We start from the raw sequence: 55,846 nt of genomic DNA, 5'->3' as shown, positions 1-55,846 counted from the left end.
CACGAGGACCGCGCCCGAGGAGTCGATGCGCTCGGGCACCACGCGGCGGTTGCGGCGGCGCACGAGCTGCCACTTCTGCCACGGCAGGTCCTGGTAGGACGAGTAGTTCAGCGGCCGCTTCTTGCGGGCGATGTGCAGGATGTCGCGGAAGCCCTCGGTGGTGATGAGGCCGACGTCCGCGCCGTTGTGCTCCAGCACGATGTTGGTGGCCACGGTGGTGCCGTGCAGGAACTGGTCCAGGTCCGAGACCGCGATGCCGAGGCGCTCACTCAGCTGCCGGACCCCGTCCATGGTGGCCAGTGCGGGATCGTGCGGGGTGGACGGGACCTTGTGCACCGCGACGGCACCGTCCTCGTCCCAGTACATCAGGTCGGTGAACGTGCCACCGACGTCGACTCCGATGCGTTTCACTGCTGGTCCTCCTCGATCAGCTGATCGGCTGCTTCGGCCAGGGCGAGCACGCGGCGGGCACGGCGGACGACGGCCGCGTCGACCATCCGTCCCGCGACCACGGCGACCCCGGTGTTCCCGGTGTTCCCGGTGTTCTTGGCGTTTTCGGTGTTTTCCAGCGCACGCAGGACGTCCTGCGCATGCGTGACTTCCTCGGTGGTGGGGACGAGGACTTCGTGGGTGAGGGCGACCTGCGCGGGGTGGACGCACAGGCGGCCGAAGAACCCGGCGCGCTGCTGCGCCAGGGTGTCGGCGCGGAACCCGGTGGGGTCGTCGAGTTCCGCGCTCACGGCGGCGGGTGGCGGGGCGAGACCGGCCGCGGCCGAGGCCACCACGACCTGGGCCCGCGCCCAGGCGAGTGGTCCGGTGTTCTCGGTGAGGCTCGGGGCGGCGGTGCCGAGCTCCGCGGCGAGGTCGTACTCGCCCAGCCCGAGCCGGGTCACGGCCGGGTGGCGGGCGAGTTCAGGCAGCTCCTGCAGGCCGTTCGCCGTCTCCACCAGGGCGAAGACGGGGACCTCGGTGCGCGCGGTGACCTCGGCGACGGCCGCCAGCTCGGCTTTCGGCAGGACGACACCGGCGATGCCCAGCGTGGTGACGGCGTCGAGGTCGGCTTCGAGGTGGTGGTCGTTGTTGACCCGCACCCACGTCCGCGGCGCGAGGTCCGGCCGTTCGCGCAGCCAGGCCGCCACCGCCGTCCGCGCGCCGGCTTTCGCTTGCGGTGCAACGGCGTCTTCGAGGTCGGCGATCACCGCATCGGCCACCGCGGCCGCCTTCGTGAGGCGGTCGGGGCGGTCGCCGGGGCAGAACAGCCCGCTGCGGGTCACCACCCGACCCGGCCCTTGCCCGCGATGAGCGACTTCGCGATGACAGTGCGCATCACGTCGCTGGTGCCCTCGCCGATCGTCATGAGGATCGAGTCGCGGTAGAGGCGTTCGATTTCGAACTCCGTGGAGTAGGAATAACCACCGTGCACGCGCATGGAGTCCTGCGCGGCCTGCAGGGCGACCTCGGAGGCGAACAGCTTGGCCATGCCCGTCTGCAGGTCGGAGCGTTCGCCGCGGTCCAAAGAGGACGCCGACCAGTAGGTGAGCAGCCGGGCGGCCTGCAGCTGCGTCGCCATCTCGGCGAGGCGGATCTGCGTGGCCTGGAACTCGGCGATCGGCTTGCCGAACGCCTTGCGCTGCGCGGAGTACGCGAGGGCCTCGTCGTACGCGCGCTGAGCGATGCCGAGGCTGCGGCCGGCGATGTTGAGGCGGCCGACCTCCAGCGCCGAGAGCACCTGCTGCAGCCCACGGCCTTCCACGCCGCCGAGCAGGTTCGCCGCCGGCACGCGGACCTCGTCGAGCACGACCTCACACGATTCGGTGCCCTTGTAGCCGAGCTTGGGGATGTCCCGGGTCACCTGGAAGCCGGGCGAATCGGCGTCCACGAGCAGCACGCTCATGCCCTTGTGCGCCGGTGTGGTGGTGCGATCGGTTTTCACCAGCACGGGCAACGGGTCGGCGTGGCGGGCGTTGGTGATCCACATCTTGGTGCCGCTGACCACGTAGCTTTCGCCGTCGCGGGTCGCGGTGGTGCGGATGCCCTGCAGGTCGGTGCCGGCGTCGGGCTCGGTCAGCGCGATGCCGGTGCGACGCTGCCCGGTCGCCAGTTCCGGCAGGTAGCGCTGCTTCTGCTCGGCGGTGCCGTGCCGGGCGAGCATCCAGCACGCGAGCGAATGGCTGCCCAGGATCCCGGCGATGCCCATCCAGCCGCGTGAGATCTCCTCGAACATCAGCGTGAACGAGACGAAGTCGGCTTCGCCGCCGCCGTAGGTGTCGGGGATCATCAGCCCGAACAGGCCGAGGTCGGCCATCTTCGCGACGATCTCGGCCGGGTAGCGGCCTTCGTGTTCCCAGTCGCGGGCCACCGGCACGATCTCCGTGTCGACGAAGTCGCGCAGGATCGCGCGGAACTGCTCCTGGTCGGGGCTCAGCGTGAAATCCACGGCGCGCTCCTGTCCGTTCCGAAGGCGCCTCGGCTCGCGAGCGCCTGGTAGTCCGCTTCGGAGGTGCCGAGCAGCTCGCTCAGCACTGCGGCGGTGTGTTCGCCCAGCAACGGAGCCCGGTGGTGCTCCGTCCGCGGCTCGCCGGCGCGCACGGGCGAGGCGACCTGGTGTACGGAACCGAACCGCGGATGTTCGGTTGTCACCACGAGACCCCGGGCCGCGGTGTGTTCTTCCACCAGCGCCTGCGGGATCGTGTTGATCGGCGCACACGGCACGCCGGCCGGTTCGAGCACGGACAGCCATTCGGCCGTGGTGCGCGTGAGGAGCTCCTTCTCCAGGTGCCCCAGGCATTCCGCCGAGTTGGCGTAGCGGCCGGCGGGCGTCGAGAACCGCTCGTCGGCCGCCCACGCCGGGGAGCCGACGGCCGCCACCAGGCGATCCCAGAACTTCTGCTTCGCGCAGCCGATGACGACCCACGAGTCGGCCGTCTCGAAGTTCTGGAACGGCACCAGGCTCGGGTGCGCGGAGTGGTGCGTGCGCCCGGGTTCGAAGCCGCGGTTGAGGTGCCAGGTCGCGAGGTAGGTGAGCATGCCGACCGCGGTGTCGTAGAGGCTCACGTCGCAGTCGGTGCCGACGCCGTCGCGGCGGGCGGCGTGGATGGCCGTGACCATCGAGAGCGCGGCCACGATCCCGCCGGTGTAGTCCACCATGGACAGTCCCGATTTGGTGGGCGGGCCGTCGGGCTCACCCGTCACGGACATCCAGCCGGCCAGGCCCTGCAACAGGTAGTCGTACCCGGGCTGGGCGCTGCGCGGGCCGGTCATGCCGTAACCCGAGAGCGAGCAGCAGACGATCTTCGGGTTGAGGTGCTTGAGATCCTCGTAGCGGATGCGCATCTTCGCCGGCACGTCGCCGCGCAGGTTCGAGTACACGGCGTCGCTGACCTTCACGAGCTCCTCGAAGACCTCGCGGCCGGCGGGGTCGGTGAGGTCGAGGACCACGGACCGTTTATTGCGGTTGAAGGCTTCGAAGAACAGCGAATCGCCGTCCTCGGCGTAGGGCGGGGTGTGGCGGCCGACGTCGCCGCCGGTGCCGGGGTCCTCGATCTTCACGATCTCGGCGCCGAGGTCGGCCAGGTGCACGGAGCCGAACGGGCCGGCACCGTACTGCTCCACGGCGAGCACTCGGACGTCGGCGAGCGGCAGGGGGCGGGTCATGCGCGGTCCCCCAGCGTCAGCGGTCCCGACTTCGCGGTGGGGAACGAGTCGATGGCGTCGGCCTCGGATCGCTTGTACACCAGCACAGTGCGGTCGAACGACAGGCATTCGTCACCGTCGCCGTTGAGGCCGCGGGTGTGCACGGACACGAGCCCCGCGTAGGGCTTCGAGGCCGACTCGCGCTTCGCGGTGCAGATCGACTCGCCGTAGAGCGTGTCGCCGACGAAGACCGGATGCGTGAGCCGCACGTCGGTCATCGCGAGGTTCGCGATCGCCCGCTGGCTGATGTCCGAGACGCTCTGGCCCAGCAGCATCGCGATCGTGAGCCCCGAGTTGACCAGGATCCGGCCGAACGGCGTGCGCTCGGCGTAGTGCGCGTCGAAGTGCGCGGGGTGGGTGTTCATGGTGAGCAAGGTGAACCACGTGTTGTCCGCTTCGCTGATCGTGCGACCCAGCGGGTGGCGGTAGACGTCGCCCACGGCGAAGTCCTCGTAGTAGCGCCCTTGCCGGCCGTCGTGCACCGTCAAAACGGCACCTCCGGGGAGTCGGCGGGTGGGAATCTGCGCTGAAGTATGCGCATCGGACCTGCGGTTGGCAATACCTCAGACATTTAAATCGCTCAGCTGGTGCCACGCTCGTTCCCGATGTCCTACGCTTCGAGGACCACGCTTTTTCCGACCGAGGGGGAACCGATGACCGAGACCGCCGGCCCACAGGCCGGCCTGCGGGTGCGCCGCGTCCAGGCGGCGTACCGCCAGGTGGCCGACCAGCTCAAGGACCAGATCCTGACCGGTGAGCTGACCGCCGGCACGCGGCTGCCCAACGAGGCCGAGCTTGCGCGGCTGTTCGGCGTCAGCCGCAGTACCGTGCGCGAGGCGCTGCGGCTGCTCGCGAGCCAGCACCTGGTGGACACCACGCGCGGCGCGACCGGCGGGACCTTCGTGTCGAGCCCGGACGCGCTGAGCGTCGCCGAGAACCTCGGCGGGGCGCTGGGGCTACTGGTGAACGCGCAGGGCATGACCGTGGAGAACCTGCTCGAGGCGCGGCTGATCCTGGAGCCGCTGGCCGCGCGGCTGGCGGCTTCCCGGGCCGACGCCGCGGGCCTGGAGTCCTTGGCGGGGGCGACGACGAGCACGTCCGCGCTGGCCCCGTCGAGCGGGTTCGTCGTGCACTGGGACTTCCACACGACGCTGGTCGCCATCACCGGCAACCCGCTGCTGCACCTGATGTGCCGCCCGATCAACGACGTGCTGCGCGGCCGGCTGCACCGCGACCGCATCCCGCGCGACGTGTGGGACCAGGTCGACGCCGACCACGTCGACATCCACCGCGCCGTGGCCGATGCCGACGCCGACGCGGCCGAGCGGCTCACGCGCGAGCACCTGCACAGCCTGCGGCCGCTGTACGAGAAGATGGAAGACTAAACGTCCGACATATGCCTTGCGGTGGGGCGGCGGGCACTGCACACTGCTGGGCATGCACCCGACCACCACGCTCGCCGGCCGGCTCGGGGAGTTCGCCGCCGGCGTCCGGTTCGAAGACCTGCCCGCCGCCGTCGTCGAGCAGGCGCGCCACCTCGCCCTCGACGCGGTGGGGCTCGCGTTCTGCGCGGCGGACGAACCGTTCGCGCGCAAGGCCCGCGAGGCGTTCTCGTTCCTGGGCTCCGGCGACCAGCCCGTGCTCGCGCTCCCCGACCGCCTGCCCGCGCGCGACGCCGCGATGTTGGGCGGGATCCTCGTGCACGGCCACGACTTCGACGACACGCACATCGGCTCGATCGTGCACGTGTCGGCTTCGGCGTTGCCCGCTTCGCTGGCCGCCGCGATCGCGTCCGGGCGCACCGCGCGGGAGCTGCTGGTGGCGTACGTGCTGGCGATCGAGGTGAGCGCCCGCGTCGGACTGGCGGCGCACGGCGGTTTCCACGACGCGGGCTTCCACCCGACCGGTGTCGCGGGCGCGTTCGGCGCCGCGGTGGCCGCGGCGAAGCTCGGCGGCCTCGACGCCGCCGGGATCGCGGGCGCGCAGGAGATCGTGGGCTCGATGGCGTCGGGAATCCTGGAGTTCCTGGAGGACGGCGCGTGGACGAAACGCCTGCACCCGGGCTGGGCCGCCGCGTCGGGCCTGACGGCGGCGGCGTTCGCCCGCGCGGGGTGGCCGGGCCCGGGCCGGGTGTACGAGGGCCGCTACGGGCTCTACGCCACGCATTTGGGCGCGCGTTCCTGGGATCCCGACGCGCTGACCGACGGCCTCGGCTCCCGCTGGGAACTCCTCACGACGGGCGTGAAGCCCTACCCGAGCTGCCACTTCAGCCACGGCTTCGCCGACGCGTTGCTCGCCCTGCGCGCAACCGAGGGCTTCACGGCCGACGACGTCGAGCACATCCGCTGCCTCGTCCACCCCACCGCCGCGGCGGCCGTCTTCGAGCCCGCGGAACGCAAACGCCGCCCCCGCGACCTGTACGACGCGAAGTTCAGCGTGCCCTACATCGCGGGCGCCTGCCTGACCCGCGGCCGGCTCACACTGGCGGAGTTCACGCCGGCCTCGCTCGACGACCCGGCCATCCACGCGGTCGCCGACCGGGTGGACTTCGCCGACGACCCGGAGTCGCGATTCCCGGACGCCTACTCGGCCGCGGTGGAAGTCACACTGCGAGACGGGCGCCGGTTGTTCCGGCGGGAACAGGTGAACCGCGGGCATGCCGAACGGCCACTGTCCAGTGAGGACATATCGGCCAAGTACGCCGAGAACATGGCCCTGGTGGTCGACGACGCCACTGCCGCACGGGTTCGCTCCGCCGTTCTGGCTCTGGGCACGGACGACACGACCTCGGCCCTGGAGTTCGGGGAGGCTTGCTCGCGCGTCGAATGACGGTGGATCAGTCCACGTGGGTGACTCGGGCGTAGATCTGGTGGTTGTCGTGCCGGTGCCCGAGGACCTCGCCGGTGACGTGAGCCGAAAGAACCGGAAGCTCACCGCCGTCCGGAAGACCGGTGACTTCGGCCAGGGCGAGGGCGCCAGGCACTTCGTCGACCGCGAAAAACACGCCGAAGGGCTGACGTGCGATGACCGAGCCCGTGATCCGGGCGCCGACGGGCAGTCGTGCGACAGCGACATCCCAAGTGGCGCGCGCCCACTCGGCCACGCGGTCTCCGTGCTCAGGCCACGAATAGTCGCTCACGAGCACAGTATGACCGGCGGATCGCGGTGATCGCGTAAGCGTCCTCACACGGCCGGAGGCTGCCTTCTAGATAGTGTCGACTGACACTATCTCACCAGATACCAAGGGGGGCGAGGCGATGAACGTCTACGAGGCAGTCACGAGCCGGTAGGCGGTGCGGGGCTTCACGGACGAGCCGGTGGCGCCGGAGGTGCTTCGGCGGGTGCTGGCGGCCGCCCGCGCGGCGCCGTCCGGGTCGAATCTGCAGCCGTGGCAGGTGTTCGTGGTGACGGGGGCGCCGCTGGCGGAGCTGAAGAAGCGCGCGGGCGAGCGGATCGCGACCCGGGACCCGTGGGACGCGGCCCAGTACGAGCAGTACCCGGCCACGCTGAAGTCGCCGTACGCCGAGCGGCGCGCCGCGTTCGGGAAGCAGCGTTACGGTGCGCTCGGTATCTCCCGCGAGGACGTCGAGGCGAGCCAGCGCGCCGCCGCCGCGAACTGGGACTGCTTCGGCGCCCCGGCCGCGTTGTTCTGCTACCTCGACCCCACCATGGGCCGGCCGCAGTGGTCCGACGCGGGGATGTTCCTGCAGACCGTCATGTTGCTGCTGCGCGCCGAAGGGCTGCACAGCTGCCCGCAGATGGCGTGGGCGAAGTTCCACAAGACCGTCGCCGAGATCGTCTCGCCGCCGGCGGACCTCATCCTGTTCTGCGGCATGTCCCTCGGCCACGAGGACATCACCGTCGACCTCGGCCGCACGGGGCGGGCGCCGCTCGAGGAGACGGTGACGTTCGTCGGCGGCTAGCGGGTTTCCGGCCGGCAATCGTCCGTTCGCAGTACCGGGCCGCAGCCGAACGCCCGACGCCGCCCGGCTGTCCACGCGGGGTCCACCGGATGTCTTCCTTTTCGCCGCAGGGGTTTGGTACTTCTTTTCACGGCCGGTGTCGTCCCGGCCGGAAAGGAACGGATGATGCGGTTCATTCCTCGTCGCGCCCTGGCGGTGGCCGTGCTGGTGCTGGGGGCCGCCGGCCTGGGGGTCGTGCCGGCGCAGGCGAGCGCGCAGAGCGGCAGCGGGACGCTGTCCGACCCGTGGGTGCCCACCCGGCCGGCGCACATCACGTGCGCGACCGCCACACTCTTCGGCAACTACACCTCGGGCCAGGGGCACTCGGACCCGATCGACACTTTGGTGCAGGGCAACTACATCGGCGTTCGCTACATCACCGCCGACCACTACTCGGCCGACGTTTTCTGGCACGGCAAGAGCAAGTGGGGCTTCCTGCTGCGCAGCTGCTTCAGCCTCGACTGAGCCGTCGCCCCCCGAATCCCCGGAACAGGAGAACCATGCCCATTCCCCGCCCCGCCCAGGTCCTGGCCGCCACCGCGCTCGCCGCGGCGGCCGCGGTCGGCCTCGCCCCGGCCGCCTCCGCCGGCACGGTGTACGAGATCTGCGCGACCGACCTCTACGTCCGCAACGAACCCGCCGGCGTCATCATCGGCACCCTCTACAGCGGCGACCACTTCGAACTCTCGCGCTACTCCCCCAGCGGCGGCTGGGCCGAAGGCTACGCCATGGGCCACGTCAACAAGCGCGGCTGGGTCCAGGCCGGGTGGTTCTGCTGACCGTCGGCGCACCGGGAGACCAAACACCTGGCCCGAGTCGCGCCAGTCGAGGTCGTGTGCCGTCCGGTCGTTGACGCGTGTCCGCCCACCCAGCCGCGCAGGTGGTAGGCATAGGCGGTGATCAGCCAACTACCTGTTGACGAACAACTCGACGCCTTCCGAAAGGTGCTCTCCCGCAACGAGGTGCTCACGGAGGTGCTGTCCCGGTCGGTGTCGCTGGGGCTGCCCGGCTGGTATCTCACGGCAGGCTGTCTGTTCCAGACCGTCTGGAACGCAGTCACCGACCGGGCGCCCGGCAACGGCATCAAAGACTACGACCTGTTCTACTTCGACGCCACCGACCTGTCGTGGGAGGCGGAGGACGCGGTGATCCAGTCGGCGAGGCAGGTCTTCGCCGACATCCCAGCCGAGGTGGAGATCCGCAACGAGGCACGCGTCCATCTCTGGTACGAGGAGAAGTTCGGGACGCCATGTCCTGCTCACACCTCCACCGAGGACGCGATCGACTCCTTCGCCGCGACCACCTGCTGCCTGGGGGTCCGCCTCGAACCAGGCGGGCACTGGCGCGTGTACGCGCCGCACGGGCTGTCCGACGTGTTCAACCTCATCGTCCGGCCCAACCCGATCCTGGCACCACGCGATGTCTTCGAGGCGAAGACCAGTCGTTGGCGCCGGCAGTGGCCAGAGCTCACGGTCCTGCCCTGGCCGAACGTCAGTCGTTCTGAGCCGGGTGAAGGATCGGGTTGATCCCGACGAGCATGACGGTCAGCGGTGGCGAGTGCGGTGGCGGCCACTGCGAGCCCAGCCGAGTCCTGGCGCCGGAGCAGCGCCTCCGCCGTCGCGAGGGTGACCAACGTGTCACCGGCGTCAAGCACGAGCCCGCACCAGTGGCCCACCTCGTTTCCGCGGGAACACCCGGCCTCACCTGAAGTCCCGTGACTTCTGGGCCAGGCCCGTCAAGTCCAGGGCCGCCAGGTGGTCCGCCACCACCGAGACGGTGCCCTGGCCGACCTGGGCGATGCCGCGCACCACGAGCACCGAGTGGTTCTGCAGGAGGCGGCGGTTGCGGCGCCACACGCCGACGGAGACGATGACGTTGGTCATGCCCGTCTCGTCTTCCAGGTTGAGGAACGTGATGCCGCCGGCGGTGGCGGGGCGTTGTTTGTGCGTGACGGCGCCGCCGACCTGGATGCGGGTGCCGTCGGGGACCGACAGGAGTGAGGCGGCCGGGAGGGCGCCCAGGGCGTCGAGGTGGCTGCGCAGGAACGAGACGGGGTGGCGGTCGGGCGTGATGCCCGTGGCCCAGAGGTCGGCGGTGGCCAGTTCGAACGCCGTCATGCCGGGCAGCGGGGGCGCGTGGTGACCGAGCGACAGGCCGGGCAGGTGGTCGGGCCGCGTGGCCGACGCGGGGCCGGCGGCCCACAGCGCCGAGCGGCGGTCGCCGAAAACGCCTGCCGTGGCGAGGGATTCGACGACCGGGCGGGCGAGCTGGACGCGTTCGGTCAGGTCGCCGATGGACGCGAACGGCCCGCCGGCGTCGCGTTCGGCGACGATGCGGTCGGCCACGTCCTGGCCCACCGAGCGGACGCCGGCGAGACCCAGCCGGATCGCGACGCCGCCGGTACTGTCCGAACAGGACTCCAGTGTCGCGTGCGACAGGGAGAGGTTGAGGTCCGGCGAGCGCGTGACCACGCCGTGGTGGCGCGCGTCGGCGACGAGTGACTGCGGGCTGTAGAAACCCATGGGCTGCGCGCGCAGCAGGCCGGCGCAGAACGCGGCCGGGTAGTAGCGCTTGAACCACGCCGACGCGTACACCAGCAGCGCGAACGACATCGAGTGCGCCTCGGGGAAACCGTAGCCGGAGAAGGCGTGGATCTGCTCGAAGATCCGGGCGGCGAGGTCGGGCGCCACGCCGTTGGCCGCGGCGCCTTCGAAGAAGCGGCCCGCCAGCCGGCGCATCTTCTCGCTGGAACGCTTGGCCCCCATGGCCCGGCGCAGCTGGTCGGCCTCGGCCGCGGTGAACGACGCGACGTCACGCGCCATCTGCATCACCTGTTCCTGGAACAGCGGCACGCCCAGGGTCCGCTCCAGCGCCGGCGCCAGCAACGGGTGCGCGTGCGACCACTCCTCCTCACCTCGCCGGCGCCGGATGTACGGATGCACCGAACCGCCCTGGATCGGCCCCGGCCGGATGAGCGCGACCTCCACCACGAGGTCGTAGAACCTCCGCGGCCGCAGGCGGGGCAGGGTACCGAGCTGCGCCCGGGACTCCACTTGGAACACCCCGACCGCGTCGGCCTCGCACAGCATGTCGTACACGGCCGGGTCGGCGAGGTCGAGGTCGTGCAGTCCGATGTGGACGTCGTGGTGCTCGGCGACGAGGTCGATCATGTAGTGCAGCGCCGACAACATGCCCAGACCCAGCAGGTCGAACTTCGTGAGCCCGATCGCGGCGCAGTCGTCCTTGTCCCACTGCAGCACGCTGCGGTCGGCCGCCGTCGCCCACTCCACCGGCACGATCTCGGAGACGGGCGTCTTCGCGATCACCATGCCGCCCGAGTGCACGCCCAGGTGCCGCGGCGTGTCCTCCAGCCAGGCGGCGCACTCCAGCACGTCGTCGGGGATCTCGTGGCCCTGCTCCCCCGGCGTCGAGCCGCTCGCGACGGACGACCAGCGGTCCACCCGCTTGCCGAACGCGTCCTGCTGGCCGGTCGAGTAGCCGAGCGCCTTGGCGGCGTCTCGGATGGCAGAACGCGAACGATAAGTGATGACATTCGCAACCTGGGCCGCGTGAAAACGACCATGTTTCGCATAGACGTACTGGATCACCTCCTCGCGCCGGTCGGACTCGATGTCGACGTCGATGTCCGGTGGGCCGTCGCGCTCGGGGGCGAGAAACCGTTCGAACAGCAACCCCCACTTCACGGGGTCGGCGTGGCTGATCCGCAACGCGAAGCACACCGCGGAGTTCGCGGCCGAACCCCGGCCCTGGGCGAGGATGTTCGATTTCCGACAGAACCTGACGATGTCCCACACCACGAGGAAGTAGCCGGGGAACCCGAGCTGCCGGATGACCGCGAGCTCGTGGTCGAGCTGGGCGTAGGCCTTCGGGTTGTCCGCGCGGCCGCCGTAGCGCGCGGCGGCGCCCTCGAACGTCAGGTGGCGCAGGTAGTCGTCCTCGTCGGCGAACCCCTCGGGCACGGCGAACGGCGGCAGTTCCGGGGCCACCAAAGCGAGGTCGAACGCGCACTCCACCCCGAGCAGCGCGGCCCGCTGCACCGCGCCCGGGTACCGCGCGAAGCGGCCGGCCTGTTCGGCGCCGCTGCGCAGGAACGCCGTGCCGTCGGCGGGCAGCCAGCCCTCCAGCTCGTCGACGGACCGGCGCGCCCGGATCGCCGCCACGGCCGCGGCGTGGCGCGCCTGCTCGGGGCGCGCGTAGTGGACGTTGTTCGACGCCACCGTCGGCAGCCGCAGCTCGCGCGCCAGCTCGTCGAGCCGGTCGTTGTGCACGGCGTCGAGCGGCAGGCCCTCCTCCAGCAGCTCGACGGCCACGTTCTCCCGGCCGAACCGCTCGGCCAGCGTCCGCAGCGCCGTGGCCGCCCCCGCGTCGTCGCCCCGCGCGAGCGCGCTGCGGACCGCGCCCTTGCGGCAGCCGCTGAGCACGAGGACGTGGCCGCGCAGCTCGTCGGCGACGTCGTCGAGCGCGAGCACCGGACGGCCCTTCTCCCCCGCCAGCTGCCCGCGCGAGATCACCGAGCACAGCCGCCGGTACCCCTCGAGGTCACGCGCGATCACCTGCAGGTGCGTGCCGACGGGGTCGGCCACCCCGCCCTGCGGCGCCGGCAGGCCGAGCGACAGCTCCGCGCCGTAGCCCGTGCGCACCCCGACCTCGCGCGCGGCCTCGGCGAACCGGACAGCGCCGTACATCCCGTCGCGGTCGGTGAGCACCAGCGCGTCGAGCCCCAGCCGCACGGCCTCCTCGACGAGCGCCTCCGGCGACGCGACACCGTCGAGGAACGAGAAGTACGAATGCAGGTGCAGCTCCGCGTACGGCACCCGCCGCACGTCGGCCTCCACGTCCGCCCACGGCCGCAACCGCTCGGGCGCCCGGTACCCCTCCCGCTTGCGCGACCACGCCGGCGAGTCCCCGCCGTCACCCCGCACGGGCGCCCGCCCCGCCGCGATCCGCTCCAGTTCCGCCCACCGCATGAGGGGGTTGTTGAAGCCGCCTCGCCGGTGTTGCTGGTCCTGCTGGTCCACCGCACTGTCCTCGCTCGCGTGAAACCGCCGCGGGGAGACAGCGTGTCCGGACCCGAACCCGGGATGGGAACAGGTGTTCGAATGCCACCATACCTCGACTCGTGGCGAGGACCGGTCCCCCGGTGCCGCTTCGAGGCCCTCAGGTGAGCGGGCGGACCAGCGCGGTCAGCAGCCGCTCCAGTTCCGCGGCCGGGTCGGCGGCGAAGCCCGTGTGGACGGGGCCCGCGCGGACGACCGTGCTGCGGGGCGCGGTGAGCCAGCGGAAGTGGCGGCCCGCGTCGGGGGCATCGGTGCAGCCGGCGGCGATGGCGGTGAGCAGTGCACGCACGATGTCCGCGTCGGCGGCGGGGTCGAGGGCGTGCAGGCGCCGCTCGGTGCGCGCGTTCCCCGTTGACGCGCAGTTCGCGAGTCGCGTGCTGTGGTTCGACGCGCTGGTCAACAACGTCGACCGGTCGTGGCGCAAGCCGAACCTGCTGTGGTGGCACCGCAAACCCGTGCTCATCGACCACGGCGCCGCGCTCACGTTCCACCACAACCGTGCGGGCGCGGGTGCTTTCCCGACGCGGCCGTACGCTGCGGGTGAGCACGTGCTGGTCGGCTTCGCCTGGCGAAGTGGACTAGTCGAACGCGCCCGGCAGGAAGTCGACGCCGAGGTTCGGCCCGGTGCTCGCGCGCAGCAGCTCCTGCACCTCCGGGTCGCCCTCGAGCCGGCCGAACGCCGCGTCCAGCTCGGCCTCGACCAGCCGCGGCACCGGCAGCCCGAGCAGCCCGGCGATCCCGGCGCACAGCACCTCGGCCACCAGCACCTTCGGCCCCTGCCCGGCGCCGCGGAACTTGACCACGTAGGTGCCCTCGTCGTCGGCCTCCATCAGGCCGGGCAGCGAACCGCCCTCCCGGAACGGCGAGACGTAGCGCGTGAGCCGCACCCGCTCGATCATGCGTCCTCCTCACGGACCGCGTAGCCCAGCACCCGCTCGCCGAGCAGGCCTTCGACGGTGTCCAGCAGCTCCTCGACCACACCGGCGACGACGTCGGGTGCCTCGCCCGCGACGGTGCGCGCGCCGATCTCCCCGAACACGAGCGAGTGCAGCCAGCCGATCTGGCTCGCGACCAGCCGCGGCACCGGATCCCCCGCCGCCGCGCCGGTCTCCGTGGCGAGCAGGTCGGCGAGCTCGCCGACCATCTGCCCCGCGAGGTCCCCGAGCCGCGCGGCCAGCGACGGCGTCGCCAGCATCAGCGCCAGCACGCGCCCGAACCCGGGCGTGAGCCCGACGGTCCGCTCGCGACCGCGGACCTCTTCCCGCAGCCGCGCGAGCACCGCGTGGGCGGCCGACTGGCCGGCAGCGCGACCGGCCACGATGTCGGCCAGCCGCTTCGGCAACGCCTCGTCGGGCGGCAGCACCAGGTCTTCCTTGGTGCGGAAGTAGTTGTAGACGGTGCCTTCCGAGACGTCCGCCGCCTCGGCCACCTCGGCGATCGTCACCTCGCCGAAGCCGCGCTCGACGAACAGCCCGATCGCGACGTCGGAGATCCGGCGCGCGGTCTGCTGCTTCTTGCGTTCCCTCAGCCCGGCCACGAGCTCGAGTATGGCACGCTCTAAATTTGGAGTCGACTTCAATAACGAGGGGCGCGAGGCGGGCCACAGAACCAGGCCGCGCACCCCGCACCTCGGCTACAGTCCGCCCTGGAACCGAAGCCAGCACTACAGCAGACCGCGAGGAGACCGAGCATGCCCCAGCTCCAGGTGATCGCCCGCTACACCGTGTCCGCCGGCAAGGAGGACGAGGTCGCCGCGCTGGTGCCGCAGCTGGCGAAGGCGGCGCGCACCGAGCCGGGCAACCTCGCGTTCGACGTCTACCGCTCGTTCGACGACCCGCGCTCGGTGGTGCTGCTGGAGCGCTACGTCTCGCGGGAGGCGTTCGCCGAGCACCGCGAGACGGAGCACTTCAAGCGGCTCGTCCTCGACGGCATCGTGCCCCTGCTGGACGATCGCGCCGTGGAGCTCTTCGACGTCGCCGAGTAGGTCCACAGTGGACCTCGACGGCCCACTGTGGACAGACCGTCACTCCTCGGTCGAGGCGTATCGCCCCTGCACCGCTTCGGCCGCCCGGTGCCGGTCGGCGTCGGACCATTCGCCGAGCTCGTAACCGTGCCACGGTTCGGCCAGCGACAGCTCCGGCAGGCCGAGTTCCTGCCACAGGTCCTGCGCCCGGTCCATGAACTCCTTGGCCGGCAACGAGGTCGGCGGGTACGGGCGCTTGCGCGTGGCGTCGATCAGCAGCGCCGAGGACAGGCTGCCGTCCTCGGCGGCCGACGGGTCGAGGCGCGGCAGCTTGCCCGGCAGGATGGTGACGTCGCGGGCCGGCTGCATGCGGAAGCTCATCGCCCACACCACGGCGCTGAGGTCCTCGGGGTCGACGTCGTCGTCCACGGCGATGATCGTCTTGCCCATCGAGGCCTCGTACCCGGACGCGGCGTAGAGCGCCTGCCGAGCCTGGCCGGGCGTCGGGTTCTTCAGCTGGATCACGAAGAACATGTTGCACGTGCCGCTCTCGTGCGTGACGAAGCGCTGCACCGCGTTGATGTTGCACGCCTGCTTCAGGAACCGCAGGTACACGTTCTCGAACGCGATCTTGCGCATCAGGGTCGACTCGCTCGGCGGGAACTCGCTGATGAACGCCTGCACCACCGGCGCCGTGCGGTGGGTGATGCAGCGGACGCGGAACACCGGCGACGTCGTCTTCGCGCCCATGTAGCCGCTCGCCTCGCCGAAGGGACCCTCCGACTCGAGGTGCTCCGGGTCGATCTCGCCCTCGAGCACGATCTCCGCGTGCGCGGGCACCTCGAGGTCCACCGTCTCGCAGCGCACCACCTCGAGCGGCCGGCCCATGAGGCCACCGGCCACGGCGTACTCGCTGACGCCGAACGGGATCTTCTGCGCGCCGGCGAAGCCGACCGCGGGCACCGCGCCGAGCACGATCGCGGCCTCGAGCTTCTTGCCCATGCGCTTGGCCTTGGCGAGGTGGATCGCGATGTGCTGCGTTGGCGTGTCCATCTGCAGCCCGATCCGGTCCGGGCCCTTCACCATGCCGCGGTAGATACCGACGTTGTAGGTGCCGTCCTCCGGGTCCTTCGTGACCCAGTACGGCGCGGTGAGGAACGGCGCCGGGTCGAAGCCGGGCGTCGAGATCGGGTGCGGGAAGCCGTCGACGCCGCCGGCGTCCAGGAGGGACTGTCCCGTGAGGACGTTCTCCTTGCACGGTCCCGTCTCGACCACCACCGGCTCGACGGGGTTGCTCAGCGCCGCGGCCCAGCGCCCGGCCACCTCGTCGGGCTTCGCGGCCAGCGCCGTCGTGTAGACCGCCCGCGAGGACGCGAACGCCCCCATCACCACGGTGCCGTCGTAGCGCCGCCCGGACCCGTCGGTCACGTTCTCGAAGAGGAACGCCTTGCGCTCGGCCTCCGGCAGCCCGCGGAACTGCAGGCGCACCAACGGAACCAGCTCGGTGTCCTTGTCGACGGGCCGGCTCACGCGCACCAGCAGCCCGCGGCGGTCCAGCTCGGCCAGGTACTCCCGGAGGTCACCGTAGGGATAGTCGTTCACGGCTGTCGGTTCCTCTTTCGTCGACGGGAAGAACTCACGGACTCCTTGTTACAGAGGCCGTTAACAAACGCGTGCCGCGCCACTGGACCGCAGGGGTCCGGACACGGCGAGGTCACGATTTTCCTTGCCAGGAACGGTTTCCGGGCCGGTGGGAGTCCACATGATCGGCGAGTACTCCCGTAGTTCGGCGTTGACACATCCCTGGGCGCGACCTATCGTCTCCCGCATCATTTACGGCTGTCAAGTCAGGTACTAAAGTTAAATAAATCCCCCGTCAACCCGCGGCACCCGTCCCCCGCCCGCACTCGCCGGTGAGTGTCGTGGTGCTGGGTGCCGCCCGGGCCGAGGAGCGCGGATGCGACCCGCTGCCACGTTCGACCAGATCCTCACCGAAACCCCGATGCCCCGCCGGGTCCTCGCGATAGCCGCGATCGGCGGCAGCGCGGTGATCTTCGACGGCTACGACCTGCAGTCCCTTTCCTACGCGCTCCCCAAGATCGTCGCCGAGTGGCACATCTCGCCCGTGCAGGCGGGGTGGCTGGCGTCGTTCACCTTCATCGGCCTGTTCCTCGGGGCCGTCGGCCTCGGCGCGCTCGGCGACCGCTTCGGGCGCAAGCGCATGCTCGTGCTCGGTGTGTCCGTGTTCGCCGTTTTCATGGGCACGGCCGGGTTCGCGGGCGACTACACGCAGTTCGCGATCCTGCGGTTCTGCGCCGCCATCGGCATGGGCGGCGTGCTGCCCGCGACGATCGCCATGCTGGGCGAGTACGTGCCCCTGCGCCGGCGCGGCCGGATGACCGCCGTGTCGGCCGGCTGCTTCACGTTCGGCTTCGTGCTCGCCGCCATCGCCGCCACGCTGCTGGTGCCCGACTTCGGCTGGCGCCCGCTGTTCCACATCTCCTACGCGGCTCTGATCGTCGCGGCCCTGATCGCCTGGTTCGTGCCCGAAACGCCGCAGTTCCTCGCGACGCGCAGCCGGTACGACGAAGCGCTCGCGACCGTCAAGCAGGTCTTCCCGACGATCTGGCCGGCGGCGCGAGACGCCGACCCCGCCACCTTCTTCACCGGCCCGCGCACCGAGAACGGCAAGATCCAGCTGCGCACGCTGTGGGCGCCGCACTACCGCAACTCCACCCTCACGCTCTCGCTGCTCTACCTGTTCCTGCAGTTCGTGGTCTACGCGCTCGACTTCTGGATGGTGTCGCTGCTCGTGAAGCACGGCCTGTCGCTGGTCGGCAGCTACTCCTACGCGATCGAGCAGGCCGCCGCGGCCACGATCGGCGGGTTCGTGCTCGGCTGGGTGCTCGACCGCATGAACCAGTACGTGGCGCTCTCCATCGCGTTCGCCGCGGGCGGCGTGTGCCTCGTGCTCTTCGGGTTCGCTTCGTCGGTCGTCGCGCTGTACATCCTCAACGCACTGGCCGGCGCGTTCATCATCGGCGGCCAGAACGTGGTGCACACGCTGGTGATGGCCACCTACGGTCCGGAGGCCCGCGCGACGGGCCTGGGCTGGGCGCTGGGCATCGGCCGCCTCGGCGGGCTGCTCGGTCCGCTCATCGGCGGTTACCTGCTCGCCGCTTCGCTGCCCTTCCCGGTGTACTTCCTGGTCTTCGCGGTGCCGGCGGTGCTGTGTGCGATCACCGTGGTGGTCCTGCGGGCCGTCAAGAAGCCGCAGCCGGCGCCCCTGGCGCGCCAGCTTGACCCAAAATACTAAGCTAAGTACATTACTTGAGTACTGTTAATTTCTTGACCAGGAAGGCCACCATGCGCCTTGCCGTGCCCGACCTCGTCTCGAACTCCTACTTCCCCGCCATCGCGGCCGTGGAGCTCGGGTACCTTCGCGACGAGGGTCTCGACGTGGAATGGGAACTCCTGTTCCCCGTCACCGACGCAGCAATCGCCCTCCGCGAGGGGCGGATCGACTACCTCGCCGGGTGCGCCCACGCCCCGCTCTACGCCGACTCCACCTGGGGCGAGCAGAAGCTGCTGGCCGCGCTCGCGCAGAACATGTACTGGTTCCTCGTGGTGCGGCCCGACCTCGACGTCACCCGCGAGACGCTCGCCAAGCTCCACGACGTCCGCATCGGTGCCGCGCCCGGGCCCGACCTCGGCCTGCGACGGCTGCTCGAGGCCGAAGGCGTGGACCTGACCGGGGCGGGCGTCACCATCGCCCCGGTCGCGGGTGTCGCCGGCGACGTCTCCTTCGGCGTCACGGCCGCCCGGGCCCTGGAAGAAGGCCGGATCGACGCCTTCTGGGCCAACGGCATGGGCACTGAGGTCGCCGTGCGGCGCGGGGTCGGCAAGGTCGTGGTGGACGCCCGCCGCGACGGCTCCGCCCACTCGCTGTACACGTTCCCGGCGCTCATGACCACGGACCGCACGGTCGCGGAACGCCCGGACGAGGCGGCCGCCGTCACCCGCGGCGTGCTGCGGGCCCAGCGCGAGCTGCGCCGGGACCCGTCGCTGGCCACCAAGGTCGGCACCGCGCTGTTCCCGGAGATGGAGGCCGGCCTCATCGCCGGCCTGATCGAGCGGGACGGGCCGTTCTACGAGCCGGCGATCTCCCCCGAGGCCGCCGCCGGGCTCGCCGGGTTCGCCCGCGCGACCGGGCTCACCGACCGCGAGCTGTCCTACGACGACATCGTCGCCGCGGGCGCCCGCGAGCTGTGGCAGGCCTCGTGAAGATCGCCCTCGTCCAGATCGGCAGCCCCGAGGACGAGCCCGTCGCCGCCCGGTTCGACCGGGTGGCCGGGCTCGTCCGCTCCGCGGCCGAGGCCGATCTGATCGTGCTGCCCGAGCTGTGGGCCACCGGGTACTTCGCGTTCGACGACTACGCCCGCGACGCCGAGCCGGCCGACGGACCGTCGCTGGCGCGGCTCGGCGAGCTCGCCCGCGAGACCGGCGCGTACCTGCACGGCGGCAGCTTCGTCGAGCGACTGCCCGACGGCGCCTTGCGTAACACCGCCGTGCTGTTCGACCCGGCCGGCGAGCTCGTGCACAGCTACAGCAAGGTGCACGTGTTCGGCTACCAGTCGAAGGAAGCGCAGCTGCTCAAGCCCGGTGACCACGTGTCCGCGGTGGCGACGCCGTTCGGCGCGGTCGCCGGCACCACGTGCTACGACCTGCGCTTCCCCGAGCTGTGGCGCTGCCTCGTCGACGCCGGCGCGGAGATCGTGATCGTGCCGGCCGCCTGGCCCGCGGCGCGGCTCGCGCACTGGCGCCTGTTCACCACCGCGCGGGCGGTGGAGGACCAGGTGCTCGTGGTGGCGTGCAACGCCACCGGGACCCAGGGCGGGGTCGAGCTCGGCGGGCACAGCCGCGTCGTCGACCCCTGGGGCACCGTGCTCGCCGAAGCCGGCACCGAAGAGGGGATCACCTGGTGCGACGTCGATCCCGGCGTCGTCCCCGCCACGCGCGAGCAGTTCCCCGTGCTCGACGACCGGCTCCCCAGCTACCGCGAACTGACCATCCGAGGAGCGCACGCATGACCGCACTCACCTTCACCGTGGCCGGGACGGGCGAAACCGTCGCGGTCGCCGACTTCGACCTCGTGGTCGCGGGCTACACCGGCCGCGACGAGGCCGCCGTGAAGCACCACATCGACGAGCTCGCCGCCATCGGCGTGCCGCCGCCCGACTCCGTCCCGGCGTTCTACGAGCTCGACGCGGCGCTGGCGACGCAGGCCGCGACCATCTCCGTGGCCGGCACCAACACCTCCGGCGAGGTCGAGCCCGTGCTCGTGCGCGCGGGCGGCAAGCTCTACCTCACCGTGGGCTCCGACCACACCGACCGCGACATCGAGACCTCCAGCGTCAAGGACTCGAAGGCGGCCTGCCCCAAGCCGCTGGGCACCACCGTGGTCCCGGTCGAGAACCCCGACTGGGACGCGATCGTCGCCGAATCCACTGTGGACGGCGTGCGCTACCAGTACGGCCCGCTCAGCGCCCTGCGCATCCCCACCGACGTGCTGGCCCTGCTCGACCGCCCGGCCGAGCGCGACCTGGTGATGTTCTGCGGCACCCTGACGCTGCTCGACGGCAAGTTCGTCCCCGGGAAGGCGTGGACGCTGTCGCTGGCCCTGCCCGGCGGCCCCGCGCTCACCCACGCCTACTCGGTGTCCTGACCCCTCGCACCTGGAGAGAGAAACCCCCATGGCCAAACCGGAACACGAGTTCTTCCCCGCCAAGACGGTGGAGTTCACGCCCTGCGCGGGCGTCGTGCCGCAGCTGACCGAACGCATCCTCGCCGCCGACGGCGACAGCGGCGTCGCGACGCGCATCCTGCGCTTCGAGCCCGGCACCGACACCACCCCCAACGGCGTGCAGGTGCACGACTTCTGGGAAGAGGTCTACATCCTCGAAGGCTCGTTCCACGACACGCGCCTCGGCAAGACCTTCTCCGCCGGCGACTACGCCTGCCGCCCGCCGGGCATGGAGCACGGCCCGTGGACGAGCGAGGAAGGCTGCCTCACGTTCGAGGTGCGCTACCGCGCGAGCTGAACCGTCCACAGCGGACACACGAGAAAGGGCGCCCGGTCCCGGCCGGGCGCCCTTTCTCGTGTTCACGGTCCAGTGAGCACCATCGTCATGCGGGCATGGAAACGGGGCGCCCGGCGTTCGCCGAGCACCCCGCGGTCTGTCTGCCTCGCTTACGCCTGCACGGTCTCCGTGCGGCCACCGAGGTCGTAGCCGGCCAGCGCGCCGTCCACGAGGGCCTCCGCGCGGGCGAAGTCGTAGATCTGGCTCATGCGCGACTTCACCAGGAAGGGCGCGCCGGCGTAGAACATCTCGTACTGCTGGTGGCGGCTCGCGAACTCCGAACCGACGAGGTCCCACACGAGCTTGAGCAGCTTCACGCGCTCGATCGTCGGGTGGCCCGGCGACTGCACGTACCGCTCGAAGTCGGCACGCGCCTCGGGGTTCTCGAAGTCGGCGGCCGAAGACGGCAGCTGGATCACACCACCGCCGACGAGGTCACGCACCAGGTGCAGCAGCTTCGGGTAGAAGTCCGACTGCAGCGTCATGGTCGCGTAGCACTCCTCGCGACCCGGCCACGCCACGCCCTTCTCGTCGAGCTCGCAGTTCTGCTCCTGCGCGTAGACGAGACCGGACACCATGGCCGCGTGGGCGGCCAGCTCACCGAGCACGCCGCGCACCGGCGGGAACTTGTCCGAGCCGTTCATGCGCGCCACGCGCAGCGCCAGGCCCGCCAGCAGGTCCAGCTTCACGGAGAAGCGGATCTGGGCCTGGTTGTTGCCCAGCAGGTGGGCCGGCGTGCGGCTCCACTGGTCGCTGGTGATCTGGCGGTCGCGGAACACGAACACGTGCTCCCACGGCACGAAGACGTCGTCGAACACGATGAGCGAGTCGGTCTCGTCGAAGCGCGTGGCGAGCGGGTAGTCGTACACGCTCGTGGCGGCTTCGGCGTAGCTGCGGCGCGAGTAGATCTTCAGGCCCTCGGCACCGATCGGGACGGCGACGGAGATCGCCTGGTCCTCGTCACCCGGCTGCAGCGGCACGATGCAGCTGAGGATCAGGTAGTCGGAGATCGCCGCGCCCGTGCCGAGCATCTGCGCGCCGGCGATGACGATGCCGTCCTCGCGCTCTTCCTTGACCCCCGCGTACAGGTGCGGGTCGGCCTGCTGGTGCGCCGGCTTGCTGCGATCGATCTGCGGCGGCACGATCGCGTACGAGCAGTAGAGATCGTTGTCGCGCACGTACTCGTAGAACTTCGTGACGTTGTCGGCGAAGCGCTGCCCGCCTGCCGCGAAGACGTCCGAGCGGCCCGCCCAGCCGGCCAGGAAGCCCGCGACGTGCTCGGGGCCGCGGCCCATGAGGCCGAAGGTCGCCTCGGCCGTCCTGCGCAGCGCGACCCGGCGGCGGCGCAGGTCGTCCTCGCCGCGCGGGATGAGGTACGACAGGTTCACCGGGGCGCCGGTGGTCGGGGACGGGAACGTCATCTCCGCGGCGTTGGCCGGGTCGTGCGCGAGGTCGTACACGCGCGCGATGGACTCGACGGCCCCCTTGAACGCGGGGTGCGCGGCGACGTCGGAGACGTATTCGCCGTCGACGAACACCCGCCGGTTGTCGCGCAGTCCTTCGACGTAGTCCTTGCCGGAACGCGTCACGCCGATTCCTCCAAAGCGATCGGTAGCGGCCGGGGCCGCGGGTGGTGGACTCCTGCTTGCAACTGCCGGTATCTGCCCCGGAAGTGCAGGAGCGGTTCGTGGTGCGGCAGCGCCGAGCTGAGCCCGATGCCGCCGACGGTTGCGATGAGCACGGCGTGCGTGCCCGCGTGCACGTCCTGGTCGATTTCGCAGTCCAGGAACGCGAGGGCGCCGGAGAGGGCCGGGCTGTGCCAGCCTTCGCGGCGGGTGAGCCATTCCTCGGGCAGGGCCTTGTCCGCGCCCGGGCGGGCGCAGTGGTCCGAGATCTCGCGCGCCGGCGAGCCGAGGATGTTCACGCCGAACCGACGGGTTTCGGCGATCCGCTCGTACGTGCGGGTGGAACGGTTGACACAGACCAGGATCATCAGCGGATCGACCGACACCGACGAGAACGCGGTGGCGGTCATGCCGAGCGGGCGACCGGCCGCGTCCCAGAGGGTGATGACGTTGACGCTGGCCGCGAAAGAACCGAGCGCCGCCTTGAATCCGCTGGGATCACTGTCCGCGGGGTGCAGAGCCATGGGGTGACCTCCTGGGCCAGAAGGCTAACAAGAATACCTTACTTTAGTCAACTAAAATGGTGCGACGTATGATCGCCGGGTTCGCTCGCCGCCGCGCTCGTCCGAGAGGCCGTGCTCGTCCGAAAGGAAGCCGCTCCCCCATGAACGACGCAATGCGCGCCTACACGAAGTGGGCCGACATCGGCGACGCCAAGCGAAGCCGCGAGTTCCAGGCGTACGTGAAGAACATCGCCGACGCGCGCTACGTGACCCGCCGCGTACTGCGGATCGTCGACGAGCAGGCGAAGACCCACGGCCTGGAACCCCTGCTGCACCAGGCACTCCTGCAGGTGTACGGATCCAACGAGGCCCGCGGCATCACCGTGAGCACGCTGGCGGCCAGGCTCGACGTGGCCGCCGCCTTCGCGTCACGCATGGTGCGCCGCCTGGAGGAGCTCGGCCTGGTGACCCGCGAGGCGTCGGAGAGCGACCGCCGCGCGACCAACGTCGTCGCCACTGACGCCGGCGCGGAGAAGCTCGCGGAGATCGACGACGAGGTGCACCACAGCGTCGCTTTCCTGCAGCACCAGCTGACCGAGGACGAACGTCTGTCGGCGTTGTCGATCTTCGCGTTCTACGTGGGCCTCGACCCCGACTCGGCCATCGCCGAAGCCATCCGCGCAGCTGCCGATTCCTGAGCCCTTCCCTGATATAGTGTCCTCAGGTCATTGACTTGGTGATGTTTTCGAGTGCCGACGTCATCATCGAGCGGGCCGGGGACACGGGGAGGAACACGGTGGAGGACGGGACCGCGGAGCTGCTCGCCCTGTGGGGCAAGGGCGCGGTCGCGTCGAGCGACCTCGACTTCGCCAACCACGTCAAGGCGATCGCGCACGCGCGGTTCGTGCTGCGCAAGATCCTGCGGCTGCTCGACGAGCAGGCCATCGCGGGCGGGCTGCAGCCGCTGCAGCACCAGGCGCTGCTGCAGATCTTCGGCGCCGAAGGACCCCTGCCGGTGAACAAGGTCGCCGAGCGGCTCGACATCGCCCCCGCGCTCGCGTCGCGCCTGATCCGCCAGCTCGAGGAGAAGGGGCTCGTGCACCGCGCCCGCATCCCCGACGACCGCCGGGTCATCGCCGTGCACGCGTCCGAGGCCGGCGTCGAGGTGCTGCGCACCATCGACAACGCCGTGCACCACCACGTGAACCACTTCCAGCGCCAGCTCACCGACGAGGGCAAGTTCGGCGCGCTGGCGACGTTCTCGTTCTACCTGGGGCTGGACTCCGACCCGCGGCTGGCACTGCTGCTCACCGCGGCCGGGCACCACGCGCACGCGCACCACCACTGACACCCCGCCGAACTGCGAACCGCCGAACCGCGGACGTGGAAAGAGGCTCCGGCCCGGGTGCGTCCACACCGGACCGGAGCCTCCCGGCCTTCGTCAGTTCTGCGGGCGGTACCGCAGCAGGAAACCTTCGATCCCCGACACGAGCATGTTGATCACGAGCGCCACCAGCCCGACCACGACCACGAGCCCGTAGACCTGGGCCGACTGGAAGTTCTGCTGCGCGGTCTCCATGAGCTTGCCCAGCCCGGACACCTGCGTGCTGATCTCGACCACGAGCACCAGCACCAGCGTGAGCGGCGCCGCGATCTTCACGCCCAGCAGCAGGCCCGGCACGATCGCGGGCAGGTGGATCTTGCGGAACGCCGCGAACTTCCCGAGCCGCAGCGTCGAAGCCACGTCGGAGAGCACGACGTCGGCCGACTTCGCCGACTGGCGCACCTGCAGCAGCACGGGCCACAGAGCGCCGAAGACCACCACGTACAGCTTCATCGACTCGGTGTAGCCCACGAGCAGCACGGCCAGCGGCACGAGCGCGACGCCCGGCAGGAACCGGAAGTACTCCAGGATCGGGCCGAGCAGGCGTTCGGCCAGCGGGACGTGGCCGATCAGCAGGCCGAGCACCGCGCCGAGCACGGTGGCGGCCAGCAGCGAGATCACGAACGTCTCGAGCGTGGCGAGCAGCCCGTCGACCAGCGCGCCGCCGGAAGTGAGCTCCCACGTCTGGCTGAACCAGGCGGCCGGCGGCGGGAAGAACGTGCTCGAACTGTCGCCGATCACCTGCCACAGCACGAGCAGCAGCGCGAGCGGAAGCAGGCCGCGCAGGGGCGCGACGCCGGACTTGCGGGTTCTACGCGGCATCGTCGGCCCCCAGCGCGGCTTGACGGGCACCCGGCACGAACCGGAGTGTCCACACGAGAATGAAGTTGAGCAGGATGCCGAGCACGCCGGTCAGCAGGATGTAGGAGAACATCGCCGCCGGGCGCAACGACTGCTGCTGCTCCACGAGCGCGTAGCCGATGCCCTGGGGGTCGCCGACGATCTCGGCGACGATGGCGAGCACCAGCGCGGCCGAAAGGCTCAGCCGCAGCGCCACCACGATCTTCGGCAGGGCCGTGGGCAGCGCGAACTTCACGACCTTGGCCACCGGCGAGAGGCCGAGGCTGCGCGCGAGGTCCTGGTGCACCGGGTTCACGCCGCGCACGCCGTCGATCGTGCTGATCGCGACGGGCCAGATCGCGACCCACGCGGCGATCACGATCTCCATCTCCACCGTCTGCGCCAGCAGGATCACCACGATCGGCACGAACGAGATCGCCGGCAGCGCGCGCAGCACCTCCACCGACGCCATACCGTACGTCCACGCGGGACGGACGAGCCCGAGCAACAGCCCGAGCAGCAGGCCCAGCACGGAACCGAGCGCCCAGCCGCCGAGGCAGGCGGCGAGCGTGTGCGCGGTGTTCGTGAGCAGCTCACCGGAGGAGGCGAGATCCACTGTGGACGACCAGATGTCCGACGGGGCCGGGATGTTGTCGTAAGGCAGTAGCCCGGCCGATTTCACCAGCTGCCACAACAGGATCACGGCCACCGGCACCGCGAACCCGATCAAGCGCCTCATTCGGCCGCCGCCTCGGATTCCGCCCGCAGCGCCTCGTACACGCGGTGACGGGCGGCGAGGTAGGCCGGGAGCTCCTTGGTGGCCACCTGGTCGCGCGGGCGCGGCAGGTCGATGCGCAGCTCGCGCCCGACGGTGGCCGGGCGGCCGGCGAGCACGAGCACGCGGTCGGACAGGTACACGGCCTCGTCGATGTCGTGGGTCACGAACACCACGGTCGCACCGGTGACCGCGGCGACCTTGAGCAGCTCGTCCTGCAGCTGCGCCTTGGTCATCGCGTCGAGCGCGCCGAAGGGCTCGTCCATCAGCAGGACCTCGGGGCGCATCACGAGCGAGCGCGCGATCTGCACGCGCTGCTGCATGCCGCCCGAGAGCTGCCACGGGTAGTCCTTGCCGCGGTCGGCGAGACCGACCAGGTCGAGCGCCTCGCGGACGCGTTCGTCGCGTTCGGCCTTGCTCGTGCGGCCTTCCAGGCCCAGCGCGACGTTGCGCTCCACCGTGCGCCACTGCAGCAGCGACGCGGCGTAGTTCTGGAACACGATGCCGACGCCGGCGGGCGGGCCGGTGATCTCCTTCCCGCGGAACCGCACGGACGAGCCTTCGCCCGGGGAGAGGAGCCCGGCGAGGATCCGCAGCAAGGTCGTCTTCCCGGTGCCGGACGGCCCGAGAATGCTGAGGAACTCCCCTTGGGCACAGGAAAAGCCGACGTCCTCGAGCACCCGCAGCACCTTGTTGCGCGTGCGGTACTCGACGAACAGCTTCGAACAGGAAAACGCATCCGCCGTCTCGGTGGCCGGCGCGGTGGCTTCTACGGTCACGGGATCGGGACCTCCTTCAGGGCTGGCGTTGGCCATGATGGGCGCCTAACCTTCCACACGTCAATGACTTGAGTAGTGCTTTTTGGTCTGCGATCCAGGCTTAACAAGGCCGTTACCAACGTTCTGAGCTGGACCATTGAGAGATTAGCTAACTTGAGTTACTGTCTCTGCTCAACTACTCCGGATAGTGAATCTCTCCCCGGATCCCCATCCCCATCCCCCCACTCCTACGGAGGCGCCATGAGGGGCACCCGCATCACCACGCTGGCCACCGCACTCCTGGCGGCCGCACTCGCCGTGTCCGCCTGTGGCGGCTCCAGCGGCTCGACGTCCTCGGCCGACGGCAAGATCCGCATCGCGCTGAACAACACCAACGACTCGCTCGCGGTGCTGGTGGCCGACCAACAAGGATTTTTCGCCAAGCACGGCGTGAAGGGCGTTTCCACCACGACGCTCAACGACATCACGCTGGTGCCCTCGTTGCTGGGCAAGCAGTACGACCTCGGGTTCAGCGTCGCGCCGATCATGCTGCGCGCGTCCTCGTCCGGCGTGCCGCTCGTGGCCGTGTCGGGCAACAACGGCGACTCGCCCGAGGACCAGAGCGTGCAGATCTTCGTGCGCCCGGACATCACGGACGTGAAACAGCTGCAGGGCAAGCGCATCGGCTCGCCGACGCTCACCGGCAACATCAACATCGCCACGAAGGCGTGGCTGTCGAAGAACGGCGTGAACCCCGCGGCCGAGCAGTTCGTGCAGGTGCCGACGCCGAACATGATCGACGAGCTGAAGGCCGGCCAGGTCGACGCCGTCGAGGTGATCAACCCGTTCATCACCGTCGGCAAGCAGGCCGGGATGCGCAGCCTCGGCGACCCGGAGCGGGCGCTGAGCCCGAACTACCTCGGTGGCACGTACTGGATCGCCTCGAAGGACTGGACCGCGGCGAACCCCCAGCTCGCCGACGGGTTCAAGGCGGCGCTGCAGGACGCGGCGCAGTGGATCAAGGCCAACAACGACAAGGCCTACACCGCCTTGGCCGCCTACACCAAGGTCACGCCCGAGCAGGCGAAGAAGTCCCCGCTGGGCGAGTTCACCACCGAGGTCTCACAGGACGACCTGAAGATCTGGGGCGACGCCATGAAGCAGTTCGGCGGCTTCGGCGGCACGGTCGACTACAGCAAGCTCGTCTACACCGGTTCGAAGTGACGGGAGCACGACAAGTGTCCACTGAGGACAAAACGGCCGCGGCGGTCACCTACCGCCCCGCGGAGACACCGGCGTCCCTGCTCGACTTCCACGCACCCGACGGCGTTTCGCTGCAGTACTACGAGATCACCTCGCTCGACGGGCGGTCCGGGCCGGCCGCGCACCTGGTGCCGGCCGAGCCGTTGCCCGACGCGCCGCTCGTGCTGAGCGTGCACGGCAGCGGTGGCAGCATCGGCAGCCTGCCGGTGCGCACGCTCGCCCTCGGCCTCAGCGGCCGCGGCGTGCCGGTGCTCGCGATCAACACCCGCCAGTCGGGCGATGCCGTGAACACCGACAACTTCTACGCGACCGTGCGCGACATCGAGGCCGCGTACTGGACGGCGCGTTCGCTGGGCTACTCGAAGATCGTGCTGCACGGGCACAGCCTCGGCACGTCGCAGGTGTCGTACTTCGCGGCCACGCACTGGCACCCGGAGACGGCGGGCATCGCGCTGACCGGGATGTTCGCGGACCTGCCGTGGAAGTCGCGCCACCTGCTGATCAACGACGAGGCCACCTACCGCGCGCTGACCGAGGAGGCCGTGGCCGCGGCGCAGGCCGGCGACTTCGGCCGCACGCTGTCCACGCAGATGTCGTGGCTCGGCGGGCGCACGGTTCCGGTGACCGCGCAGCACTTCCTCACCTACCGGCGCACGGGCACCGCGGGCGCGCGCAGCATCGAGTGGATCGCCCGCGTGCCCAACCCGATCCTCATGGTGCGCGACCAGCACGACACCGTGATCCACGACTTCGAGCCCGGCTGGCTGGAGGCGGCGCTGGAGCAGGGCATCTCGCCGTCGGTCACGTCGGTGTCGCTGCCGTCGCCGGAAGGCACGGAGGGGCACCGCTTCGACGGCTCGGGCGAGTCGCTGGTGGACACCGTGGCCGGCTGGCTCGCGAAACTCGGCTGAAAGGAACTGACGAAGACATGGGACAGAGCGTGGTGGTCGTGGGCGCGGGTCCGGTGGGCGCGGTGTTCGCGCTCGCGGCCGCCCGGCGGGGGTTCGACGTGACGCTGCTGGAAGCGGAGCAGGCCGTCGAGGACGCCCCGCGAGCCGCGACAGTGCACCCCTCCACCCTGGCGATGCTCGGCGAGCTGGGCCTGATGGACGACGTCGTCGCCCGCGGGCTCGTCGCGCGGTACTTCGACTTCTGGGACCGGCCGGAGCGTTCCCTCATCGCGCGGCTCGACCACGACGTGCTGCGCGACGTGACGCCTTATCCGTTCGTGGTCCAGATCGAGCAGCACAAGATCGTGAACATGGTGCTGGAGCGGCTGTCCGGAGTGGACGTCCGCTTCGGCGCCGCGGTGACGGGCGTGACGCAGGACGCGGACTCCGCCACCGTGCACACGGCCGAGGGCCCGGTGACCGCCGACTACGTGGTCGGCGCCGACGGCGGGCGCAGCACCGTGCGCAAGGCGCTGGGGATCGAGTTCGAGGGCTACACGTGGCCCGAGCGGTTCCTGGTCCTCACCACGCTGTTCGACTTCCAGTCCGAACTGGACTGCAGCTACCGCAACTACTGGGCCGACCCGCGCGAGTGGGTCAACCTGTTCAAGGTCGCCGGCGACGACGGCAAGGGCCGCTGGCGCGCCGTCTTCCCCACCACCGTGGGCGAAACCGACGACGAAGCCGTGGGCGACGAGGGCGCGCGGGCCCGGCTTTCGGGCCTGGCGCTCTCGGCGAACCCCGCGGACCAGCTCGTGCACCGCAAGCTGTACAACGTCCACCAGCGCGTGGCGGCCAGCTTCCGCTCCGGCCGCGTCTTCCTCGCCGGCGACGCCGCCCACGTCAACAACCCCATCGGCGGCCTGGGCCTGAACTGCGGCATCCACGACGCCGTCGAGCTGGCCTCCTCGCTGCACGCGTTCGCCTCCACGGCCGACGAGAAGGTTCTCGACCGCTACGACCTGCGCCGCCGCACGGTGAACATCGAGTTCGTGCAGCAGCAGACCGTGACGAACAAGCGCCGCCTGGAGGAAAAGGACCCCGTGCGGCGCAAGGAACGCCTGGCCGAACTCGCGGCGCTGGGCGACGACGCGGAGCTGGAGTTCAAGTTCCTGATGAACTCGTCCCTGCTCAACAGCGTGGCTCGGGCCGAGTCCCTCGGCTGACCCCCGCTCTCTCCCCCTCCCCCAGGCGCCCCCATGCGGCGTTGGGTGCGTCCATCGCACCGAACGCCGCATGGGGTGCGTCGTCCGCACCCCATGCCGTAAGGGGAAGTGCTAGAGGCGGATGCCGGCGAGCTGGGTGCCCTGGGCGACCAGTTTGCCGGTGCTGTCCCAGATGTGGCAGGACTCGTCGACGCGGCTGTCGGTGATGAGGTGGGCGCGGTGGAGGACGCGGAGCGGGCCGGGGGCCGGGCGGGCGCGGACATAGGCCGTCAGCTCGAGGGTGGGCACCCAGCCCGACGGGGCGAGGTCGAAGGTGGCGGGCGGGAAGGCGTCGACGGCGAACAGGAGGCTCACCGGGTCGAACGGTTCGCCGCCGGGGAGGGTGAGGCGGCCGAGGAGCTCGCCGCGGCCGGAGGGGCCGTCGGTGAAGACGCGGGCGCTGGCGGGGTCGAGGAGGACCTCGATCTCGTCCATGATGGCCACCGGCAGGCCGAGCGGTGTGGCGCCCGGGACGCGGAACGCGGACTCGACGTCGAAGCGCGGGTCAGGCAGGCCGTCCTGCCAGTACGGCTCGCCCTCCGTGAGCGTGCCGACGGTGAAGAGGGCCTCGACCGCGGTCTTGCCGTTCTGGACGAGGCGGCCGCGCACCTGGCTGGAACCGCGGCCGGTGCGCAGCGTCTCGATCTCGACCTCGGCCGGGCCCGGGTCGGGCGGGCGCAGGTAGTGGGCGCTGGCGGCGAGCACGTCGGGGTGCTCGCGCTCGGCGACAGCGGCGCGCGCGATCAACGAGAGCAGGTAGCCGCCGTTCGGCTTGCCACCGATTGTCCACTGCGGGCTGATGTCCGCGTCGAAACCACCGGGCGACCGCCGTTTGACGGCGGACACCGCGGCGAAGGTCGTCGTGCTCACCGGGACCGCCTCCTCGCCGGGCAGAGGGTTGTTCCGCGCAACTTAGCTCGCCCGTCCCGTGCGCGCCCGTCGAGTGAGACGGACACCACCCCCTTCAGAACCCGTACAACCCGACCGGGTTGTCGACCAGGATCCGCCGGCCCACCTCCGGGCCGGTCCAGTCGAGCAGCCGGGCCAGTGCCCGCGCGTCGTCGACCGGCTCGAACGGCTCGACGCTCAGGCGGTTGCCCGGAGTACGCGGCCGGCCACCGGTGTGGGGCCAGTCGGTGCCCCACAGCAACCGGTCCGGCGCGGCGGCGACCAAAGCGTCCACGAGCGGCCCGACGTCCGCGTGGTCGGCAGCCGTGGAAATCCGGTGCGGCGCAGAGAGCTTGACGTACGCCGCACCGGATCGCAGGAGGTCGGTCAGCTCCGGCAGGCCCGGCTGACCGAGGTCGGGCGAAGCGAGCGCGAAGTGGTCGAGGACGACGGGCACCGGCAGTCGCGCGAGGTCGTCGGCCAGCGCCGCGACCACGGACAGCTCCGTGAACACCTGCAGGTGCCAGCCGAGGTCCGCGATGGCCGCCGCGGTCGCGCGCAGTGGCGCCAGGGCCACGGCCGGGTCGTCGACCGCGAACGTCGCCAGGTTCACCCGCGCCCCGCGCACCCCCAGGGCGTGCCACTCCCCCAGCGGCGCCGGGGCAGCGGGGTCGAACACCACCACACCCCGCGCCCGGTCGCCCCGGACGCGCAGCTGCGCGAGCAGGCACGAGTTGTCCGTGCCGTACGGGCTCGGCTGCACGAGCACCGCCCGGCTCACACCGAGCCGCCAGTGCAGCTCGTCCAGCTGCTCACCGCTCGCCGGGCCGGGGGTGTAGGCCCGGTCCGCGGCGTAGGGGAACCGCGGGTCGAAGACGTGCACGTGACAGTCGCACGAACCGGAGGGCACCGTCGTCACCGCACGGCGCCCGCGAACTCGGACAGCCGGGCCAGCACCCCGTCGTCCACGGGGACGCCGTCACGCAGCTGCCGGTGGTAGCGCGCGAGCTCGAACTCACCCGGCAGCCGCACGGGCTGCGCCGGGTCCGCGGGCGGCGTGGTGTGCAGGACGGAAGCGAAATCGTCCATCCGGGACGTCAGCTCGGCAGCGGGCACGAGCTTCGCCGTGTCGATCAGGAAGAACACGTGGCCCAGGTTCTGCGGCCGCTCCGGATCGACGCTCCACGAGCTGATGCGCGTGAGATAGCCCGCGCCTGAGAGCACCCCGGCGAACAGGTCGACCATCACCGACAGGCCGTACCCCTTGTGCCCGCCCAGCGGCTGCAGGAAGCCGTCCAGCGCGGCCGCGGGATCCGTCGTCGGCTTGCCGTCGCGGTCGGTGGCCCAGGTGTCCGGAATGGACTCCCCCGCCGCCGCGGCCGCGCGGATCTTCGCCCGCGCCGCCACGCTCATCGCGATGTCCAGCAGCACCGGGTCCCCGCCGGGGGTGGGCACGCCGATGCCGAGCGGGTTATTGCCCAGCCGCGCCTCGCGGCCGCCCCACGGGGCGATGGTGGTGGTCGCGTTGCTCGCGATGATCGCCGCGAACCCCTGCTCCGCCGCGCGGAACAGGTACGGCATCACCGGACCGAAGTGGTTGCTGCCGCGCACGAAGGCCGCGCCGAGACCGGTCGCCCGGGCCGAGGCCAGCGCCGCGTCCAGCGCGTGCGAACCGACGAGTGGCCCGATGCCGTTGGCACCGTCCACCCGGGACAACGCCGGCGCGACCTGGTCCACCGCCACCTTCGCGTGGAGGTCGACGCCGCCGAGGCGCGCGCGGTCGAGGTACTGCGGGATCCGCGCGACGCCGTGCGTGCGGATGCCGAAGAGGTCGGCGAGCACCAGCACGTCGGCGACGCGCGCGGAGTCCTCTTCGGACATCCCGTTCCCCGCCAGCGCGCGAGCCGCCAGCCCGCGCAGGTCCTCGGCGGTGATCTGGGTGTCGCCGGTCATCGGTGTCCTTCTCCTTCGGTCAGGTCGAACTCGGTGGTCGCGGCGAGGTCTTCGCCGAACCACGAACGGATCCCGGCTCGCCGGGTGTCCGTGTAAACAGGGCCGTCGTGCCACAGCATCGGCACGTCGTGGCCCGGCACGAGCAGCGTGTCCGGGTGTTCCCGCCACAGGGTGAGGATCTTGTGCACGGACGCGCGGCTCGCCTCGCGGTCGAGCGTCATGTCGACATCACCGCCCAGCAGCTCCGCGCGGTTCTTCGCGGCGTCGCCGCTGAACAGCACGGAACCGGCCACTCGGAACACCAGCGAGCCCGGCGTGTGCCCGGCCGCGGCGAACGCCTCCACGCCGGGGAAGATCTCGCCGTCTTCGCTCACCCGCCGGGTGCGCGGATTACGAGCGAGATCGGCGGCGTACAGCTCCGGCAACGGGTCGAACCCCGGCTCGCGCCCGGCCGCCCACTCCAGCTCCGCCGCGCCCACCCACACGGTGGCCGACGGGAAGAGCAGGTAGTTCGCGGCGTGGTCGTAGTGCGCGTGCGTGAGCAGGATGTCGGTGACCTCACCCGGTTCCACGCCGTGTTCGGCCAGCCGCTGCGCGAGCAGAGAGCGCATTCCGAACGAGCCCGTGTCGGCCAGGATCAGCCGTTCGCCGTGGCGCACGAGGGTGACGCTGCTCCAGCCGAGCCCGCCGTGCTGCGTGCTTTTCCCGGGGTAGCCCTGGGTCAGCGGAAGGATGTTCACCGCGCCTCCGGGGAAACCGTGTCGGCGACGGGGACCACGGCCTCGTCGTGGTCGAAGGTCCGCCGGGCGTAGAACGAGACGACCGCCGTGATCAGGCCGAGCACCGCCAGGTACACACCGAGGCCGTACGGGCCGCCGGTCACGTCGTTGAGCCACACGCCGATGATCGGGCCGGTGCCGCCGAACACGGCCTGCGCCACGTTGTAGGCGAGCGCCCCCGCCGTGACGCGCACGGCCGTCGGGAAGATCTGGCTGATCGCGAGCAGCGCCGGCAGTGCGAGCAGGCCCTTGCAGGCACCGATGAGCGCGCCGCCGGTGAACGCGCCGACCCCGCCACCCGCGGCGAGCGCCAGCGACGGCACCGCGAGGATCGCGACCACGAGCCCGGTGAGGCTCAACGCCTTGCGCAGCCCGATCTTGTCCGCCACCGGCCCCATCACGAGCGTGCCGATGATGACGAGCACGTTGCTCACGATCGTCGCGTTGTAGGCCTCGGTGCTGTCGAGCTTGCCGACGTTGATGAGGAACGTGGTGAGGAACGACGTGATGGTGGTGCTCAGCAGCGCGTAGCTCGCGGTGCAGACGATGAAGACGACGATCGGCACCCAGTGCAGGCGCAGGGCGTCGCGCAGCGGCGTGGCGGCGGCCTTCGCCTTCTCACGCGCCTTGACCAGCAGCTCGAACTCCGGGCTCTCCTCGACCTTCGAGCGCAGGTACACACCGAACGCGGCCAGCGGCAGGCCGACGAGGAACAGGATGCGCCAGCCGAACGTCTGGTACTCGTCCTTGGTCAGGATGCTCGAGAACACGCGCGCGAGGAGTGATCCACAAAGGATCCCGATGAACGTGGTGGCGATCAGCGTGCTCACGTTGCGAGCGCGTTTGGCGGCCGGGCTGTGCTCGAACACGAAGCTGATCGCGCTCGCGTACTCGCCGCCCGCGCCCATCGACTGCGCGAGCCGGCACACGAGCAGCAGCACCGGCGCCAGCAGGCCGATCTGCGCATAGGTGGGCAGCACGCCCATGAGCGCGGTGCCGAAGCACGTGAACAGGATCGAGATCGACAGCGCGCGGCGGCGGCCGTACTTGTCGCCGATCCAGCCGAAGAAGATGCCGCCGATGGGGCGGGCGATGTAGCCGAGCGCGAACACGGCGTAAGTGTTGAGCAGCGCCACGGCGGGGTCGTTGCCGGGGAAGAACTTCGCGGCGATGATCGTGGCGACCACGCCGTAGACGCCCCAGTCGTACCACTCGGCGAAGTTGCCCGCCGAGGCCGCGATGATGATGCGGCGCCGGCGGGCGCCGGTGAACTCGAGCTCCGTGTTCATGACGGGTGTTTCCGTTCTCTTCATCGGGAAAGGAGTCAGGTGAGCCGCGCCGCGACCGCTTCGGCGACGGCCGCGGGACCGCCCGTCGCCGAGCCGTCCGGCCGGATGCGGATGTCGCCGGCCTCGAGCGCGCCGGCGACGGCCGCGCGCACGAGGTCACCCTCGGCGGTGTGGTGCAGGTGGTCGAGCATCATCGCGGCGGCGAGGATCTGCCCGATCGGGTTCGCGAGGCCCTTGCCCGCGATCGAGGGCGCGCTGCCGTGGATGGGTTCGAAGTACGCGCTGACGTCGCCGATGTTGCCGGAGCCGCACAGCGAGATGCCGCCGACGGTCGCGCCGCCGAGGTCGCTGAGCACGTCGCCGAGGAAGTTCTCCATCACCAGCACGTCGAAGTCGCCGGGGCGCAGCACCAGGGCCTGGGCCGCGGCGTCGGCGTAGAGGACCTCGGTCTCGATGTCCGGGAAGTCGGCGGCGACTTCGAAGAAGATCTCGCGGAACAGCGCGTGGCTGCGCAGCACGTTGCTCTTGTCCACGCAGGTCACGCGGTGCTTGCCGTCGCTGGGTGCGCCGCCGCGGGCGGCCGCGAGCTCGAAGGCGCGCCGGCAGATGCGCAGCGTGCCCTCACGGGTGGTCATGAGCGTGTCGGACACGGCCCAGCGGTTGCCGACGCCCTTGCCGCGCGAAGCGTAGAGCCCTTCGGTGTTCTCGCGGACGATGACGTAGTCGATGCCTCCGGCCGCCACCCCGCCCAGCGCCGACGTGACGCCGGGCAGCAGCAGCGCGGGGCGGACGTTGGCGTACGCGTCGAGCCCGATGCGCAGGATGCCGCCGAGCAGGCCGGCCTCGGTGCCGTCGGGGAAGCGCACGTCGGGCAGGCCGACCGGGCCCTTGAGCGTGGCCGCGACAGCGGTGCGCAGGTATTCGAGGTCTTCGGGTGAGCAGGCCACGCCGGTGCGGCGGTAGGTGTCGGCGCCGGCGTCGACGTCGGTGTAGCGCAGCTCGAAGCCGCCCTTGGCCGTGACCGCGCCCAGCACGGTGAGCGCGGCGTCGACCAGCTCGGGACCGATCCCGTCCCCTCGGATGACGGCGATGTCGTGAACCTGCACTGGCGTTCCACCTCGAAAATCAATATAATCAACATTGAGCATCAACATTGACGAGAACGACGAGACCGTAGGCCGGTCCGGAATCCGTTGTCAACCCGATGTTTCTGTTCCGTGACAAGCATTGGCGGTCACTAGACTCGCCGCGAATCGTCACCGCGGCACGAGATCGCCGACAGAGGAGGGGGCACCAGTCGTGAGCACCGACACTGAGGTGCTGTCGATCGCCGAGGCAGCCGACGTCCTCGGGGTCAAGCAGAGCACGGTGTACGCCTACATCAGCCGGGGCCTGCTGAAGCGCCACCGGCTCCCCCGCGACCGGCGCAGCTGGCTCTCGCGCAGCGAGGTCGAAGGCTTCGGACAGCGGAAGGGCACCCGCACGCTCCTGCACGACGACGAGCCGGCGGTCTCGGCCGACACCAGCCAGGTCGCGCGCCTCGACGGCGACACGCTGCTCTACCGCGAGCGCGACGCCGTGGAGCTCGCGCGCACGGCGTCGTACGAAGAGGTGGCCGAGCTGCTGTGGGAGCAGCCCGACGTGGCGCCCGCACGGGACCTCGAACCGGAGCTGGTCTCGGCCATCCACCGGCTGCAGGACACCATGCCGGCGAGCAGCCTGCCGCTCGACCGGCTCAAGGTCACCGCGACGCTGCTCGGCGCGCGCGACTCGTTCCGCTACGACCTGTCCGTGCCCTCGGTGCTCTCCGCGGCGCGCACGATGGCGCCCGCGTTCGTGGAGTCGCTGCCGCAGCCGGGCGCGGTGTGCGAGGGCGGCCGGCCCATCGCCGAGCGGCTGTGGGGCCGGCTCACCGCGGAACCCGCGACACCGGAACGGCTCGCGGTGCTCTCGGCCGCCCTGGTCCTGCTGGCCGACCACGGTCTCGGCCCGTCGACGCGCGCGGTGCGCGAGGCCGCGGCCAAGGCGGCGGACCCGTACTCGGCCGTGCTCGCGGGCATGAGTGTCGCGAGTGGACTGTTGCTGGGCGGTGGGTCGTCACTGGCCGTGCAGGCGTGGCTGAACGACATCGCTTCGCCCGCTTCGGTTTCCCGGGTGCTCGAACAACGCCTGCTGCGCGGCGACCGGCTGTCCGGCTTCGGGCAACCGCGCTACCGCAGTGCCGATCCCCGCGCCTCGGAGCTGCTGCGCCTGCTGGCCGAGGCGCCTGCCGACCCCGAACGGCTCGCGATCGTCGAAGGGGCCATCGACCTCGTGCGCCGCCGCCGCGATCTCGAGCCGAACGTCGAGTTCGCGTTGGGCGCCTTGTGTTTCGTCCACGGCATGGCCGAAGGCGCCGGGGAGGCGGTGTTCGTGATCGCCCGCACGGCCGGGTGGATCGCGCACTCACTGGAGACCTACACCGTCCAGTGAGGACACTCAGCCGAGGCGGCTGCGGCGGTGGGCGGCCATGCGGACGGGGGCGTTGCCGGCACCGTAGCCCGCGTAGCCGTCGATGCGTTGCAGGACCTCGAAGAACACGCGCCCGCCGAGGATCTCGGTGAAGAAGTGCAGCAGGACGCCGCCGTGGTCGTCGCGGTCGTAGAGGATCGAGTGGGCCCGCAGGGCGTCGAGCAGGTCCGGCGGCGGGGCGAGGCGGGCGTCGAGGTCGTCGTAGTAGTTGCCGGGGATCGGCAGGAGCGGGGCGCCGAGTTCGAGCATCACGCGGGCGCTGGCGAGCGCGTCGGCCGTGGTGAAGGCGATGTGCTGCGGTTCGCGTACGCCCGGGGCCCAGTCGCCGCGGCGCAGCAGGGCGGAGTCCAGGGCCAGGCGCACGGTGCCGCGCTCGGTTCCGCCGCTCACCGTGCGGCTGCGCACGAGACCGAACGGCGCGGCGAACTCCGTGACCGGGTCGGGTTCGAGGCCGAGCACCGCGCGGTAGAACAGCGCGGCCTCGTCGAAGTGGTCGAACGGCTGCGTCAGCGAGACGTGGTCGACGCCCGTGACTCCGGCGTCCGCGGCTTTTCCCGCCACGGCGGCGAAATCGTCCAGCCAGCTGTCGCCGGGACCGGTACGGCAGAAGAACACCGAGGTGCCGTCGGGCGCGGCGACCGCGGACAGGTCGGCCTCCCCCGCGCTGTGCGTGCGCGGCAGCACCGGCGCGAGCAGCCGCTGCGCGCGGTCGGCCGAGGCCACCGGGTCGGCGCTCTCCACCGCCAGCGCGGCCACGGAGGCCCCCGGGTCGGATCCGGCCGAGTTCACGAGGATCCGCGCTTCGCCCTGCTGCCACAGCGCGACGGGTTTGGTCCGGTGCTGCCCGGCGTGCGCGAAGCCGAGCGCCGCCAACGCCTGCTCGACGTCGGTGCCGGCCGTGGCGATCTCCGTGAACGCGTGGCCGCTCAGCGCCGGGGCGGGCGGCAGCGTCGTCGCGCCGAGCGATTCCTCCAGTGCCAGCAGCGATCGCATGGCGTCGACGGCGGCCGGGCCGGGGTCGGCCTGGCGGAACACGTCGTTGAACACCTCCAGCGACAGGGGCCCGTCATAGCCGGCCGCGCGCACGTGGCCGGTGAAAGCCGTGAGGTCGAACGCGCCCTGGCCCGGGAAGAGCCGGTGGTGGCGGCTCCACTGCAGCACGTCCATCTCCAGCCGCGGCGCGTCGGCCAGCTGGAGGAAGAACAGCTTCTCGCCCGGGATCGTGCGGATCGCCGCGGGATCGCTGCCCCGGGACAGGATGTGGAAGCTGTCGAGGCACAGCCCCAGCGCGGGGTGCGCGGCGCGGCGCACGATCCGCCACGAGTGCTCGTAGGTGTTCACGAACCGGCCCCACGCCAGGGCTTCGTACGCGATCCGCAGCCCGCGCGCGGCGGCGCGCTCGGCCAGGGTGTGCAGCTGTTCGGCGGCGAGATCGTCGTCGTCGACGGCGTCCGGGGACACCGAGGAGCACACGAGCATCGTGTCGGCGCCGAGCTGTTCCATCACGTCGAACTTGAGCTCCGCGCGGCGCAGGTTCGCCGCGAGCACGGTGGGCGCCACGGCCTCGAAGTCGCGGAACGGCTGGTAGAGGTCCACCGTCAGGCCGAGGTCCGCGCAGTGCTCGCGCACCTGTTTCGGCGACCACGGCGAGGCGATCAGGTCGTTCTCGAAGATCTCCACGCCGTCGAACCCGGCAGCCGCGGCGGCGGTGAGCTTGTCCTCGAGCGTGCCGGACAGGCAGACGGTGGCGATCGCGCGGCGGTTTTCGAGGGCGCGATTTTCGAGGGCGCGGGTTTCAGTCGAGGACATCGGCGGGTTCCCTTTCCCCTGGGGCGGCGAGGCGGTCGAAGTGCCGCCGCATGCGGGCGGCGTCGGGTTCGGCGCCGGTGAACAGCGCGAGTGCGTCGGCAGCCTGGAACACGGCCATCCGGCCGCCGTCGAGCACGCGGCAGCCGCGCGCGGCGGCGACGCGCACGAGCTCCGTCTCCAGTGGCCGGTACACGACCTCCGCGACCCACAGCCGCGGATCGAGCAGCTCGGCCGGCAGCGGCAGGCCCGGGTGCGCGGCCATGCCGACGGGGGTGGCGTGGACCAGACCGTCGGCGCCGGCCAGCGCCGACGCCACCGACCCGCCGGCCGAAGCCCGCTGCGCACCGAACCGCTCCTGCAATGCGAGGGCGAGCGTCTCGGCCCGCATGGTGTCCAGGTCGAGCACGCGCACCCGGCCCGCGCCGAGCGTCAGCAGGCCGTGGGCGACGGCCGCTCCGGCGCCGCCCGCGCCCAGCAGCACGACGGACTCCAGCGGCACCCCCGGCAGCCCCGTTTCGAGGCCGCGGGCGAAGCCGGACCAGTCGGTGTTGTGCCCGGCCGCCGTGCCTTCGCGGAACACCACGGTGTTCACGGCGGCCAGTGCGGCGGCGTCGGCCGACAGCTCGTCGAGGTGGTCCAGCACGACCTGCTTGCACGGGTGCGTCACGTTGAGCCCGGCGTAACCCGCGGCGCGCGCGGCCGCCACCACCTCGCCGGCGGCGCTCGCGGGCAGGCCCCAGTCGTCGAGGTCGAAGCGGCCGTACGCGAGCCGCACGCCGAGCCGGGCGGCCTCGGCCTCGTGCAGCGGCGGGCTCAGCGACGGGCCGATGCCCGAACCGACGAGCCCGGCGAGCACGGTGCCCGGGCCGGAGCGGCGGGCGTGCTCGCGGACCGCGTCCACGACCGTGGCTGGGTACACAGGTTTCCTTTCGACGGGCCGGTGGCGCCGGGCGGGTTTGTCGCGAAACGGCCTACAGTGGGGCGAGATCCATCCGGAGGGAGAAGGGACGTCCGTGGCCGCACCGTCGCCGGAAGACGCCGCCGGGAAAGACCGCACCCGCGACGCCGAGCGGACCAAGGCCGAGATCCTCGACGTCGCCGCCACGGAGTTCGCCGAGAAGGGCTACGACGGCGCCCGCGTGGAGGAGATCGCGGCGAAGACCCGCACCACCAAGCGGATGATCTACTACTATTTCACCAGCAAGGACCAGCTCTTCGTCACGGTGCTGGAGCGGGCCTACACGGTGATCCGGTCGCTGGAGCAGGAGCTCGACGTCGACCACCTCGACCCGGTCGACGCGATCCGCCAGCTCGCCGAGCTCACCTTCGACCACCACGAATCCCACCCCGGCTTCGTGCGGCTGGTGAGCATCGAGAACATCCACCGCGCCGAGCACATCGCGCGCTCCACCACGCTGTCGACGCTCGCCAACCCCGCGCTCGACGTGCTCACCCGCATCCTCGAACGCGGCCGCGCGGCCGAGCTCTTCCGCGACGACGTGGACGCGCTCGACGTGCACATGGCCATCAGCGCGTTCTGCGTGTTCCGCACCGCGAACCGCTACACGTTCAACGCGATCTTCGGCCGCGACCTGCTCGACCCGGCCACGCGCGAACACCACCGGCGCATGCTCGGCGACCTGCTCGTGAGCTACCTGACCGCGAGCTGAGGCCCTCACGCGATCCTCGCGATCCGGCCCGACGGGTCTGCCGGGTAGCGGTCGAGCACGCGCGGGTCGTGGCCGGGCAGGAAGATCCCCGACGGCCCGGCCAGCTCCCGGATGCGGTCGAACGCGCCGTACACGTCGGTGGTCGAGTGCAGCAGCGGCGCCGGGTGGTCGGCTTCGAGGTTCTCGTAGAAGTGGCTGGCGTCGGAGGCGACCACGAGCGGGCCGGCCGCGGTGGCGATCCGCACCACCTGCGTGCCGGCGGTGTGCCCGCCGACGAGGTGGACGCTGAGGCCGGGCACGACGTCGGCGTCGCCGTCGACGAGCCGCAGCCGGTCGCCGGCCTGGAGCCGGTGCAGCTCGACCTCGTCCAGCAGCCACTTCTCCCGCGTGATGCGCCGGGCCCACGGACCGGTCCAATAGTCCATTTCGGACTGCTGGACGACGTGGGTCGCGTCCGGGAAGGCGCTCGCCCGGCCGGCGTGGTCGTAGTGCAGATGGGTGAGCACCACGTGGTCCACGCCCGTGGGCTCGACGCCGAGCTCCGCGAGCAGCTCCACCGGGTCGGTGTAGTCCAGCCCGGGCACCTCCGCCGCGCGTTCCGGACGCATCCCGGCGTCGACGAGCACCGTGTGCTGCGGGGAGACGGCGAGCCACACGTAGTACGCCGTCGGGTGCGGCTCGGCGGAATCCTTGCTGTGGCCCAGGAAGTGGTCTCCGCGGACGCCGTCGCGCCGGGCGTAGCACAGGGCGTGGACCTCGAACGTGCTCACTGCTGGACGCCGACCTCACTCGCCTGCCGCGCCGGCGTGTTCTTCAGGCCCAGCAACGCGGTCGGGACGCGGTAAGTCTCGCGGCCGGTGGCCACGGCGATCGCGTTGACCACACACAGCCCGGCGGTGAAGATCGCGACGCCGAGCCACGCGCCCCGCCCGTCCCCGGCGACGGCCGCCGCCACGCTCGGCAGGAAACCGCTGATGGCGAAGCCGATCTGCGTGCCGATCGCGGTGCCCGACAGGCGCACGCGGGCCGGGAACATCTCGCCGTAGAACGAGGGCCAGATGGCGCTCGTGGCCGTGTAGACGATGCCGAACATGCCGATGCCGAGCACGAAGATCCACACGTAGCTGCCGGCGGCGATCGCGCCGAGGTAGCCGAAGATGAGGACCGCGCAGCCGAGCGAGCCCGCGATGAAGATCTTCTTGCGGCCCTTGCGGTCGGACAGCTTGGCCCACAGCGGGATCGAGATCACCGCCGCGACGTTGGCGAGCACCCCGACCCACAGCATCGGCGTTTTGCTCAGCCCCACCGTGTTCACGGCGTAACTCAAAGCGTAGACGGTGAAGATCGTGCTGACCGAGGCGATGAGCGCGGCGACGATCACGCGCAGGACGTCGGCCCAGTGGTCGCGCAGCAGCACCGCCAGCGGCAGCCGGACGACCTCGCCGGCGGCGACCTCCTCGCGGAACACCGGCGTCTCCTCCACCGAGCGGCGGATGAAGTACCCGACCGCGACCATCACGGCGCTGAGCCAGAACGGCACGCGCCAGCCCCACGACAGCAGCGCGTCCTGCGGCAGCGCGGCGACGGGCAGGAACACGGCCGTGGCCACGATCTGCCCGGCCTGCGTGCCGCTGAGGGTGAAGCTCGTGTAGTACGCGCGGCGGTTCTCCGGCGCGTGTTCGAGGCTCATGGAGTTGGCGCTGGCCTGCTCGCCACCCGCGGAAAGTCCTTGCAGCAGCCGAAGAACGACGAGCAGCACGGGCGACGCGACGCCGAGTGCCTCGTAGCTGGGCAGGCAGCCGACGAGCACCGTGGACAGGCCCATGAGCAGCAGAGTCGCGATGAGCACGCGTTTGCGGCCGAACCGGTCGCCGAGGTGGCCGAGCAGCAACGCGCCGAGCGGGCGCGTGACGTAGCCGACGCCGAACGTCGAGAGCGCGAGCAGCGTGCCCGCGGCCGGTGAGGACGCCGGGAAGAAGATCTTGCCGAAGACCAGCGCGGCGGCGGTGCCGTAGATGAAGAAGTCGTAGTACTCGAGCGCGCTGCCGATCCAGGCGGCGAGCGCCGCTTTCGCGGGCCGGCCCGCGGCGGGCGCCGCTCGATCTGCTCGACCGTTCACGTTTGTCTCCTTCTGCGGTGCGCCGTTGCCTCGCCCGACGGCTAATGTACCGTGCGGTTAATTAGAGAGGGTGAAGGGCGCACCCGAGGTTGTCAAGGACGAGTTTCGGCGCGGGATCGGCGGCGGCCGGGTTCCACGGATCGCGGATCGATCCTTTGTGGAGGGTACGCGAAACGCCCACGAACCCGTGGTGGCCAGGGGTTTCCGGGGCGTGCTCGGGCTCGCGCTAGAGGTTCTCGACCTCGACCGGCTCGATGTCCTCGCCCTCGGGGAGGTCGAAGCCGAGGATCTGGCTGTAGAAGCTCAGCTCCGCGTCGAGTGACCGGTGGATGTTCTCCGCGCGGCGGAAGCCGTGCTGCTCGCCTTCGAAGAGGAGGTAGGCGACGGGCACCTTGCGCGAGCGCAGGGCGTCGACGATGAGCTCCGACTGGTTGGGCGGCACCACGGGGTCGTCGGCGCCCTGGAGGACGAGCAGGGGCCGGGTGAAGGCGTCGATGTGCTGGATCGGCGAGCGGTCGAGGTACACGTCGCGCATCTCGGGGTACGGGCCGATCAGGCGGTCGAGGTAGCGGCTCTCGAACTTGTGCGTGTCGGCCGCGAGCGCCTGGAGGTCCGCGACGCCGAAGAGATCGGTGCCCGCGGCGAACGGCGTGTCGGCGCGCGAGAGGGCGGCCAGCACCGTGTACCCGCCGGCCGAGCCGCCGCGGATGAGGAGCTTGCCGCCGTCGACGCGGCCTTCGGCGGCGAGCCAGCGGACGGCCGCGATGCAGTCGGCGACGTCGAGGATGCCCCACGTGCCGTGGAGTTCCTCGCGGTAGGCGCGGCCGAAACCGGTGGAACCCGCGTAGTTCACGTCCACGACGCCGAAGCCGCGGCTGGTCCAGTACTGGATTCCGAGCGACAGCACGGGAACCGCGTGCGACGTCGGTCCACCGTGGACGACCACCACTACCGGCGGCTTCGACCCCGCGGGCCCCTCGAAGTCCGGGTTCGCGGGCGGGTAGAACAGCGCGTGGGACACGCGGTCACCCGACGGGAAGTCGATCGCCTCGGGCGCGGACACGTATTCGGCGCCGATGCCGGTGTCGCGGGGCTCGCGCACGGTGGCGACCTTGCCGTCGGCGGTCAGCGTGTACACGCTCGGCTCGGCGGTGGGTGAACCGGCGAGGAGGAGCAGCTCGTCGTCGCCGGCCGGCCGCAGCGCGCTGATCGTGGTGAACGGGGTGTCGAGGTCGGTCACGGTGCCGTCCGGGCTCGCGATCGCGAGCCCGTCGATGCCGCCGGACCAGCGGGCGAACACCACCCGGTGGTCGGCCAGCACCACGTACCGGCCCGTGCCCAGGCCCCAGGCCGGCACGCCGATCTCGGCGTCGAGCACGACCACCGGCTCGACGATGCCGCTCTGGCCGAGCCGGTAGAGGTTCCACCAGCCGGTGCGGTCGGACAGGAAGTACAGCGTGCCGTCGGCGTGCCAGCGCGGTTCGGACACCGACTCCCCCGGCCCGCCCGCGACCACGGTCTCCTCGCCGGTGGCCAGGTCGCGCACCCGCAGCTCGGTCGAGTCCCACGGCATGTCCGGGTGGTTCCACGCGACCCACGCGAGCTTCCCCGCGTCGGGAGAGAACCGCGGGCTCGCGACGAAGTCCGGGCCGGAAACGAGCACCTCGGGCTCGGCGTTTTCGGTGAGCAGCACGATCTCGTTGCGCACATCGGCCGCGCCCTGGCCGGTTTCGGGATGGTGCTCCCGCACCACGGCCAGGCGCGTCCCGTCGGCGGTCAGGTCGCCGTCGGCGTACCGGTCACCGCGCGGCACCTCGGGCTCGGGGGTGACGGCTTCCGGCTCGCCATCGCGGCCGAGACGGTAGAGCCGCTGGTCGGCCCAGTTGGCGAACCACACCACGCCGTCGCGCACCCACCAGTCGGCCCCGCCGTACTCGTGCACGCTCGTGCGCGCCCCGAACCCGTCCGGCAGCAGGTCGGTGGTGCTCCCGTCGGCTTCGCGCCGCACGAGCTGCACCCGCCCGCCCTCGCCCGGCCGCGCCTCCGACCACACCACGGCGCCGGCGTCCGCCCGCACATCCGTGACGCGCACGGCGCTCTGCGTGATCAGGCTCGCGGTGAACGGCGTGGCCCAGGAACCGAACTCGGAGATCTGCACGGCGCCACGCTAGCCGATCTCCCGCACGCCGGGGGCCACGTTGCACCCGTTGCCCCGCGGCGTTGCCGGATCGAACACAGCCGGATCGAACACAGCCGGTCGCACACTGCCGGATCGCGCATCGCCTCACACGGCGTACGTGTAATCCGGCACGTCGGTGACGAACATGTACCCCGGCGCGTGCGTGATCGCGAACGGCGGCTTCGACTGCATGATCGCGGCCTGCGGGGTGACGCCGCACGCCCAGAACACCGGAACCTCGCCCTCGCGGATCTCCACCGGGTCACCGAAGTCGGGCTTCGACAGGTCCTCGATGCCGAGCGCCTCGGGTGCTCCGATGTGGACCGGCGCGCCGTGCACGGCGGGGAACTGGCCGGAGATGCGCACGGCGTCGGCGACGCGGTCGGCGGCGATCGGGCGCATCGAGACGACCATGGGGCCGCTCAGGCGGCCGGCGGGGGCGCACTCGCGGGTCGTCTTGTACATCGAGACGTTCTGGCCCTTGCTGATGTGGCGGACCTCGATACCCGCGGCGACCATGGGCGTCTCGAACGTGTAGCTGCAGCCGATGAGGAACGAGACGAGGTCGTCGTTCCAGTACTCCAGCACGTCGTCCGGCTCGTCGACCAGCTCGCCGTCGCGCCAGACGCGGTAGGCGCCGAGGTCGGTGCGCAGGTCGGCGCCGGGCGCGAGGTCGGTGTGGGGGCTGCCGGTGTCGGTGACGCCGATGATCGGGCACGGCTTGGGGTTGCGCTGGCCGAACAGGAGCGCGTCGTAGGCGTACTCGCGCGGCACGATGATCATGTTCGCCTGGGCATAGCCGGGCGCCCAGCCGGCGGTGGGCACGCGCAGGCCGCCGCGGAAGGCTTCGCGGGATTCGGCCGGGCTCAGGGCGGGGGTGACAGTCATCAGCAGCTCCTCAGGAGAAGATCGAACCGAGTGAGGTGAGGGATTCGACGGCGGCGTACGCGGTGAACAGCCAGGCGGCGATGCCGACGCCGAGCAGCACCTTCGGGTAGCGGTAGCCCGCGATCAGGTCGCGGCGGCGCAGCGCCACCCACAGGATGATGGCCAGGCCGATGGGCAGCACGAGCCCGTTGATCGCGCCGGCGAACACCAGCATCGACTGCGGCGTCTGGCCCGCGGCGATGAACACGATCGTCGCGAGGCCGATCAGCACGATCACCGCGCGGTTGAAGTGCGTGCGCACGGGCTTGACGTAGGACTGCAGGAACGTGGCGGTGGTGTAGGAGTTGCCGATCACGCTCGTCATCCCGGCGGCCCAGAACACCAGGCCGAACAGGTGCAGCCCCACCGTGCCGAACGCCGACAGGAAGGCCGAGCCCGCGGCGTCGTTCTTGTTCGCCAGCGTCGCGCCGGTCGCGACCACGCCGAAGAAGCCGAGGAACAGCACGATCCGCAGCACGCAGGCCACGAGGATGCCGGTCCACGCGCCGCGGTTGATGCGCTTGAGGTTCGCCACGCCGGTGATGCCGGCGTCGATCAGGCGGTGCGCGCCGGAGTAGGTGATGAACCCGCCGACGGTGCCGCCGATCAGCGTGAGGATCGGCAGGAACGGCAGGCCCTTCGGGTCGACGGTGCCGACCGCGGCCTGGCCCACCGGCGGCGCCGTGGCCACGACCAGCGCGATGATCAGCGCGATCTTCACGAAGCCGAGCACCACCATCACGCGGTCCACAGCCGTGAGCACCGAGCGGACCAGGAAGATCGCGATGGCGAGGATGCCGCTGATCGCGGCGCCGATCCGCGGGTCGATGCCCAGCAGGTTGTGCAGGCCGAGACCGGTGCCGGCGATGTTGCCGATGTTGAACACGACCGCGCCCAGCACCACGAACACCGTGAGCACCTGGCCGGCGCCCGGGAACACCTTGCTCGCGATGTCCTGCGCGCGCTGCCCCGAGATGCCGAGGATGCGCCACACGTTGAGCTGCACGGCGACGTCGATGATCATCGAGACCACCACCGCGCACGCGAACGAGGCCCCGTAGAGCACGGTGAACGAGGCGGTCTGGGTAATGAACCCCGGTCCGGCCGCGCTCATGGCCATCAGCAGCGCCGCGCCGAACAACGGCGGCACGCGCAGCCGGCCCGGCCGGGCCTGCTGCGTGTCGGTACTGGTCACGCTGTCCATCCCACTCCTTGGTCCCGATTGGCGGGGGTTGCCGCGCAGCTTAAGTTAGACGTCTGACGTCTTACGACCTGTATCACCATTTGGGAGGCACCGTGGCGGAGAACCTGCCGTCGGTCTGGATCCAGGACCTGACCTGGGAAGAAGTGAGCTCGTACCTGGAAACCGAGCGGATCGTGATCGTGCCGATCGGCAGCACCGAGCAGCACGGCCCGGCCGGTGTGCTGGGGGTCGACTCGTACGTGGCCATCACGTTGGCCGAGGACGTGGCCGAGCGCAAGGGTGTGCTGGTCGCGCCCCCGATCTGGTACGGCGACTCGTCGCACCACGGCGCGTTCCCCGGCACCATCACGGTGCGCCCGGACACGCTGACGCTGCTGATCCGCGACGTCGCCCGCAGCCTCGCGCGCCACGGCTTCACCCGCATCATCCTGCTCAACGGCCACAAGGGCTCGAACCTGCCCGCGCTCAACAGCGCCGTGCGCGTCCTGCACGACGAGGAGCTGCCCGAGGTGCTCTTCGCCGTCGCGGACCCGCTGCACCTGGCGCGGTCGGCCTCGCCGACGATCAAGGAGACCAACGAGCACCACGCCGGTGAGCTCGAGCTCTCCCACGTGCACTATCGCTACCCGGGCAAGATCCGCACCGACCGCCTCACCGACGCCTCCGTCGACTTCGACGCGGTCTTCGGCGGCTTCGTCGGCAACGACCTGTTCGGCCCGGCGCCCGACGGCGTCGAGATCATCTGGTCGGGCGACGAGCAGCGGGCGTTCACCCCGACCGGCTCGTTCAGCTCGTCGAAGGGCCTCTCGGAGGACAAGGGCAAGCGTTACCACGACCACATCGTCGGGCGCCTGGGCGAGCTGGTCGACTGGCTGCGCACGTACGACGGCCCCATCGGCCGCCGCGAGGACTGACCCGTGGTCACGCGGATCCACCCCGAACCGGCTCTGCCGGCCGACCTCACGGCGATCACGTCCGACGCGTACCGGCAGGTCAAGGACCGGCTGCGCGAAGTGATCACGCGGCTCGGCGAGGCGGGCCGGCTGCGGCTGCCGTCGGAGGCGGAGCTGTCGGCCGCGCTCGGCGTGAGCCGGGCCACGCTGCGCTCGGCGCTGCAGTCGCTGCAGAAGGAGGGGCGGATCCGCCGGCTGCACGGCCACGGCACGTTCATCAACCGCCACGCGCTGGGCCTCGGCGCCAACCTCGCGGAGGCGGGCGCGTTCCTGGACCTGCTCGCCAAGGCGGGTCACGAGGCGTCGGTGCGCACGGCCGACCGGCGCCTGGTGGCACTCGAGGCGGACGTCGCGACGTCGCTGGAGATCCCGGCCGGCGAGCAGGCGCTGCGGATCGAGCGCGTCTTCGCCGCTTCGGGCGAGCCGGCGGTGCACAGCGTGGACCACTTCCCGGCCCGCCTGCTCGGCGCGGACCCGCGGGCGCTGGACCCCGCGCAGTCGACGTTCGAGTTCGTGGAACGTCACCTCGGCCCGCCGGTGTGCTACTCCGTCGCCCAGGTGCGGCCGGTGCTGCCGCCGCCGGAAGTCGCCGCGGCGCTGAACATCCCGGCGACGCAGCCGCTGCTTCGGTTGCGCCACACCCACATCCGGGCCGACGAGCAGCCCGTCGCCGTCACGGTCGCGCACGTCAACGACGAATACCTGCGTTTTTCGGTGATCCGGACCTACCTCGATGAGTGAGAGATGACCACACTGGCCAACCCGCCGCGGCTTGACCGCAAGGCGTGGGGCGTGCTGGCGCTGACCCTGGTGTTCTGGGTCGCCGACGGCTACGACACGTTCGTGCTGCTGATCACCGCGCGGCCGACGCTCACCGAGCTGCTGCCGCACGACCAGCTGCCGCACCTCACGACGTACCAGGGTTACCTGGTCGCCATCACGCTCGCGGGCTGGGCCACGGGCGGGATCGTCGGCGGCGTGCTCGGCGACCGGCTGGGCCGGCGGCGGACCATGATCGTGGCCGTCGCCGTGTACAGCGTCTTCACGGCGTGCTCGGCGTTGTCCGGGAACTGGTGGGTCTTCGGGCTCACGCGGTTCCTGACCGGGCTCGGGATCGGCGCCGAGTGGGGCGTGGGCACCTCGCTGCTGCAGGAGGTGTGGCCGGAGCGGTGGCGGGCCCGGGGCGCCGGCCTGCTGCAGGCCGGGTTCTCCGTCGGCGGCGTGCTCGTGTCGGGCCTGTGGGTGCTGCTCGGCTCGACGCTCGGGCTGTCGTGGCGCTGGATGTACCTGTTCGGCGTGATTCCGCTCGTCGTAGTGCTGCTGGTGCGCCGCAGCATCCCCGAGTCCCCGCGCTGGGCGGCGCAACGCAAGCGAAAAGTCGGGATCGGCGAGCTGCTGGCGCCCGGCGTGCGGCGCAATTTCCTGGGCGCGCTGGCGGTTTCGATCGCGATCACCGGCGGCTGGTGGGCGGTGAGCTCGTTCCTGCCCAGCTTCGTCGGCGGGCTCGTCGACGATCCGAAGCGCATCGCGTTCTACACGGGCTGGGCCGGCGCCCTGTACAACCTCGGCGAGATCGTGGGCTGCATCCTGCTCGGGTTCCTCGCCGAGAGCTGGGGCCGCAAGCTCTCGATCCAGGTGTACTTCGCCGGGTGCGTGGCGATCGTGCCCATCGTGTTCCTGCTGGTGCACGACGCGGCGACCGCCACGTGGCTGCAGCTGATCGCCGGGTTCCTCACCGGCGGCGTGTACAGCTGGTACACCGTGCACACGCCGGAGCTGTTCTCCACGTCGATCCGCGCGACCGCGATCAGCGTGGTGTTCAGCGGTTCGCGTTATCTGGCCATGGCCGGCGCCGTGCTGATCGGCCCGCTGGCCTCGGCCGTGGGCGGGTTCGGCCACGCCGCCGCGATCTTCGCCCCGATCTACCTGCTCGGCATGCTCGCCGTGCTGTTCCTGCCCGAGACCAAGGGCAAACCCCTGCCGGACTGAGTGTTTCCCACCGGACCGAGTGCCTGTCGCTGGAAGAAAGGACCACCCATGACCGTGAAGGTCGACATCCGGGTTCCCGTCGGCCGCCCGCTGCCCGAGCTGACGAAGTTCATCGTGTCGTGTGAAGAGGCCGGGTTCAACGGCGTCGGCGTGCACGACCACCACCACTCGGGCCGCGACGTCTACTCCGCCCTGACGCTGGCCGCGGCTGCGACGTCGAAGCTGCAGCTGTACCCGGCCACCACCAACACGGTCACGCGCCACCCGCTCGTGCTCGCCGCGATCGCCAACTCGCTGGCCGAGATCGGCCCGGGCCGCGTGCTGCTCACGCTCGCGCCGGGGTTCCTCTCCGTCGAGAAGGCGGGACGGCCGCAGGGGCGGCGCGAGCAGCTGAGCGAGGCGGTCACGGCGATCCGCAAGCTCGTGGCCGGCGAGACGGCCACTGTGGACGGTCACGAGATCAAGATGAACAACGTCGCCAAGCCCGCACCCGGGATCTTCGTGCTCGCGGCCGGGCCGAAGATGCTGGAGCTGGCCGGCGAGGTCGCCGACGGCGTGGTGATGCTCGCGGGCCTGCACCCGGACAGCATCGAAGCGGCGCGCTCGCACGTGCGCGCGGGTGCCCAGCGCGCGGGCCGCGCGCCGGAGTCGGTGCAGGAGATCCTCATCGTGCCCACGGCGATCGAGCCGTTCGACACCGCGCGCGAGTGGGTGCGGCGCTACTTCCGGCCGGACAAGCCGTTCCTCAACTACCCGAGCACCGCCAACCTGCGCTGGCTGCGCGCGGCCGGCCTCGACATCCCCGAGGACCACGACCCCACCGCGTTCACCTCGGCGCAGGCCAAGGAGATCAGCGAGGCGTTCGGCCTGTTCGGGCCCGCGGAGTACTGCGCGGAGCGGCTGCTGCAGGCTCAGTCGGAATCCGGAGTGGAGCACGTGTTCTTCTTCCCTTCGCACACGGCCGAAAGCGGCTACGACCTGCCGGAGGCCGACGTCGCCGCCTTCGCCGACGTCATCGGCCCGCGTCTGGCTGCGGGCTAGTCCCGCTTACGGGAACCGCTTCGCCCAGCGCCTGGACCACCGCGAGCGAGTCGAGGTAGTCGCGCCAGCGCACGACCTTGCCGTTCGCGACGGTGACGATGGAGACGAAGCGGTTCTCGTAGGGCCGGCCGGTTTCGACGACGCGGCCGTGCACTCCGTATTCGAGCGTGATCACGGACTTCTCGCGGTCGTGGTGCACGGCCAGGTCACCTGCCCCTTCGAGCACGATGGCTTCGCCGTAGCCGCGATAGAGCTCGGCCAGCGCCCCGCGCCCCTCGACCCGCCTCGGATAGCCGGGCACCGTCACGACGAACTCGGTGACGACGTCTTCGGCGAGCAGGTCGAAGAAGTGCTCGCCTTCGACGTGGCCGGCGAGACCTTCTTTGACGACACCGAAAAACGGTTCGAGGGCGGCGAAATCTTCGAGGTGTTCCACGGTCATGGGCTGAGTTCCTGTTCTCGATCCGGGTTTGTCCGGTGTCGAGAACGGTAGGACCCGGCACCGACAGTTCCGGCTGCCGTGGCGTCCCTCGATCCGGTGAATGGGCCGCTGATTTTCGCTGGGCTCGGCGGCGTTTCGCTTCGGTGTTCGGTTCCTCGCGGCCGTGTCGACACCGGCGCCGGTAACCGCGGCCGGGAACCTGGCCCTGCCACTCCCAGGAAAACCGGGACCGTCCCTGCCGCCGGCCGGGCGGCGCATCGTGGAGGAGAGCACGGAAGACCCAGCAGGAAAGGCATCCGACCATGGCCGACAGCGTTCCCGGCGGCACCCTCACCCTCGCCGACGACCTCACCCTCAGCCGCATGGGCTACGGCGCCATGCAGCTGGCCGGCCCCGGCGTCTTCGGTCCGCCGAAGGACCACGACGAGGCGATCGCGGTGCTGCGCGAAGCGGTCGAGCGCGGCATCACCCACATCGACACCAGCGACTTCTACGGCCCGGTCGTCACGAACGAGCTCATCAAGGAAGCACTGCACCCCTACCCGGCCGGCCTGCACATCGTCACGAAGGTCGGGGCGCGCCGCGGCCCGGACGGCTCGTGGAACCCGTCGCTGGAGCCGGAAGACCTCAAGGCGCAGGTGCGCGAGAACCTGCAGCACCTCGGCCTCGACGCGCTCGACGTGGTGAACCTGCGCGTCGGCTCCCACGAGGGCACGGACGACACCCCGCTGAGCGGACAGTTCGGCGCGCTGGCCGAGCTGCGTGAGCAGGGCCTGATCCGCCACCTCGGGCTCAGCGGCGTCTCCGACGCGCAGCTCACCGAGGCGCAGGCCATCGCGCCCGTGGTCACCGTGCAGAACCTGTACAACCTGGTCACCCGCGCCGACGACGCCCTGGTGGCGCGCTGCGCCGAGGAGAACATCGCGTTCGCGGCGTTCTTCCCGCTCGGCGGGTTCAGCCCGCTGCAGTCGGAGACGCTGGCCAAGGTCGCCGCGAACCTCGACGCGTCGCCGCAGCAGGTCGCGCTCGCGTGGCTGCTGCAGCACTCCGCCACGACCGTGCTGATCCCCGGCACGTCGTCACGCGGGCACCTGCGCGAGAACATCGCTTCGGCCGACCTCGTGCTGCCGGCCGAAGCGGTGGCGGAGCTGGACGCCATCGGCGCCTGAACGTCCACTGTGGACTCGGACGCGATCGCGGGGTTAGGCTCACCGGCGTGATCACCACGGACGGATACCTGTACCTCGTCGACCGCGCGCTCGACGGGATGGCGGCCACGCTCACCGAGCTGGGCGACGAGCTCGCGAACGTCCGCCCCGAGGCGGCCGGGACGAACTCGCCGTACGCGATCGTCACGCACTGTCTCGGGGTGATGGCGTTCTGGGGCGGCCAGGTCGTGGCGGGCCGCGACGTGGCGCGCGACCGGGCGGCGGAGTTCGAGGCTGCGGGACCGATCGCGCCGCTGGTGGAGCGGATGCGGGCGGTCCGGGAGCGGTTCGGCGCCGACGTCGCCGGGTGCACCCCGGCCGCGCCGCCGAAGGGCGAGGTCCCGCCGAAGTACCGCGGCACTCCGATCGGCGCAGCTCAGGGCCTCGCGCTGCTGCACGTGTACGAGGAGCTGGCCCAGCACCGCGGCCACCTCGACCTCACCCGCGACGTAGTGCTCGGACCCCGCGACGAAACCGTGTAGAGGACACGGGGCCGGCTCCGTCCTTACAGTGAGCGTGCCGACGCGCGGCACGCCGGAAGGGCGGAGGACCCACGATGACGAAGTACATGGTGATGCAGACGTACTCGGGCGGCGAGGCCTGCGACGCGCCGATGAGCGAGTGGTCCCCCGAGGACATCCGGGTGCACATCGCGTTCCAGCGGGCGCTCAACGAGGAGCTCACCGACAAGGGCGAGCTGGTGGACGCGCAGGGGCTGGCCGGGCCGGAGGCCGCGAAGAAGGTCGTGTCCGGTGGTGCGGGCGGGACCGTGGTGACCGACGGGCCGTTCACGGAGAGCAAGGAACTGCTCGCGGGGTACCGGATCATCGACGTCGACTCGGAGGAGCGGGCGCTGGAGATCGCCGCGCGGCTCTCGGCGGCGCCCGGACTCGGGGGCACGCCGATCCGCCAGCCGATCGAGGTCCGCCAGGTGATGAGCGCTCCGGCCTGATGGCGGCCGAGAGCGTCGAGGACCTGCTGCGCACGCTCGCGCCGCAGGTCCTCGGCGTGCTGGCCCGGCGGTTCGGCGACTTCGACGCGGCCGAGGACGCCGTGCAGGAGGCCCTGCTCGCCGCGGCGCTGCACTGGCCGGACGAGGGCGTGCCGGGCAACCCGCGCGGCTGGCTGATCCAGGCGGCGGCGCGGCGGCTGACCGACGCGTACCGCAGCGACGAAGCCCGCGCGCGGCGTGAGCTGGCGGTGTTCGCCGAGCCGGTGGGCGCCGAGGTCCCGGACGAGGACGACACGCTCACGCTGCTGTTCCTGTGCTGCCACCCCGCTTTGACGTCGGCCTCGGCCATCGCGCTCACGCTCCGGGCCGTCGGCGGCCTGACCACGGCGGAGATCGCGGGCGCGTTCCTCGTGCCCGAGGCGACGATGGCGCAGCGGATCAGCCGGGCGAAGGGGAAGATCAAGGCTTCGGGCGTGCCGTTCCGGCTGCCGGCCGACGACGAGCGCGCACCGCGGCTGAAATCGGTGCTGCACGTGCTCTACCTGGTGTTCAACGAGGGCTACACCAGCAGCGCCGGGACGAGCCTGCACCGCACGGAGCTCTCGGGTGAGGCGATCCGGCTCGCGCGGCTGCTGCACGGGGTGCTGCCGGAAGACGGCGAGGTCACTGGCCTGCTGGCCCTCATGCTGCTCGTCGACGCGCGCCGCCCCGCGCGGACCGGGCCCGACGGTGACCTGGTGCCGCTGGAGGACCAGGACCGGACGCGGTGGGACCGGTCGCTGATCAGGGAAGGCGTCTCGCTCGCCACGGCCGCGCTTTCCGGCGGGCCAGCCGGCGAGTACGCGCTGCAGGCGGCGATCGCGGCGAGCCACGACATCGCGTTGCGCGCGCAGGACACTGACTGGCCCCGGATCCTGGCCCTCTACGAGCGGCTCGACACCTCGGCGGACAACCCGATGGTCACGCTGAACCGCGCGATCGCGACGGCGATGGTGCACGGCCCGGCTACAGGTCTGGACCTGCTCGCGACGCTCGACGGGCGGCTCGCCGGCCATTACCGCCTCGACGCCGTGCGCGCCCACCTGCTGGAACGCGCGGGCGAAACCCCGGCCGCGATCGGCTGTTACGAGGCCGCCGCGGCGCGCACCACGAACGCCCCGGAACGCCGCTACCTCACGGTTCGCGCCGCGCGGTTGCGGGCGGACCACCGCTGACCGTCCTCTTCGGACAGTGAGTCGATGTTCCACACTTCGCTCTCACAACGCGGCCCAGTAGGATCAGCACCGATCCTCACGGAAAGCGGAGCGGACCATGGCCACCACGGGTGATCGGCGGACGGGGTACGACATCACGAGCGTCCCCGCCGAGACGGTGCTCGCCGCGCTGCGGGCAGCCGTGCCGCCGTCGGCCACCTCGGGGGTCGTCTGGTGGATCTACGCCGGTCAGGGCCCTGGGACACCCCACCTCGTCGTCGGCCTGCGGGGTGACCGCGGCGCACTGGTGTGGCAGGAGAACGGCGCCGCGCACCTGCCCGCCGACGGCGCCGGCGCCGCGTCCGCCGACTACTTCAGCCTGCAGGGCGGCCACTTCCCGCAGCCCGCGGGCAGCGAGGTGCCGGCCGAACTCGTGCTCCGCGCGGTGGCGGAGTTCGCGGCGACCCGGGTCCGGCCGGAGTGCGTCTCCTGGAAGCTGCCCTAGCTGTATTCGGCCGTCAGGTTGGTGGCAGTCGACTGGTGGGTGGATGCCCGCCGAGTGCGCTGTGGCGGCGTTGAGTGTTGTAGTGCTGGAGCCAGG

At 71.1% G+C, this 55,846-nt stretch carries 59 protein-coding genes (1 of these 59 cut by a window edge); 28 read left to right on the top strand and 31 right to left on the bottom strand.

All coding sequences use genetic code 11. The features are described from left to right. The 5 genes in view from ACFY1H_RS33555 to ACFY1H_RS33535 are tightly spaced (each overlapping or abutting the next) and all read right to left on the bottom strand, a layout consistent with a single transcriptional unit that may run on beyond the window. Positions 1-411, bottom strand: the 5' portion of a protein-coding gene (locus ACFY1H_RS33555) for a hydantoinase/oxoprolinase family protein (RefSeq protein ID WP_366586902.1). It extends 1,701 nt beyond the left edge of the window; 411 of the gene's 2,112 nt are visible here — the first part of the coding sequence; the start codon lies at positions 409-411; its stop codon lies off the left edge, out of view. Beyond that, positions 408-1,277, bottom strand: a complete 870-nt coding sequence (locus tag ACFY1H_RS33550; protein ID WP_366586905.1) for an aldolase/citrate lyase family protein — start codon at positions 1,275-1,277, stop codon at positions 408-410. The genes ACFY1H_RS33555 and ACFY1H_RS33550 overlap by 4 nt, the downstream gene beginning before the upstream one ends. Then, a complete protein-coding gene (locus ACFY1H_RS33545) occupies positions 1,271-2,437 on the bottom strand; it encodes an acyl-CoA dehydrogenase family protein (protein ID WP_366586908.1) in 1,167 nt (388 codons plus the stop codon). Before ACFY1H_RS33545 ends, ACFY1H_RS33550 begins: the two co-directional genes overlap by 7 nt. Then, entirely contained in the window at positions 2,422-3,654 is a 1,233-nt protein-coding gene (locus ACFY1H_RS33540) for a CoA transferase (protein WP_366586911.1), read from the bottom strand. Before ACFY1H_RS33540 ends, ACFY1H_RS33545 begins: the two co-directional genes overlap by 16 nt. Continuing rightward, positions 3,651-4,175, bottom strand: a complete 525-nt coding sequence (locus tag ACFY1H_RS33535) for a MaoC family dehydratase (RefSeq protein ID WP_364046666.1) — start codon at positions 4,173-4,175, stop codon at positions 3,651-3,653. The genes ACFY1H_RS33540 and ACFY1H_RS33535 overlap by 4 nt, the downstream gene beginning before the upstream one ends. A 171-nt stretch (positions 4,176-4,346) precedes the next feature. Between ACFY1H_RS33535 and ACFY1H_RS33530 the strand changes: the two genes are divergently transcribed. Both ACFY1H_RS33530 and ACFY1H_RS33525 read left to right on the top strand, forming a co-directional pair. Beyond that, on the top strand, positions 4,347-5,078 hold the full coding sequence (locus tag ACFY1H_RS33530) for an FCD domain-containing protein (RefSeq protein ID WP_366586914.1): 732 nt from the start codon (positions 4,347-4,349) through the stop codon (positions 5,076-5,078). 52 nt (positions 5,079-5,130) lie between these two features. Then, the gene (locus ACFY1H_RS33525; protein ID WP_386953145.1) at positions 5,131-6,522 is read left to right on the top strand and encodes an MmgE/PrpD family protein; all 1,392 of its coding nucleotides are present in this window, start codon (positions 5,131-5,133) and stop codon (positions 6,520-6,522) included. A gap of 7 nt (positions 6,523-6,529) precedes the next feature. On the opposite strand, the gene ACFY1H_RS33520 is transcribed toward ACFY1H_RS33525, so the two are convergent. Then, a complete protein-coding gene (locus ACFY1H_RS33520; RefSeq protein ID WP_386953142.1) occupies positions 6,530-6,832 on the bottom strand; it encodes a hypothetical protein in 303 nt (100 codons plus the stop codon). A 154-nt stretch (positions 6,833-6,986) separates the two neighbouring features. Here ACFY1H_RS33520 and ACFY1H_RS33515 point away from each other — a divergent pair, with 154 nt between their 5' ends. The 4 genes from ACFY1H_RS33515 to ACFY1H_RS33500 all read left to right on the top strand — a co-directional run bounded on the left by ACFY1H_RS33515 (position 6,987) and on the right by ACFY1H_RS33500 (position 9,181). Further along, positions 6,987-7,616, top strand: coding sequence for a nitroreductase (locus ACFY1H_RS33515; protein ID WP_386953139.1), 630 nt, complete (start codon positions 6,987-6,989; stop codon positions 7,614-7,616). A 165-nt stretch (positions 7,617-7,781) separates the two neighbouring features. Further along, positions 7,782-8,120, top strand: a complete 339-nt coding sequence (locus ACFY1H_RS33510; protein ID WP_366587983.1) for a hypothetical protein — start codon at positions 7,782-7,784, stop codon at positions 8,118-8,120. Between the two features lie 35 nt (positions 8,121-8,155). Continuing rightward, the gene (locus ACFY1H_RS33505) at positions 8,156-8,434 is read left to right on the top strand and encodes a hypothetical protein (RefSeq protein WP_386953136.1); all 279 of its coding nucleotides are present in this window, start codon (positions 8,156-8,158) and stop codon (positions 8,432-8,434) included. Positions 8,435-8,551: 117 nt separating this feature from the next. Continuing rightward, a complete protein-coding gene (locus tag ACFY1H_RS33500; protein ID WP_386953133.1) occupies positions 8,552-9,181 on the top strand; it encodes a nucleotidyltransferase family protein in 630 nt (209 codons plus the stop codon). A 174-nt stretch (positions 9,182-9,355) separates the two neighbouring features. On the opposite strand, the gene ACFY1H_RS33495 is transcribed toward ACFY1H_RS33500, so the two are convergent. The 4 genes from ACFY1H_RS33495 to ACFY1H_RS33480 form a co-directional block, all read right to left on the bottom strand. Continuing rightward, positions 9,356-12,643, bottom strand: coding sequence for an error-prone DNA polymerase (locus tag ACFY1H_RS33495; RefSeq protein ID WP_386953777.1), 3,288 nt, complete (start codon positions 12,641-12,643; stop codon positions 9,356-9,358). 190 nt (positions 12,644-12,833) lie between these two features. Next, positions 12,834-13,157, bottom strand: coding sequence for a DUF3037 domain-containing protein (locus ACFY1H_RS33490; protein ID WP_386953130.1), 324 nt, complete (start codon positions 13,155-13,157; stop codon positions 12,834-12,836). Between the two features lie 154 nt (positions 13,158-13,311). Then, positions 13,312-13,632 (bottom strand): HipA family kinase, encoded by a 321-nt coding sequence (locus tag ACFY1H_RS33485; protein ID WP_366587970.1) that lies wholly within the window; start codon positions 13,630-13,632, stop codon positions 13,312-13,314. Further along, on the bottom strand, positions 13,629-14,270 hold the full coding sequence (locus tag ACFY1H_RS33480) for a TetR/AcrR family transcriptional regulator (RefSeq protein WP_366587968.1): 642 nt from the start codon (positions 14,268-14,270) through the stop codon (positions 13,629-13,631). Before ACFY1H_RS33480 ends, ACFY1H_RS33485 begins: the two co-directional genes overlap by 4 nt. 153 nt (positions 14,271-14,423) lie before the next feature. Between ACFY1H_RS33480 and ACFY1H_RS33475 the strand changes: the two genes are divergently transcribed. Then, on the top strand, positions 14,424-14,717 hold the full coding sequence (locus tag ACFY1H_RS33475) for a putative quinol monooxygenase (RefSeq protein WP_220239112.1): 294 nt from the start codon (positions 14,424-14,426) through the stop codon (positions 14,715-14,717). A 39-nt stretch (positions 14,718-14,756) separates the two neighbouring features. Here the strand turns inward: ACFY1H_RS33475 and ACFY1H_RS33470 are convergent, their stop codons facing one another. Continuing rightward, positions 14,757-16,298 (bottom strand): UbiD family decarboxylase, encoded by a 1,542-nt coding sequence (locus ACFY1H_RS33470; RefSeq protein WP_386953125.1) that lies wholly within the window; start codon positions 16,296-16,298, stop codon positions 14,757-14,759. Between the two features lie 355 nt (positions 16,299-16,653). On the opposite strand from ACFY1H_RS33470, the gene ACFY1H_RS33465 reads away from it, so the two are divergent. The 5 genes from ACFY1H_RS33465 to ACFY1H_RS33445 are packed head-to-tail and all read left to right on the top strand — an operon-like array spanning position 16,654 to position 20,797. Then, entirely contained in the window at positions 16,654-18,012 is a 1,359-nt protein-coding gene (locus ACFY1H_RS33465) for an MFS transporter (RefSeq protein ID WP_366587963.1), read from the top strand. 32 nt (positions 18,013-18,044) lie between these two features. Beyond that, on the top strand, positions 18,045-18,980 hold the full coding sequence (locus ACFY1H_RS33460; protein ID WP_386953122.1) for an ABC transporter substrate-binding protein: 936 nt from the start codon (positions 18,045-18,047) through the stop codon (positions 18,978-18,980). Beyond that, positions 18,977-19,786 carry a carbon-nitrogen family hydrolase gene (locus ACFY1H_RS33455; RefSeq protein ID WP_366587958.1) on the top strand — a complete coding sequence of 270 codons (810 nt, stop codon included), beginning with the start codon at positions 18,977-18,979 and terminating at the stop codon, positions 19,784-19,786. The genes ACFY1H_RS33460 and ACFY1H_RS33455 overlap by 4 nt, the downstream gene beginning before the upstream one ends. Beyond that, on the top strand, positions 19,783-20,421 hold the full coding sequence (locus ACFY1H_RS33450; protein ID WP_386953119.1) for a DUF2848 family protein: 639 nt from the start codon (positions 19,783-19,785) through the stop codon (positions 20,419-20,421). The genes ACFY1H_RS33455 and ACFY1H_RS33450 overlap by 4 nt, the downstream gene beginning before the upstream one ends. 28 nt (positions 20,422-20,449) lie before the next feature. Next, a complete protein-coding gene (locus ACFY1H_RS33445; RefSeq protein WP_220239106.1) occupies positions 20,450-20,797 on the top strand; it encodes a cupin domain-containing protein in 348 nt (115 codons plus the stop codon). Between the two features lie 149 nt (positions 20,798-20,946). Here ACFY1H_RS33445 and ACFY1H_RS33440 read toward each other — a convergent pair whose 3' ends face one another. Continuing rightward, on the bottom strand, positions 20,947-22,425 hold the full coding sequence (locus ACFY1H_RS33440) for a 4-hydroxyphenylacetate 3-hydroxylase N-terminal domain-containing protein (RefSeq protein ID WP_366587953.1): 1,479 nt from the start codon (positions 22,423-22,425) through the stop codon (positions 20,947-20,949). Beyond that, the gene (locus ACFY1H_RS33435) at positions 22,422-22,985 is read right to left on the bottom strand and encodes a flavin reductase family protein (RefSeq protein ID WP_366587951.1); all 564 of its coding nucleotides are present in this window, start codon (positions 22,983-22,985) and stop codon (positions 22,422-22,424) included. Before ACFY1H_RS33435 ends, ACFY1H_RS33440 begins: the two co-directional genes overlap by 4 nt. 140 nt (positions 22,986-23,125) lie before the next feature. Here ACFY1H_RS33435 and ACFY1H_RS33430 point away from each other — a divergent pair, with 140 nt between their 5' ends. Beyond that, complete coding sequence (locus ACFY1H_RS33430; protein ID WP_285968433.1) at positions 23,126-23,662, top strand: MarR family winged helix-turn-helix transcriptional regulator; 537 nt, start codon at positions 23,126-23,128, stop codon at positions 23,660-23,662. Positions 23,663-23,760: 98 nt separating this feature from the next. Further along, positions 23,761-24,312, top strand: a complete 552-nt coding sequence (locus tag ACFY1H_RS33425) for a MarR family transcriptional regulator (RefSeq protein WP_366587949.1) — start codon at positions 23,761-23,763, stop codon at positions 24,310-24,312. Positions 24,313-24,405: 93 nt separating this feature from the next. Here ACFY1H_RS33425 and ACFY1H_RS33420 read toward each other — a convergent pair whose 3' ends face one another. From ACFY1H_RS33420 to ACFY1H_RS33410, 3 genes are read right to left on the bottom strand one after another with little or no spacing between them, the layout of a single operon-like run. Then, complete coding sequence (locus ACFY1H_RS33420; RefSeq protein WP_366587946.1) at positions 24,406-25,170, bottom strand: ABC transporter permease subunit; 765 nt, start codon at positions 25,168-25,170, stop codon at positions 24,406-24,408. Continuing rightward, positions 25,160-25,927 carry an ABC transporter permease subunit gene (locus ACFY1H_RS33415; protein WP_366587944.1) on the bottom strand — a complete coding sequence of 256 codons (768 nt, stop codon included), beginning with the start codon at positions 25,925-25,927 and terminating at the stop codon, positions 25,160-25,162. The genes ACFY1H_RS33420 and ACFY1H_RS33415 overlap by 11 nt, the downstream gene beginning before the upstream one ends. After that, on the bottom strand, positions 25,924-26,742 hold the full coding sequence (locus tag ACFY1H_RS33410) for an ABC transporter ATP-binding protein (RefSeq protein ID WP_366587941.1): 819 nt from the start codon (positions 26,740-26,742) through the stop codon (positions 25,924-25,926). Before ACFY1H_RS33410 ends, ACFY1H_RS33415 begins: the two co-directional genes overlap by 4 nt. A gap of 240 nt (positions 26,743-26,982) precedes the next feature. Here ACFY1H_RS33410 and ACFY1H_RS33405 point away from each other — a divergent pair, with 240 nt between their 5' ends. From ACFY1H_RS33405 to ACFY1H_RS33395, 3 genes are read left to right on the top strand one after another with little or no spacing between them, the layout of a single operon-like run. Continuing rightward, positions 26,983-27,945, top strand: a complete 963-nt coding sequence (locus tag ACFY1H_RS33405; RefSeq protein ID WP_366587939.1) for an ABC transporter substrate-binding protein — start codon at positions 26,983-26,985, stop codon at positions 27,943-27,945. A gap of 14 nt (positions 27,946-27,959) precedes the next feature. Beyond that, positions 27,960-28,895, top strand: coding sequence for an alpha/beta fold hydrolase (locus ACFY1H_RS33400; RefSeq protein ID WP_366587937.1), 936 nt, complete (start codon positions 27,960-27,962; stop codon positions 28,893-28,895). Positions 28,896-28,912: 17 nt separating this feature from the next. Continuing rightward, positions 28,913-30,100 carry an NAD(P)/FAD-dependent oxidoreductase gene (locus ACFY1H_RS33395; RefSeq protein ID WP_366587934.1) on the top strand — a complete coding sequence of 396 codons (1,188 nt, stop codon included), beginning with the start codon at positions 28,913-28,915 and terminating at the stop codon, positions 30,098-30,100. A 111-nt stretch (positions 30,101-30,211) separates the two neighbouring features. On the opposite strand, the gene ACFY1H_RS33390 is transcribed toward ACFY1H_RS33395, so the two are convergent. From ACFY1H_RS33390 to ACFY1H_RS33365, 6 genes are all read right to left on the bottom strand, one after another. After that, entirely contained in the window at positions 30,212-31,009 is a 798-nt protein-coding gene (locus ACFY1H_RS33390) for a thioesterase family protein (protein ID WP_366587931.1), read from the bottom strand. Between the two features lie 94 nt (positions 31,010-31,103). Beyond that, positions 31,104-31,937, bottom strand: coding sequence for an amidohydrolase family protein (locus ACFY1H_RS33385; protein WP_386953108.1), 834 nt, complete (start codon positions 31,935-31,937; stop codon positions 31,104-31,106). 5 nt (positions 31,938-31,942) lie between these two features. Next, on the bottom strand, positions 31,943-32,980 hold the full coding sequence (locus ACFY1H_RS33380) for an Ldh family oxidoreductase (RefSeq protein WP_366587926.1): 1,038 nt from the start codon (positions 32,978-32,980) through the stop codon (positions 31,943-31,945). After that, entirely contained in the window at positions 32,977-33,720 is a 744-nt protein-coding gene (locus tag ACFY1H_RS33375; protein ID WP_366587924.1) for an MBL fold metallo-hydrolase, read from the bottom strand. The genes ACFY1H_RS33380 and ACFY1H_RS33375 overlap by 4 nt, the downstream gene beginning before the upstream one ends. Next, entirely contained in the window at positions 33,717-35,048 is a 1,332-nt protein-coding gene (locus ACFY1H_RS33370; protein ID WP_386953105.1) for an MFS transporter, read from the bottom strand. Before ACFY1H_RS33370 ends, ACFY1H_RS33375 begins: the two co-directional genes overlap by 4 nt. A gap of 35 nt (positions 35,049-35,083) precedes the next feature. After that, positions 35,084-36,154, bottom strand: a complete 1,071-nt coding sequence (locus ACFY1H_RS33365; protein ID WP_366587920.1) for an isocitrate/isopropylmalate family dehydrogenase — start codon at positions 36,152-36,154, stop codon at positions 35,084-35,086. A gap of 193 nt (positions 36,155-36,347) precedes the next feature. On the opposite strand from ACFY1H_RS33365, the gene ACFY1H_RS33360 reads away from it, so the two are divergent. After that, positions 36,348-37,520 (top strand): citrate/2-methylcitrate synthase, encoded by a 1,173-nt coding sequence (locus ACFY1H_RS33360; protein ID WP_366587917.1) that lies wholly within the window; start codon positions 36,348-36,350, stop codon positions 37,518-37,520. A gap of 6 nt (positions 37,521-37,526) precedes the next feature. Here the strand turns inward: ACFY1H_RS33360 and ACFY1H_RS33355 are convergent, their stop codons facing one another. Together ACFY1H_RS33355 and ACFY1H_RS33350 are read right to left on the bottom strand one after the other, a co-directional pair. After that, positions 37,527-39,368 carry a TIM barrel protein gene (locus ACFY1H_RS33355; protein ID WP_366587915.1) on the bottom strand — a complete coding sequence of 614 codons (1,842 nt, stop codon included), beginning with the start codon at positions 39,366-39,368 and terminating at the stop codon, positions 37,527-37,529. Next, positions 39,355-40,224, bottom strand: a complete 870-nt coding sequence (locus tag ACFY1H_RS33350; RefSeq protein ID WP_386953774.1) for a shikimate dehydrogenase — start codon at positions 40,222-40,224, stop codon at positions 39,355-39,357. The genes ACFY1H_RS33355 and ACFY1H_RS33350 overlap by 14 nt, the downstream gene beginning before the upstream one ends. 157 nt (positions 40,225-40,381) lie before the next feature. On the opposite strand from ACFY1H_RS33350, the gene ACFY1H_RS33345 reads away from it, so the two are divergent. Further along, positions 40,382-41,038 (top strand): TetR/AcrR family transcriptional regulator, encoded by a 657-nt coding sequence (locus tag ACFY1H_RS33345; protein WP_386953100.1) that lies wholly within the window; start codon positions 40,382-40,384, stop codon positions 41,036-41,038. 5 nt (positions 41,039-41,043) lie between these two features. On the opposite strand, the gene ACFY1H_RS33340 is transcribed toward ACFY1H_RS33345, so the two are convergent. The 5 genes from ACFY1H_RS33340 to ACFY1H_RS33320 form a co-directional block, all read right to left on the bottom strand. Then, complete coding sequence (locus ACFY1H_RS33340) at positions 41,044-41,808, bottom strand: N-acyl homoserine lactonase family protein (protein WP_386953097.1); 765 nt, start codon at positions 41,806-41,808, stop codon at positions 41,044-41,046. Next, positions 41,805-43,157 (bottom strand): MFS transporter, encoded by a 1,353-nt coding sequence (locus ACFY1H_RS33335; RefSeq protein WP_386953094.1) that lies wholly within the window; start codon positions 43,155-43,157, stop codon positions 41,805-41,807. Before ACFY1H_RS33335 ends, ACFY1H_RS33340 begins: the two co-directional genes overlap by 4 nt. Positions 43,158-43,383: 226 nt before the next feature. After that, positions 43,384-45,315: a S9 family peptidase gene (locus tag ACFY1H_RS33330; RefSeq protein WP_386953091.1), complete on the bottom strand. Its 1,932-nt coding sequence runs from the start codon at positions 45,313-45,315 to the stop codon at positions 43,384-43,386. Positions 45,316-45,441: 126 nt separating this feature from the next. After that, positions 45,442-46,206 carry a putative hydro-lyase gene (locus ACFY1H_RS33325; protein WP_366587997.1) on the bottom strand — a complete coding sequence of 255 codons (765 nt, stop codon included), beginning with the start codon at positions 46,204-46,206 and terminating at the stop codon, positions 45,442-45,444. 28 nt (positions 46,207-46,234) lie between these two features. After that, on the bottom strand, positions 46,235-47,458 hold the full coding sequence (locus tag ACFY1H_RS33320; RefSeq protein ID WP_386953088.1) for an NRAMP family divalent metal transporter: 1,224 nt from the start codon (positions 47,456-47,458) through the stop codon (positions 46,235-46,237). Positions 47,459-47,559: 101 nt separating this feature from the next. On the opposite strand from ACFY1H_RS33320, the gene ACFY1H_RS33315 reads away from it, so the two are divergent. Genes ACFY1H_RS33315 through ACFY1H_RS33300 form a run of 4 tightly spaced genes read left to right on the top strand, consistent with a single transcriptional unit; the run spans position 47,560 to position 51,450 of the window. After that, positions 47,560-48,381, top strand: coding sequence for a creatininase family protein (locus tag ACFY1H_RS33315; RefSeq protein ID WP_364046235.1), 822 nt, complete (start codon positions 47,560-47,562; stop codon positions 48,379-48,381). Positions 48,382-48,384: 3 nt separating this feature from the next. After that, the gene (locus ACFY1H_RS33310) at positions 48,385-49,161 is read left to right on the top strand and encodes a GntR family transcriptional regulator (RefSeq protein WP_366587896.1); all 777 of its coding nucleotides are present in this window, start codon (positions 48,385-48,387) and stop codon (positions 49,159-49,161) included. Between the two features lie 3 nt (positions 49,162-49,164). Next, positions 49,165-50,409 (top strand): MFS transporter, encoded by a 1,245-nt coding sequence (locus ACFY1H_RS33305; RefSeq protein WP_366587893.1) that lies wholly within the window; start codon positions 49,165-49,167, stop codon positions 50,407-50,409. A gap of 48 nt (positions 50,410-50,457) precedes the next feature. Then, complete coding sequence (locus ACFY1H_RS33300) at positions 50,458-51,450, top strand: LLM class flavin-dependent oxidoreductase (RefSeq protein ID WP_366587890.1); 993 nt, start codon at positions 50,458-50,460, stop codon at positions 51,448-51,450. Here ACFY1H_RS33300 and ACFY1H_RS33295 read toward each other — a convergent pair. After that, the gene (locus tag ACFY1H_RS33295; RefSeq protein ID WP_386953085.1) at positions 51,422-51,892 is read right to left on the bottom strand and encodes a nuclear transport factor 2 family protein; all 471 of its coding nucleotides are present in this window, start codon (positions 51,890-51,892) and stop codon (positions 51,422-51,424) included. The genes ACFY1H_RS33300 and ACFY1H_RS33295 overlap by 29 nt on opposite strands. A 302-nt stretch (positions 51,893-52,194) precedes the next feature. Here ACFY1H_RS33295 and ACFY1H_RS33290 point away from each other — a divergent pair, with 302 nt between their 5' ends. From ACFY1H_RS33290 to ACFY1H_RS33270, 5 genes are all read left to right on the top strand, one after another. After that, on the top strand, positions 52,195-53,061 hold the full coding sequence (locus tag ACFY1H_RS33290) for an oxidoreductase (RefSeq protein WP_386953083.1): 867 nt from the start codon (positions 52,195-52,197) through the stop codon (positions 53,059-53,061). A gap of 47 nt (positions 53,062-53,108) precedes the next feature. Next, positions 53,109-53,582, top strand: coding sequence for a DUF664 domain-containing protein (locus ACFY1H_RS33285; RefSeq protein WP_386953080.1), 474 nt, complete (start codon positions 53,109-53,111; stop codon positions 53,580-53,582). A gap of 74 nt (positions 53,583-53,656) precedes the next feature. After that, on the top strand, positions 53,657-54,052 hold the full coding sequence (locus ACFY1H_RS33280) for a YciI family protein (RefSeq protein WP_386953077.1): 396 nt from the start codon (positions 53,657-53,659) through the stop codon (positions 54,050-54,052). Next, on the top strand, positions 54,052-55,266 hold the full coding sequence (locus tag ACFY1H_RS33275; RefSeq protein ID WP_386953074.1) for an RNA polymerase sigma factor: 1,215 nt from the start codon (positions 54,052-54,054) through the stop codon (positions 55,264-55,266). The genes ACFY1H_RS33280 and ACFY1H_RS33275 overlap by 1 nt, the downstream gene beginning before the upstream one ends. 97 nt (positions 55,267-55,363) lie before the next feature. Next, complete coding sequence (locus tag ACFY1H_RS33270) at positions 55,364-55,750, top strand: Imm1 family immunity protein (protein ID WP_366587876.1); 387 nt, start codon at positions 55,364-55,366, stop codon at positions 55,748-55,750. A 13-nt stretch (positions 55,751-55,763) separates the two neighbouring features. Here ACFY1H_RS33270 and ACFY1H_RS33265 read toward each other — a convergent pair. Further along, positions 55,764-55,846, bottom strand: an 83-nt coding sequence (locus tag ACFY1H_RS33265; RefSeq protein ID WP_386945928.1) for an integrase core domain-containing protein, incomplete at its 5' end; no start/stop codon positions are given.

This window comes from Amycolatopsis sp. NPDC001319 (genome assembly GCF_042896185.1).
In the GTDB taxonomy this organism is placed as follows: domain Bacteria; phylum Actinomycetota; class Actinomycetes; order Mycobacteriales; family Pseudonocardiaceae; genus Amycolatopsis.
This window is presented reverse-complemented; position numbering and strand designations above follow the sequence as displayed.

Excerpts from the sequence above, each read along its gene's own strand:
- ACFY1H_RS33540 (WP_366586911.1), bottom strand. The coding sequence starts at position 3,654 with ATGACCCGCCCCCTGCCGCTCGCCGACGTCCGAGTGCTCGCCGTGGAG.
- ACFY1H_RS33530 (WP_366586914.1), top strand. The coding sequence starts at position 4,347 with ATGACCGAGACCGCCGGCCCACAGGCCGGCCTGCGGGTGCGCCGCGTC.
- ACFY1H_RS33525 (WP_386953145.1), top strand. The coding sequence starts at position 5,131 with ATGCACCCGACCACCACGCTCGCCGGCCGGCTCGGGGAGTTCGCCGCC.
- ACFY1H_RS33510 (WP_366587983.1), top strand. The coding sequence starts at position 7,782 with ATGCGGTTCATTCCTCGTCGCGCCCTGGCGGTGGCCGTGCTGGTGCTG.
- ACFY1H_RS33505 (WP_386953136.1), top strand. The coding sequence starts at position 8,156 with ATGCCCATTCCCCGCCCCGCCCAGGTCCTGGCCGCCACCGCGCTCGCC.
- ACFY1H_RS33495 (WP_386953777.1), bottom strand. The coding sequence starts at position 12,643 with ATGCGGTGGGCGGAACTGGAGCGGATCGCGGCGGGGCGGGCGCCCGTG.
- ACFY1H_RS33485 (WP_366587970.1), bottom strand. The coding sequence starts at position 13,632 with ATGATCGAGCGGGTGCGGCTCACGCGCTACGTCTCGCCGTTCCGGGAG.
- ACFY1H_RS33475 (WP_220239112.1), top strand. The coding sequence starts at position 14,424 with ATGCCCCAGCTCCAGGTGATCGCCCGCTACACCGTGTCCGCCGGCAAG.
- ACFY1H_RS33465 (WP_366587963.1), top strand. The coding sequence starts at position 16,654 with ATGCGACCCGCTGCCACGTTCGACCAGATCCTCACCGAAACCCCGATG.
- ACFY1H_RS33450 (WP_386953119.1), top strand. The coding sequence starts at position 19,783 with ATGACCGCACTCACCTTCACCGTGGCCGGGACGGGCGAAACCGTCGCG.
- ACFY1H_RS33445 (WP_220239106.1), top strand. The coding sequence starts at position 20,450 with ATGGCCAAACCGGAACACGAGTTCTTCCCCGCCAAGACGGTGGAGTTC.
- ACFY1H_RS33435 (WP_366587951.1), bottom strand. The coding sequence starts at position 22,985 with ATGGCTCTGCACCCCGCGGACAGTGATCCCAGCGGATTCAAGGCGGCG.
- ACFY1H_RS33430 (WP_285968433.1), top strand. The coding sequence starts at position 23,126 with ATGAACGACGCAATGCGCGCCTACACGAAGTGGGCCGACATCGGCGAC.
- ACFY1H_RS33420 (WP_366587946.1), bottom strand. The coding sequence starts at position 25,170 with ATGCCGCGTAGAACCCGCAAGTCCGGCGTCGCGCCCCTGCGCGGCCTG.
- ACFY1H_RS33415 (WP_366587944.1), bottom strand. The coding sequence starts at position 25,927 with ATGAGGCGCTTGATCGGGTTCGCGGTGCCGGTGGCCGTGATCCTGTTG.
- ACFY1H_RS33405 (WP_366587939.1), top strand. The coding sequence starts at position 26,983 with ATGAGGGGCACCCGCATCACCACGCTGGCCACCGCACTCCTGGCGGCC.
- ACFY1H_RS33395 (WP_366587934.1), top strand. The coding sequence starts at position 28,913 with ATGGGACAGAGCGTGGTGGTCGTGGGCGCGGGTCCGGTGGGCGCGGTG.
- ACFY1H_RS33380 (WP_366587926.1), bottom strand. The coding sequence starts at position 32,980 with ATGACCGGCGACACCCAGATCACCGCCGAGGACCTGCGCGGGCTGGCG.
- ACFY1H_RS33370 (WP_386953105.1), bottom strand. The coding sequence starts at position 35,048 with ATGAACACGGAGCTCGAGTTCACCGGCGCCCGCCGGCGCCGCATCATC.
- ACFY1H_RS33355 (WP_366587915.1), bottom strand. The coding sequence starts at position 39,368 with ATGTCCTCGACTGAAACCCGCGCCCTCGAAAATCGCGCCCTCGAAAAC.
- ACFY1H_RS33305 (WP_366587893.1), top strand. The coding sequence starts at position 49,165 with ATGACCACACTGGCCAACCCGCCGCGGCTTGACCGCAAGGCGTGGGGC.
- ACFY1H_RS33300 (WP_366587890.1), top strand. The coding sequence starts at position 50,458 with ATGACCGTGAAGGTCGACATCCGGGTTCCCGTCGGCCGCCCGCTGCCC.
- ACFY1H_RS33295 (WP_386953085.1), bottom strand. The coding sequence starts at position 51,892 with ATGACCGTGGAACACCTCGAAGATTTCGCCGCCCTCGAACCGTTTTTC.
- ACFY1H_RS33290 (WP_386953083.1), top strand. The coding sequence starts at position 52,195 with ATGGCCGACAGCGTTCCCGGCGGCACCCTCACCCTCGCCGACGACCTC.
- ACFY1H_RS33280 (WP_386953077.1), top strand. The coding sequence starts at position 53,657 with ATGACGAAGTACATGGTGATGCAGACGTACTCGGGCGGCGAGGCCTGC.
- ACFY1H_RS33275 (WP_386953074.1), top strand. The coding sequence starts at position 54,052 with ATGGCGGCCGAGAGCGTCGAGGACCTGCTGCGCACGCTCGCGCCGCAG.
- ACFY1H_RS33270 (WP_366587876.1), top strand. The coding sequence starts at position 55,364 with ATGGCCACCACGGGTGATCGGCGGACGGGGTACGACATCACGAGCGTC.